Here is a 54,901-nt window from a genome sequence, read left to right as displayed (position 1 = left end):
CAACGACAAGGTCCAGGCCGAGAATATGCTGACCGGGGCCCTGGGCCGACTGTTCGCCGTGTCCGAGGCCTATCCGGACCTGAAGGCCAACGCCAACTTCCAGCAGTTGCAGGCCGAGCTGTCGGACATTGAGAACAAGCTGGCCGCCGCTCGCCGGTTCTTCAACAACGCCGTGGCCGAGTTCAACGCCGTGCGCCGTCAGTTCCCGACCGTCCTGTTCGCCAGCATGGTCGGCTATGGAGCGGACAAGCCCTTCTTCGACGTGGGAGAGGCCGATCGTGCCGCCATGACTGCCGCGCCGCCGTCGGTGAAGTTCTAGGCCTCACCCATGGCCGCCGTCGGTCTCCAGACCCACATCTGGGCAAACAACACGCGCTCGGTGATCCTGCTGGCCGGCTTTCCGGTGCTGATGGTGGGCATCCTATATGGCTTGCAGCTGGTGCTGATGGGGTTCGGCATCCTGCCAAACTCAGGCGGTACGCTCGGCGCGGACATGGCGCTGGCAGCGCGCTGGCTGACGACCACCATTCCGCTGGCGATCGTCTTCTCCGCCCTTTGGTTCGTCATCGCCTGGTTCGCCAATCAGGCGATGATCGACGCCATGACCGGGGCGCGCAAGGTTGAGAGGCGGTCTGAGCCAGAGCTCTATAATCTACTGGAAAACCTGGCGATCTCGCGCGGCATGCAAACGCCTACGTTGCGCATCATCGAGAGCGACAGCCTGAATGCCTATGCCAGCGGTCTGCACGAAGGTCGCTACAGCGTCACCGTCACGCGCGGCCTGATCCAGGCGCTGGGCCGCGACGAAATGGAGGCGGTTCTGGCGCACGAACTGACGCACGTCATCAACAAGGACGTGCGGACCATGGTCATCGCCTCGATCTTCGCCGGAATCATCAGCGTGGCGGCTGAGCTGGTCCTGCGGGGCCTGTTCTATTCGCGCGGCGGCGGGCGACGCGACAACAAGAACGCCATGCCGCTGATCCTGATAGGGCTGGTCATCGCGGCCGTCGGCTATGGTCTGGCCATCGTCATTCGCATGAGCCTGTCGCGCACACGGGAGTATGTCGCCGATGCCGGGGCGGTCGAGCTGACCAAGAATCCGGACGCCATGATCGGCGCGCTGCGCAAGATCGAGGGTCGGTCGTCGCTGCCGGGCCCCGATGAGGTTCAGCAGATGTTTCTGGACAACCAGCCGAACGGCAAGGGTCTTGAAGGGCTGTTTGCCACTCATCCGCCGATCGCCAGACGGATCGAGGCGCTGGTGAAGTTCGGGGGAGGGCGCGATCCTGGCCCATGGCAGGAGACGGCATCGATGGCACCGATGCCGCGCTACGAAACCTCGGTCCCGCCGACTGGCTGAACGATCCGCTCCCAGCCCAGGCGCGTCAGCTGCTCCATCGGGCGGAAATCGGACTTGTAGTCCATCTTGCGCGACCCCCGGACCCAATAGCCCAGATAGACATGCGGCAAGCTGACCAGAGCCGCCTGGCGGACATGATCCAGAATGGCGAACCGTCCCAAGCTGCGGGCGCTGAGCGCCGGGTCGTAGAAGCTGTAGACCATCGACAGGCCGTCGGTCAGAACGTCCGTCAGACTGACCCCGACCAGCGTGCCCGGGCCACCGTCCATCGAGGGCAGACGGTATTCGATCACATGGGTCCGGACCGCCGTGTCCTCGATCATGGCGATGTAGTCCAGCCAGCCCATGGAGGCCATGCCGCCCTCGGGATGGCGATGGCCCAGATAGCGTTTCAGCAGATCGAACTGCTCGACTGTCGCCTCGGCCTCGACCAGATCGCGGGTGAGGTCGTCGTTACGCTTCAGGATGCGACGCTGGGAGCGACTGAACGCGAACTCGCGCACCAGAAGCCGAACGGATACGCAGGCGTCGCAGCTTTCGCAGGCCGGGCGATAGGCGATGTTCTGGCTGCGGCGAAATCCGGCCTGGGTCAACTCGTCATTGACGTAGACGCCCTCGCTGAACGGCAGATTGGCAAAGACCTTCCGCTCCGTCTTGCCCGGCAGATAGGGGCAGGGCGCGACCGAGGTCATGTAGAACCGAAGCTGTCGCTGGGGGACGAACTGGGTCACCGGCTCAGGTCCGGGTCTGTCGCGACGGAAGGAAATGGCGGCCACGCATCATGGTTGATATCTGGCCCGGCGTCTCTGCTTCGCGCAAGGGCCATCACGGCTACAGGCTGGTGTCGGAGGGCAGAACCGGTGCCTCGCGCAACAGAACGATGGCGATACGGCGATTGCCGGCCAGGGACGGATCGTCGGGGTACAGCGGGTCGGACCCCGCCTTGCCGGACACCTGATAGACGCGGTCCGCATCGACACCGGCGTTCTGGAGGATCAAGCGCGAGGCATTGGCCCGCTCGGAAGACAGGCTCCAGTCTCCCGGCGCACTGGCCCGGTTGGAGCCGGCCTGGGCCGATGTGTGGCCGGTGACCGAGATCCGGTTGGGCAATTGGTTGATCACGCGCGAAACGGCCCGGAGCAGCAGCTGGGCCCGCGCATTGGGCCGCGCCGAGTTGTTGTCGAACATCGAGCGGCCCTCTTGATCGACCAGCTGGATACGAAGTCCCTCCGGGGTCTGGTCGATGATCAGCTGTTTCGACAGCTCCGCCAGCTCCGGCATGGACTGCATGGCCTGGCGCAGCGATTCGGCGGCCGAGGCGAACTGGGCGGCCTCACGACGGGCGATCTCCTCGCGCAAGGCTTCTTCGCTGGCGGCGGCCAGGTTCGAGCTCTGGCCGGCATCCTGCGGCGCGTCAGGCGGGGCCTCGGGGGCCAGCTCGGTCAAGACCGAGTTGCTGCCCGAGCTCTTGGCGCCGTCATCGCCCAAGGCCGTGCCACCCAAGATGCCTCCGGAACCGGATGTGGTCTGGGACACACTGGCCGGGGCGAAGTATTCGGCGATACCCTTCTTCTGCTCCGGATCGGTCGTGTTGATCAGCCACATCAGAAGGAAGAAAGCCATCATCGCCGTCACGAAGTCGGCATAGGCGACCTTCCACGCGCCGCCGTGATGACCGCCGCCGACGACCTTCTTGACCTTCTTGATCATGATGGGGCGGTCGTTCAGAGCCATCGGGTCCCATGCCTTAACGCTGTTTGTTAGCCACACCATCGCGGGCGTGCGTTAAGAACCGGTTTGCAAATCGGAGGACCGGGTGACCATGCGGCACCAAAGCCATTGCCGACACACGGTGTGTCGCCTAGTCGTCGAGCTGTGACCGACCTCATCTCCGCCAGCTTCGACGCCGCCGCCTATCGAAAGGCCTTGGGCGGCTTTGCGACCGGTGTGTGTGTGGTGACGGCGCACACGGGGGAGGGGGCCTTCGGCATCACGGTCAATTCCTTCACCTCCGTGTCCTTGGACCCGCCGCTGATTTTGTGGTGCCTGGACCGCAAGTCGGAACGGCACGATGCGTTTGCGGCGGCTGAACGGTTCGCGGTACACGTTTTGCCGGTCGAGGATCGCGAAATGTCCGACCGTTTTGCCTGGGGCGTCTGCCGTCTGTCGGCCGAGGAGTTCGACAGTTCCAGCGACGAGCCGCCGCGGCTACGCAATGCCCTGACTAGACTGGATTGCGATGTCCACGACCGGATCGTCATGGGTGATCATCTGACGATCGTCGGGGCGGTACGGTTGTTCGAGACGCGGCCGGGCGATGCATTGACCTATTACCGTGGCCGTTACGGCGAAGCGCGGGAACCCTAGTCATGAAGATCGGTTTCGCAGGTCTGGGCGTCATGGGCGGTCCTATGGCGCGTCACCTTGTTCATGCAGGACATGAAGTGACGGGCGTCAACCGTTCGATCCAGAGGGCGTTGGACTGGGCGGCGCTCACGGGTGGCCGATCTGCGGAGACGGTTCAGACGGCGGCTGATGGTGCTGAAGTCTTCATCCTGTGCGTCGGCAATGACGACGATGTGCGTCAGGTTGTTTCGCACTCTTTACCGCATCTGAGGCCGGGCGCTGTCATCGTCGATCACACCACGACGTCCGCAGTCGTCGCACGCGAGATGGCGAGTATGGCCTCGGCGTCTGGTCGCTTCTTCATCGACGCGCCGGTGTCCGGCGGCCAGGCCGGGGCCGAGAGCGGTCAGCTCAGCGTCATGGTGGGTGGCGACGGCGGCGCTCTGGCGCGGGTCGAGCCGGTGCTGAAAAGCTACTCCAAGGCCATCAAATACATGGGGCCGTCAGGTTCGGGCCAGCTGGCCAAGATGGTCAATCAGATCGCCATCGCGGGCGTCGTTCAGGGCTTGGCCGAGGCCGTTCATTTCGCCCAGTCCGCAGGACTGGATACCGACGCGATCTACGACGCGATTTCCAAGGGCGCGGCCCAGTCCTGGCAGATGGACAATCGTTGGAAGACGATGGCGCGCGGAGAGTTCGACTTCGGCTTCGCCGTCGACTGGATGCGCAAGGATCTGGGCCTGGTTCTGGACGAAGCTCGTGCCAACGGCGCGCGACTGGAAGTGACCGCGCTAGTGGATAGCTACTACGCCGAGGTGCAGACGATGGGCGGCGCACGCTGGGATACGTCTAGCCTCGCGGCCAGGCTTCAGAAGCACTTTCGCGACTGACACCGAGCCTAAGAACACTCGTTAGATTTCACATAATATATCTTAGGCGAGGAATGCACACCGCTACAAGGCGGTGCTTAGTGCTCTCCCTTAGCCCCTCCGCGCTTGCGCCAGTCTGCGTGAAGCCTAGATGTGGATCACGCGCCCATAGGCATCCAGCGCCGCCTCGTGCATCGCCTCCGACATCGTCGGGTGCGGATAGACGATGCCGTGGATGTCCTCCTCGGTCGCTTCCATAGCGATTGCGGTGACGTAGCCCTGGATCATCTCCGTAACCTCGGCCCCAATCATATGCGCGCCGATGAGAGCGCCGGTCTTGGCGTCGAAGATCACCTTGACGAAGCCGTCGGTGTCGCCCGAGGCGATCGCCTTGCCATTAACCTTGAACGGGAAGCGGCCGATCTTGACCTCTCGCTTCGCTTCCCGTGCGCCCTGCTCGGTCACGCCGACGGAGGCGACCTGGGGCTGGGCATAGGTGCAGCCGGCGATCGGCGAGTTGACGTTCGGCGACTTGAAGCCGGCGATATGCTCGGCGGCGTGGATGCCTTCGTGTGACGCCTTGTGCGCCAGCCAGGGCGCGCCGGCGCAGTCGCCGATGGCGTATAGCCCCTTCACATTGGTCTGGCAGTGTCCGTCGATGGTGATGTGGCCGCGGTCCATGTTGACGCCCAGCGCCTCCAGCCCGATGCCGTCGGTGTTGGCGGTGATGCCGACGGCCGAGATGCAGACCTCAGCCTCCAGAGTCTCGGCCTTGCCGGCCGCCTCGATGGCGACCTGTACGCCCTTGCCTGTCTTCGAGACCTTGGTGACCTTGCAGCCGGTGCGGAACTTCATGCCGCGCTTTTCGAACGACTTTTGCGCGGCCTTGGAGACCTCTTCGTCTTCCACCGGCATGATGCGGTCCACCGCTTCCACGACTGTAACTTCCGCGCCCAAGGCTCTGTAGAAGCTGCCGAATTCGATCCCGATGGCCCCCGAGCCGATGACCACGATCGACTTGGGCATGGCCTTCGGAGCCATGGCCTCGCGATAGGCCCAGATGCGGTCGCCGTCGGCTTCCAGGCCGATCTGCGGGATGGCCTTGGCGCGGGCCCCGACGGCCAGCATGACGGCCTTGGCCTCGACCGTACGCGAACCGCCAGCCTTCAGGTCGATCACGACCTTCGGAGCCGAGGTGCCTTTCTCCAGTTTGGCCGAGCCTTCGATGACCTCAATCTTGTTCTTCTTCATCAAAAAGCCGACGCCGGCGTTCAGTTTTTTGGCCACGCCGCGCGATCGGGCGATGATGGCGTCGAAGTCGAAGCCGACGTTGTCCGCCGACAGGCCGTAGTCCTTCAGGTGGCTGAGGCTTTCGTACTTCTCGCCCGACTTGAGCAGGGCCTTGGTTGGGATACAGCCCCAGTTCAGGCAGATGCCGCCCAGGTTCTCGCGCTCGACGATGGCGACCTTCTGGCCCAGCTGGCTGGCGCGTATGGCGGCGACATAGCCGCCGGGGCCGGAACCGATGACGATGAGGTCGAACTCTTGAGCCATGATCAGATCAGCTTTTCGATATCGGCCGCGATGGCCGAGGGTTCAGTCTGGGGGGCATAGCGGGCGACCACCCTGCCCTCGCGGTCGGTAAGGAATTTCGTGAAGTTCCACTTGATGGCCTTCGAGCCCAGGAATCCCTTCTTCTGCTCGGTCAGCCAGGCGTAAAGCGGGTGCCGATTGGGGCCATTGACCTCGACCTTGTCGAACAGCGGGAAAGACACGTCGAAGTTGGTGGAGCAGAAGGTGGCGATCTCGTCGGCCATACCCGGTTCCTGCTGGCCGAACTGATTGCAGGGGAAGCCCAGAACCTCGAAGGGCTGATCTGCGAACCGACGGTGCAGTTCTTCCAGCCCCTTGTACTGGCCGGTGAAGCCGCATTTCGAGGCCGTGTTGACGATCAGCAGGGCCTGACCGCGAAACGCCTCCAGCGATCGGTCCGTCCCGTCGATGGCTCTCGCAGAGAAGTCGTAGACCGAGGTCATGCCCCCTCCCTTAGGCCAGCATGGTGACGGGGTCTTCGATCATCGGCTTGAAGGCCTGTAGGAAGCGCGCCCCTGTCGCACCATCCACCACGCGGTGATCGCAGGTCAGGGTGACCGTCATGACGGTGGCGACGGCCAGTTGGCCATTCCTGACGACCGGTCGTTGCTCCCCTGCCCCCACGCTCATGATCGCGCCCTGGGGCTCATTGATGATCGAGCTGAAGGACTTGATGCCGAACATGCCCAGATTGGAGACGCTGAACGTGCCGCCCTGAAACTCCTCGGGCTTCAGCTTGCGGTCACGGGCGCGCTTGGCCAGGTCCTTGGACTCGGTTGCGATCTGCGACAGCGACTTGGTCTCGGCCTTGCGGATGATGGGCGTGATCAGGCCGCCGTCGATCGCCACCGCCATCGCCACATCGGCGTTGTGATGCATGGCAATGCCGTCAGGCGAATAGCTGGCGTTGGCTTCGGGCACAGCCTTTAGGGCCATGGCAGCGGCCTTGATGACGAAGTCGTTGACCGAGACCTTGACGCCCTGCGCCTCCAGCATGGCATTGACCTTGGCCCGCGCCGCCAGCAGGGCGTCGATCTCGACGTCGATAAACAGCGGGAAATGGGGTACTTGCTGGATGCTGTCGACCATTCGCCGGGCGATGGCCTTGCGCATACCGTCCAGCGGGATGAGGTCGTAGCTGCCGTCCGGAATGCCCATCTGGGCCAGCGACTGGACCTTGCGTGGTTCGGCAGAAGGGGACGAAGCCGCGCCGGTTGTCGCAGGCTTGGCCGTACCCTTGCCGGCGGCTTCTACGTCACGACGAACGATACGACCGTGCGGGCCCGAGCCCGTGATAGATGCCAGATCGACACCGTTCTGAGCCGCAATCCTGCGGGCCAGCGGCGAAGCGAACAGACGTCCGCCGTCTGCGGCCTTGGCAGGGGCCGAGGCTTTGGAGGATGCCGCAGGCGAGACGGTCTCGGCAGCCTTCACGCCTTCGGGTGTTGCCACGGCCTGGCCGCTCTCGTGCCCGGCGGGTGCAGGCTCGGACCTATTGTTGGCGGGCGCAGCCTGGGGTGCCGGAGCAGCGCCGCCGCCTTCGTCCTTCAGACGGGCGATGGGTGTGTTGACCTTCACGCCTTCCGAGCCTTCGGCCACAAGGATGTCGGTGATCTCGCCCTCGTCGACGGCCTCGACCTCCATGGTCGCCTTGTCGGTTTCGATTTCGGCGATGACGTCGCCGGCCCTGACCACATCGCCAACCTTGACGTGCCACTTGGCCAGAACGCCCTCTTCCATGGTGGGCGACAGGGCGGGCATCAGGATGTCGGTCATTGCACGGATCCCTTGGTGACGGGTTCGGCGACGGTCTGGACGTTGTCGGCCTTCACCACATCGGTGATGCCCTGAAGGATTCGGTTATAGGCTTCACGCTCGTTGTGGCCGTGACGAACGGCATAGCCATGCGCCATATGCCGCGCCGCAATCGCCAGCATCTCGCCGAACTTGAGCGGATCGCTGAAGGCGGGCTTCACCGACATGACCGGCTCGTTCTTGGACCACCACATGCGAATGATCTCAATAGCCTCGGGATCGCTCGCGACGCTGTCGGGCGTCGTCAACAAAAACTCGGATGCCTCGCTCATGCCATCACCGCCTTGACTGCTGCGATGATCTTGTCGGTACCCGGCAGAGACAGGGTCTCAAGGTTGGCGGCGTAGGGCAGCGGCACGTCCTCCTGATGCACGCGCAGGGGTGGAGCATCCAGATAGTCGAAGGCGTGTTCGATGACACGGGCGACGACCTCGGCCCCGACGCCCATGGGGCCCCAGCCTTCCTCGGCTGAGACCAGGCGGCTGGTCTTCTTGACGCTCTCGACGATGGTTTCGTGGTCCAGCGGGCGCAGGGTGCGCAGGTCGATCACTTCGCACTCGATGCCCTCCTCCGCCAGTTTCTCGGCCGCAGCGAGCGCGAAACCGACCATGCGGGCGTGGGCAGTGATGGTTACGTCCTTGCCCTCACGACGGACCTTGGCCTTGCCGATCGGCACGACATAGTCCTCGACGTCGGGGACATCGAACTCCAGTCCATACATCATCTCATGCTCGAGAAAGACGACGGGGTTGGGATCGCGGATTGCGGCCTTCAGCAGGCCCTTGGCGTCGGCGGCGTCGTAAGGAGCGACGACCTTCAGGCCTGGGACATTGGCGTACCAGCTGGAATAATCCTGGCTGTGCTGGGCCGCCACGCGACTGGCAGCACCATTCGGGCCGCGGAACACGATAGGAGCCTTGATCTGGCCGCCCGACATGTAAAGCGTCTTGGCCGCCGAGTTGATGATGTGGTCGATGGCCTGCATGGCGAAGTTGAACGTCATGAACTCGACGATCGGCTTCAGACCCGCCATGGCAGCGCCAACCCCCAGACCGGCGAAGCCGTGCTCGGTGATGGGGGTATCTACGACGCGCTGGTCACCGAACTCCTGCAGCAGCTCGCGGCTGACCTTGTACGCCCCTTGGTACTGGGCGACTTCCTCGCCGATCAGGAAGACCTTGTCGTCGCGGCGCATTTCCTCGGCCATGGCGTCGCGCAGGGCATCGCGCACGGTCGTCTTGACCAGCTTGGCTCCCTCCGGAATTTCCGGATCGCGCAACTCGACCTTGGGGGTCGCCGTCTGGGGCGGAGCCTTTTCCGGGTCGCCGGACTTCGCTTCGTCCGCGTCGGGCTTGGCGACCGGCGCTTGAACCGCTGCCGCATCCTCGGCGGGCTTGGAACCCGGGGCTGCCGCGCCGTCTTCGCCCGCAAGGCGCGCGATCGGCGTGTTGACCTTCACGTTCTCGGAGCCTTCGGCGACGAGAATTTCCAGCACCTCGCCCTCGTCGACGGCCTCGACCTCCATGGTCGCCTTGTCGGTCTCAATCTCGGCGATGACCTGGCCGGCGGAGACGACGTCGCCTGCCTTGATGTGCCACTTGGTCAGCGTGCCCTCTTCCATCGTCGGCGACAGGGCCGGCATGAGAATGTCGGTCACTTGGCAGCCTCCAAATAGACGTCGGTATACAGCTCGCTCGGATCCGGTTCCGGGCTTTCCTGGGCGAACTGGACGGCTTCGGCCACGATCGCCTTGATCTCGGCGTCGATGGCCTTGATTTCGTCATCGGTCGCCTTGGCGTCGGCCAGCAGCTTCTTCACGTGGTCGATCGGGTCGCGGGTCGTCTTGACCTCGTCGACCTCTTCCTTGGTCCGGTATTTGGCCGGATCGCTCATGGAGTGGCCGCGATAGCGATAGGTCTTCACTTCCAGGATGAAGGGACCGCCGCCTTCGCGGGCGCGCTTCACCGCACGGGCCACCGCGTCGCGGACTGCCAGCACATCCATCCCGTCGACCTGTTCGCCGGGGATGCCGAAGCTGGCCCCGCGCTCGCTGAGCTGGGTCGTCGAGGACGAGCGTTCGATGCTGGTCCCCATGGCGTACTGGTTGTTCTCGATGATGTAGATGGCCGGCAGCTTCCACAGCTGGGCCATGTTAAAGCTCTCGTAGACCTGGCCCTGGTTGGCCGCGCCGTCGCCGAAATAGATGAAGGCGACCGAGTCATCGCCCCGATACTTGCCCGCGAACGCCAGGCCGGTGCCCAGCGCGACCTGGGCACCAACGATACCGTGGCCGCCATAGAAGCCGGTCGGCACGTCGAACATGTGCATCGAGCCACCCTTGCCCTTGGACGATCCGCCGATGCGGCCGGTCAGCTCAGCCATGACCTCTTTCGGGTCCATGCCGGCGGCCAGCATATGGCCGTGGTCGCGATAGCCGGTGATGATCTTGTCGTGGCCTTGTTTGACGCTCTCCTGAACGCCAACCGCCACAGCTTCCTGTCCGATGTACAGGTGGCAGAAGCCACCGATGAGGCCCATGCCGTACAGCTGCCCGGCCCGTTCCTCGAAACGGCGAATCAGAACCATCTCGCGATAGAACCGAAGCAGGTCCTCCTTGGAGGCCGTCGGCGTGTTGGGCAGCTTTTTTGGCGCAGTCTTGGCCGCGGGGGCTTTCGCCATCCGATATCTCCCGGCTGGACCCCGCCCCACGGTGGGTGTGGAGGTCTCTTGTCGTTACGTTAAGGGGCTTTAGCAGCCTTCGTTCCCGTAACGCAAAGACGCCCGGCGACGCTGTAACAATAGTTCAAGTGGGTGTGACGGCGGCCTTGGCGGCGGTGGCCTCGGGCTGTGGCGCAGACACGCGGACCACATAATCGCGCGGGTCCGCAAAGCCCAGAACGGCTCTCGCCCGCTCTTCCAGAAGGTCACGCGACAGCGTGTCGGTGCGCAGATACTGGACCCGCACCTCCAGGTCGCGACGCTGTTCCATAACCTCGGCCAGTTGGGCCTGACGCTGGCGTAACAGAGCGTCCCGCTCCTGCCCACTCAGCAGGCCGCGCGACCCGGTCAGGGCCTGAACACCCAGATAGGCGATCAGAAACAACAGGACGGCGGACGGTAGGTACGGCTTCATACGCTCTGGCATTCGGGCCGCTCCTTCTGAGCGTGGGCACACGGTTGATCGTGTGTGACCGAAAATGCCTAACGAACCGTAGCTTGGCCGTAACTTCTGCCTACCGGTTCAGCAGCATGCCGGCACCGAAATAGTCGCCCTGATCGCCCAGCATTTCCTCGATGCGCAGCAGCTGGTTGTATTTGGCCGTGCGGTCCGAGCGGGCCAGAGACCCCGTCTTGATCTGTCCGCAGTTCGTCGCGACGGCGAGGTCGGCAATGGTCGAATCCTCGGTCTCGCCCGAGCGGTGGCTCATCACGGCCGTATAGCCCGCACGGTGCGCCATATCGACGGCGTCGAGCGTCTCGGACAGGGTGCCGATCTGGTTGACCTTGACCAGGATGGAGTTGGCCAGACCCTCGCCGATGCCGGCGGCCAGGCGCGCCGGATTGGTTACGAACAGGTCGTCGCCGACGATCTGGACCCGGTCCCCCAGACGGTCGGTCAGCAGTTTCCAGCCGTCGAAGTCGTCCTCGGCACAGCCATCCTCGATCGAAACGATGGGGAAGCGTTGGCACAGGTCCGCCAGATAGCCGACCATGGCGTCGGCCTCGAAGGTCTTGCCCTCGCCCGCCATGACGTATTTGCCGTCCTTGAAGAACTCCGTCGCGGCCACATCCAGCGCCAGATGGAAGTCTTCGCCGGCCAGATAGCCCGCCGCCTGACCGGCACGGGTGATGAAGCTCAGCGCCTCCTCGGCCGAGGCCAGGTTGGGGGCAAAGCCGCCTTCATCGCCGACATTGGTATTGTGACCCGCGTCCTTCAACTGGGTTTTCAGGGCGTGGAAGATTTCCGAGCCCATGCGCAGGGCCTCGGAAAAGCTGTCGGCTCCGGTCGGCAGGATCATGAACTCCTGGATGTCGATCGGATTGTCGGCATGAGCCCCGCCGTTGATGATGTTCATCATCGGCGTCGGCAGAACGCGGGCCGAGACCCCGCCCAGATAGCGATACAACGGCAGGCCCGACGAAATCGCGCTGGCCTTGGCGCATGCCAGAGACACGCCCAGGATGGCGTTAGCACCCAGACGGCCCTTGTTGTTGGTGCCGTCCAGCGCGATCAGGGCCTCGTCAATGCGGCGCTGATCCTCGGCGTCCATGCCGGACAGGGCGTCGAAGATCTCGCCGTTGACGGCGTCCACAGCCTTGCCGACCCCCTTGCCGCCCCACAGCGATTTTTCGGCATCACGCAGTTCGACGGCCTCATGCGCCCCGGTCGAGGCCCCCGAAGGCACGGCGGCGCGGCCGAAGCTGCCGTCGTCCAGAATGACATCCACCTCGACTGTCGGATTGCCGCGGCTGTCAAGAATCTGGCGGGCGACGATGTCGGCGATATCGGTCATGGGTCAGGCTCTGCTGTCAGGAAGGTCGCCGGGGTTTAGCGCAAGCCCCGGCGATACGCCAACCTCGAGGGTTGAAGCGTCAGGCGCAGCCTTCGACGTACTGGATGCTGGGCCCGCCGGCAGCGACGTACTGAACCGTGCCCTCAGGGCCGATGTGATAGCTGATGCCGCGCGCCGCCGGGTCTTGAACATAGCCCGCACCGCCGCCGCTGGCCCAGGCCGTGATATATTCCGCCGGGGCTGAACTGTATTTGTGGGGCGTGACCGACGCCACATCGCCATAGGCGGTCTTGATCGCTGCGGCCTGATCGCCCACGCCGAAGCCGCGATCGGTCTTCACCGTCGCGCCGCGGCTCAGCCAGACACTGGTGACCACCCCATTCTCGACCATGACCATCAGGCCGGTCGGAGCCCGCTCGGGGCGAAACAGGTCGCAGGCGGCAGGATCGGCTCCACCAACCGATTCGGTCGAGGCGTCGGGACCGACGGCAGCCTCGACTTCCGCGCGTGTCATGCCGACCCGAATATTGCCCCAGCCATTGGGCGACAGCGCGTTCGCGTCAACGACCGCGGCAGGCGCGTCCGGTGTCGCCACCGGCGGAGGCACGGCCTCGGTGGCAGCCTTCTCCGGGTCCGGCGCATTGCAGGCCGCCAGAGCCATGACTGAAGCGGTCACCAGGATGGAGCGGAACATGGACGATCTCCTTGAAGGTTCAGGAGAAGATCAAAGCACGAAAACGGCGCGCGGATGACCGCGCGCCGTGAAATCCGTCTGTCGCCCCGCTGATTCGCCAGCGAGACTTTCAGCCGAAGACCTTAGTCTTCCTTGGGCGTCAGCACCTGACGGCCGCGATAGGTGCCGGTCTTCAGGTCGATGTGGTGCGAACGGCGCAGTTCGCCCGTGTCCTTGTCTTCGGTGTAGGGATTGGCTCCCAGAGCGTCGTGGGCACGACGCATGTTGCGACGCGAGGGCGATACTTTGCGCTTCGGAACAGCCATGTCCGTCTCAATCTTCCAGGTCGGCGCCAGACTAGGCGCGAAAACAACAGCGGCGGCCCGAAAGAGCCGCCAGCGAGGGCGGGCTTATGCCCGAACACGTCCACAAGTTCAAGCCTTGCAATCAGCCCGATCAGACGAGCGGTTTCTCCATCACCACGAAGGCCAGATCGTTGCGTCGAGGAATGCCGAAGCGCGGGTCCGTCGCGGGAAACGGACGCGTCTCGCCGGTCAGGACGTAACCGCGCCGCTGATACCATTCGATCAGTTCGCCGCGCTGGACGATGACCGTCATCTCCATGCGCGTGGCGGCATAACGTGTGCGGGCCAGCGTCTCGGCTTCCGCGATCAGCCGACGCCCAAGCCCCTGATCCTGCAGATCGGCCTGAACCGTCAGCATGCCCAGATAGGCCAGACCCTCGCCCTTGTCGGTGACCTGGACGCAGCCGATCAGTTCGCCGTCGCGCTCGGCCAGCAGGATGGTCTGGCTGGGATCGGCGACAGCCTCGTACAGGGCTGGTTCGTCGATTCGCGCGGCATCCAGCAGATCGGCTTCGTGGCTCCAGCCCCGACGCGCGCGGTCGCCGCGATAGGCGTGATGAACCAGCGGCTGGATCGACGGCACGTCCGGTGCCATGGCCTCGCGAAAGACGACCTCAAGCATCCAGCATGTCCGCGACTGCCTCGCCGATGGCCAGCGAACTGGTCAGGCCGGGGCTTTCGATGCCGAACAGAGCCACCAGCCCCGCCAGCCCATAGTCGTCTTGGCCGCGCAGTTGAAAGTCCGGCTGCGGCTCGCCCGGCCCGTGAAGTTTGGGCCGGATGCCGGCATAGTCGGGCGTCAGCGCCCCCTCCGGCAGGCCAGGCCAGAAACGGCGAATGTAATGGGCAAACTCCTCGGCCTTAGCGGGATCGACGGAATAGTCCTCGGTCTCGACATAGGCCAGATCGGGCCCGAACACCGCCTGCCCACCCAGATCCTTGCGATAGTGGGTGCCCAGAGCACCGGGAATGGGCGGCGGATAGATCAGCCGCTCGAACGGGGCCTTGCCGGCCAAACGGAAATAGACGCCCTTGCCGAAATGGCCCTCAGGGATGCGGTCGGCAGGAAAGCCTTCGATCCGAGCAGCGACGCCATGCGCCTGCAATCCCGGCGCGGTGACCAACGACCGCGTGGTCAGGGTCGCCCCGCCCTTCCCTCCCGCTGTGATGGTAAAGCCTCCGTCCGCGAGGGGCTCGGCGCGCTCGAACGGCGTGTCCACGACGACAGAACCGCCCGCATCCTCGATCTCGCCCTGAAGCGCCAGCATATAGTCGTGGCTGGCGAACAGGCCGCTTTCGGGCGACAGGATGGCGGCATGGGCCTTCAGGCCCGGCTCCAGCGCCCGGGCCTGGGCGCCGGTCAGATGCTCGAGCCCCTCGACGCCATTGGCGGTGGCCTGCTGGAAGATGGCCTCGATCCGCTCGACCTCGGCCTCTTCGGTCGCCACGACCAGCTTGCCGCATTTGCGATAGTCGATCTTGTGGCTCTCCAGATAAGCATAGAGCGCCCGCCTGCCCTCGACGCAGAACCGCGCCTTCAGCGTGCCGGTCGGATAGTAGAGCCCGCCGTGTATGACCTCGCTGTTGCGCGACGAAACCCCCTGACCGATGTGGCCTTCCTTCTCCAGCACCAGAACCGTCAGGCCCCGCTTCGCCAGCGCCCGCCCGCAGGCCAGACCGACCGCCCCCGCCCCTACGACCGTCGCGTCGAAGTCAAAGCTCATCCGCCCGGTCCGTAACGTCGCTTCGCCTCGGCCTCGAAACTGGCGATCAGGGCCCCAACAGCGCGGTCGAAGTTGGCCTGGAGCGCGGCGTTCAGCAGTGGCGACCGGAAGGCAAAGTCGATGATGAATTCCAGCCGCGTTCCCTGGGGCACGGGGTGGAAGTCCCAGCGGTTCTTCAGATGCCGGAAGGGACCGCGCAGCAGGCCAACCTCGACGGACGGTGCGTTCGGATCGTGACGCACCCGAGTGGAGAACCGCTCCCTTAGAAAAGAGAATCCGACCGCCGCCTCGGCGTCGAGCAACCGGACCCCCGACGGCTCTTCGCGGCGGTTCCAGACGCGCATGTCCGTGACCCACTTCACAAAGCGGGGATAATCCTCGACATCCGCCACCAGTTCGGCGAGCTGGTTCGGCGCATAGGGCAGGATGCGTGTGACGCGATGGATGGCCAAGTGCGGGTCAGCGTCCAGTGCTGGCCAGACGCGCAGCCTTCAACCGCGCGAAGTCGTCCCCCGCATGGTGCGAGCTGCGGGTCAGCGGGCTGGACGACACCATGAGGAAACCCTTGGCGCGGGCGATGGCCTCATAAGCCTTGAACTCTTCGGGGGTCACGAACCGCTCGATGGCGGCGTGCTTGCGGGTCGGCTGCAGGTACTGGCCGATGGTGATGAAGTCGACGCCGGCGGAGCGCATGTCGTCCATCACCTGCATGACCTCCTCCTTGGTTTCGCCCAGGCCGACCATGATGCCGGACTTGGTGAATTGGTTGGGGTCGCGCTCCTTGACCATCTGCAGCAGGCGCAGGGAGTGGAAGTAGCGGGCACCGGGCCGGATCTTCAGATAAAGCCGCGGCACGGTCTCCAGGTTGTGGTTGAAGACGTCGGGGGTCGCATCGATCATCACTTCGGCTGCGCCGTCCTTGCGCAGGAAATCGGGCGTCAGAATTTCGATGGTGGTCTGCGGGGCCTGGCGGCGGATCTCGCGTACCACCTCTGCGAAGTGGGCGGCACCGCCGTCATGCACGTCGTCGCGGTCGACCGAGGTGATAACGACGTGGTTCAAACCCAGCTGCGCCACGGCCAGCCCAACCTTGCCCGGTTCTTCCGGATCGAGAGGCTGGGGCAGGCCCGTCTTGACGTTGCAAAAGGCGCACGCCCGCGTGCAGGTGTCGCCCATGATCATCAGGGTCGCGTGCTTCTGGCTCCAGCACTCGCCGATGTTGGGGCACGCCGCCTCTTCACAGACGGTGTGAAGCCCCTTTTCCTTCACGATGGCCTTGGTCGCATTGTACTGGCCCGATCCGGGGGCCTTTACCCGCAACCAGTCGGGCTTTTTCAGCACGGCCGTCTCCGGCCGGTTCTGCTTTTCCGGGTGACGCAGTTCGGACGGCGTTTTCCTGAGAGTGTCGATCAGGGTGACCAAGGGCGTCGCGGCTCCGTCGCTGGGCGAGACCGCTATGTCGTCGTTCCGGGCACGGAAGGCAAGGCAAGTGCGGCGCTCACGCAAGGTAACATATCTTTTCAAGCGCGGCCCGCCCCTCTAGTTTGCGCGGCTCGATACGAAGGCTGCGGGCCAACCGCATCCGCACGGAGGTGAGTTCTTGCGCGTACCCCTGGACCCCAAGCTCAAGCAGCAGTCGCTGTTCGATGCCCTGATCGCCGCCCGCGAGACCTATGGCGACAAGGAGATTCTGGAGGATCAGGACCGCAACCCCCTGACCTATACCGGCCTGATCCGCGCGGCCTTCGTTCTGGGCCGCAAGATCGCCGCGATGACGGCCCCGGCCGAGCGGGTGGCCATCATGCTGCCCTCCAGCGTGGGCGGCGCGGTCACGTTCTTCGGCCTGCATGCGTATGGGCGTCAGCCGGTCATGCTGAACTTCACCGCCGGTGAGCTGAATCTTAAGGCGGCGCTGAAGGCCGCGGGCGTAAAGAAGATCCTGACCGCCAAACGCTTCATCGATCAGGCCAAGCTGGACGATCTCGTCGCGGACCTGGGCACGGTGGCCGAGATCGTCTGGCTGGACGACGTACGCAAATCCATCGGGCTGCAGGACAAGCTGTTCGGCCTGATGGCGGGGCTGATGCCGCGCCGCTTTCTGGTCAAGACCGCGCCCTCGTCGCCGGGCGTTGTGCTGTTCACCTCCGGCAGTTTTGGAGCGCCCAAGGGCGTGGTGCTCAGCCAGTGGAACCTGGTCGCCAACTGCCGCCAGGTGAACCAGCATATTCCGCTTGACCCGGACTGGGTGATGTTCAACCCCCTGCCGACCTTCCACTGTTTCGGCCTGACCGGCGGCGTGCTGTTGCCGCTGTTCCAGGGATTGAAGGCCTTCCAGTACCCGTCGCCCCTGCACGCCAAGCAGATCGTAGAACTGCTGCCGCAGGTGAAGGCCTCCATCCTGTTCGCCACCGACACCTTCCTGAACCAGTATGCGCGGGTAGCTGGGCCCGACGACTTTTCCAGCCTGAAGTTCGTGGTCGCCGGGGCCGAGCGCGTGCGCGACGAGACGCATCATCTGTTCAACACCCGCTTCCATGGCCTCAAGTTGCTAGAAGGCTATGGCGCGACCGAGACCTCGCCGGTCGCCGCCGTCAACCATCCCGACCGAAACCGGCCCGGCACCGTGGGCCAGATCCTGCCCGGCATGAACTGGCGTTTAGACGATGTGCCCGGCATCACGGAGGGCGGGCGACTGTATCTCCAGGGCCCCAATGTCATGAGCGGCTATCTGTCAGCCACGGATCCGCAGGTGATCGAGCCGCTGGACGGAGGCTGGCACGACACCGGCGACATCGTCTCCCTGGATGACGAGGGCTATATCGCCATCCTCGGCCGGGTGAAGCGGTTCGCCAAGATCGGCGGGGAGATGGTGTCCCTGACGGCCGTCGAGGGTCTGGCCTCGGCCGTCTGGCCGGAAAACCGCCATGCGGTCGTATCCATTCCCGACGCCCGCAAGGGCGAGAAGCTGGTCCTGATGACCGACCGGATGGATGCCGAGGTCGCGCGCCTGACCGAATGGGCTCGCGAACATGGGGCTCCTGAACTGGCCGTGCCCAAAAAGATCATGCGTGTCGCCGAGGTCCCCGTGCTGGGCACCGGCAAGACAGACTATGTCGCCATTCAGAAGCTGGTTCAAATAGATCAGGCTGCTTGAGCCATCACCTGCGGAAAATCCCAACCAACTCCACGTGCGTGGACCACAGAAACTGATCTATCGGCGTAACCTTCTCCAGCCGAAAGCCAGCGTCGATCAGCACGCGGGCATCTCGCGCAAAGGTCGCCGGATTGCATGATACCCCGACCACGACACCGGCCTTCGTCCGCGCGATCTGACACGTCTGTTCCAGCGCGCCTGCGCGGGGTGGGTCGATGACGATGGCCTCGATACCCTTCAAATCGAACGGCGACAGCGGGCGGCGGAACAGGTCGCGCGCCTCGGCTCGAATGGTTTTCAGGCCTTGCGCCGTGCCGATCCCGGCCTTCAGCGCCGCGATGGAGCTGGCGGACGAATCGGCGGCCATCACGCTGGCGACCTCGGCCAGAGGGAAGGTGAAAGTGCCCGCACCGCAAAACAGGTCCGCAACCGTATTCGCCCCCTTCACGGCATCCACCGCCCGCCGGACCATCTCCGCCTCGGCTCTCGGCGCGGCCTGCAGGAAACTGCCTGATGGCAGGGGTACACTGGCCCGACCGAACGTCACGCGCGGCTGACGTTCCATCATCAGCACCTCGCCATCCAGGCTCAGCCGCGCCAGCCCGGCCCGTGCAGCGGCTGCGATCGCCAACGCCCGGACATCGCCGGTCAGTCCACCGGACTTCTTTTCGACGCCCGTCACGTCGACATCCAGCCCCGTATCGGTCAGCGTGACATGCAGTGTCGGGGCCGACTTCGGATGGCCCAGAAACGGCGCTGCGACGTCTCGGAACGCCGGCAGGGCCGCCGTCAGACGCGGGTCCGACACCGGACAGTCGGTCAGTTCGACCAGCCGCCACGACCGCCTCGCCTTGAAGCCCAGAACCACCCGCCCGTCCTCGGCCCGTCGCGCATGCAGGGCCAGTCGCCGGCGGCTGGCGGCCGGCACCGCCACTGTCGCCTCGACCACCGCATCGATTCCTGCGCGCGCCAGGGTCGCGACCACCAGTTCCCGTTTCCACGCCAGATAGGGCGCATCGGCCCAGTGCTGCATGGGCGCGACGCCGCATTCGGCATAGGTCTGCGAATGAATCGGCCGGCGGTCCGCGCTCGGCTGAATCAGGTTGAACTGCTCCATCCGCCCGGCGTGCACGGCCCCCTCGACCATCTCCCCCGGCAGTGCTCCCGGCACGAAGACGGGGCCGTCGGTCGTGTCGGCGATCCCGTCGCCCTGGTGCCCCACGCGGGCGATGGTCAGCGTCTGCGTCATGGCGCCCTTCTAGCGATTTATCGGCGGGGCGCGAAACATGAACGAAGATGAACGCGACGCTCAATCGCCGTTCAGCTTCGCAGGCCTAGACAGCGATGCAACAGGCAGCCGGTCCAGCCGTTGGGCCCGTTATCCGTTAACGATTTCCAGGAACACGTCATGTCCGTTCTGTCCGCCAGATCCGCCGTTGCCGCAGCCGCCGCCCTGGCCACCGTGGGGTTCAACGCCCTGCCTGCCTCGGCCCAGAGCTACTATTCGCAAAACTACGGCACCGGGGCCTACAGCCAGCCCTATGACTACAACAGCCGCTACTATGGCAACGACCGCTACAGCTACGACTATTGCCGCAACGATCGCGGCCAGCGTCAGGGCGCGGGTACCTTCATCGGCGGTGCTGCCGGTGCTATCGCCGGTTCGCAGCTGGCCGCCCGTGGTCGTCGCACCGAAGGCAGCATTCTGGGTGGCGTCGTCGGGGCCGTGATCGGCAATGCCGTGGGCCGCAACTCGGCCGCCAACTGTGAGGCCTATCGGTCAAACTACTACGACGATCGCGCCTATTCGGCCCCGGTCTACGACGACCGCTACTATGACGACCGATATGACGATCGCTACTCGGACAGCCGCTACGTTCAGGTCTATCCGTCGCCCAACTATGAGTACGGCGACAACTACTCCAGCCGCTATTCTTCCAGCTATGGCTACGGCAACACCGATCGCGACGGTTGCCGACTGGCGGAAAGCCGCATCCGCCTTCCCGACGGTCGATCGGAGACCCGCTATGTGCGGACCTGCCCCGACCAGTTCGGCCGCTATCGCGTCGTCGATTAATTTTCAGCCCCCCTGTCGATCGGCGACGTGACGGGAGCCGCCGGTGGAGCAATCCGCCGGCGGTTTCTTAATTCCTGGGTGCTAACGCAAGGCTCGCGAAGCCTCGCTGCGTGAGCGCGACAGCTCGCTAACGCTTCTTCGCCCAGAGCAGGAACTCGACATTGCCGTCGCCGCCCGTGATTGGGCTATCCGTCGTAGACTGAACACTCCAGCCGACACTCTCCAGCCAGGCTGAGACCGAGGCGACGGCCGCAGCGTGCGCGACCGCGTCCTTAACCACGCCCTTCTTTCCGCCCCCCGGTCGCTCGGCCTCGAACTGTGGCTTGATCAGGGTGATCAAATCGGCCTCTGCGGACGCCAGAGCGAGTGCCGCCGGCAACACCTTGGCCAAGCCGATGAAACTGGCGTCACAGACGATCAACTGGGGTGCGTCGGGGATGTTATCCGTCGTCAGCGACCGCGCATCGGTCCGCTCCAGATTGACCACGCGCGGATCGGCGGCCGGTCGCGCATGAAGCTGCCCCTGCCCCACATCCACCGCAAACACCTTGGCCGCGCCCCGCTCCAGACAGACCTCGGTAAAGCCGCCCGTGGACGCACCGACATCCAAGACTACCCGCCCCTCGACCGCGACCGGCCACAGGCTCAGCGCATGATCCAGTTTCATCGCCCCGCGCCCCACCCAGCGATGCGCCGGCTCGGCGAGGATCACCGCGCCTTCCTCGACACGCTGGGAGGCCGAGCGGGCGGGAACGCCATCGATCGTGACCCCGCCCGCCTCAATGGCCGCCTTCGCCTTGGCGCGACTTTCGGCCAGGCCACGCGAGACCAGCTCGACGTCCAGACGCGGCATATTCCGTCTCTCCTGTAACCCGGCGACTTGCGCGGGCGTATGCCATCTCGAAGGGCCCCGCAACGGTGGCCGGGAGGATGCCTCATCATGCTGCGTTTCGTTCTGGCCACGCTGATGGCCGTATCGCTGACCTTGATCGTCGGCAGTTCTCAGGCCTGGACCCAGTCCAGGACCTTTCCGCCGGTCCATGCCGCCGCCGACCGTCTGGCGCTGGGCGGCCATGACCCCGTGGCCTATTTCACCGAGGGTCAGCCCGTCGCAGGCGATGCCGCCATCACACTGGACTGGAACGGCGCCACCTGGCGTTTCGCCACCACCGAACACCGCGCGATGTTCGAGGCCGATCCTCAGGCCTTTGCGCCCCAGTTCGGCGGCTACTGCGCATGGGCGGCCAGTCAGGGCTATATTGCGCCTGGCGATCCGACAGTCTGGCGCATCGTCGATGGCCGACTGTATCTGAACTTCAACGATCGCGCCCGCATGCTGTGGGAACAGGACATCCCCGGTGCCATCGCCAGGGGCGAGGCGAACTGGCCCCGCATCCTGACGCACAACCAGGGCTGACCCGTCTCAGCCCACCGCGTCCAGCCGCGCCAGCGCGGCCTGCAACCTCGCCCTGCCCGCCTCGGCTTCGGCCAGCTTCTCGCGCTGCTCGTCGACGACCTCAGGTGCGGCGCGGGCTACGAAGTTGGGATTGCCCAGCTTCTTGTTGAAATGGCCGATGTCGCTTTCGAACGTTGCGATCTCCTTGTTCAGACGCGCGCGCTCGGCCTCCAGATCGATCAGCCCGGCCAGCGACAACGCCGCCGTCGCCCCGCCGCTGACGAAGGTCACGGCCCCTTCAGGTGCGGCATGCACCGTCGCCACTTCGGACACGCGCGCCAGCATCAGGATCAGGTCGCGGTGTCGTGCGATCCGCTCCGCCGTCGTGTCAACGGGCGACACGAAGCTGAGCGGCGGCTTGACCGAGGGGGCAATACTCATCTCCGCCCGCAGCTGACGCACCTCGGTGACCAGATCGACCAGCCAGCCGATTTCGCTTTGCGAAGCCGTGTCGATGAAGCTGTCCGGCAGGTCCGGCCAAGCCGCGCCGATCAGGGTGGCCTCCGACCGCGCCGCGCCCTCGTCCGCCAGCTTGTCCCACAGTTCCTCGGTGATGAAGGGCATGACCGGGTGCATCAGCTTCAGCGTCTGATCCAGCGTCCAGGCCGTCATCGCCCGCGTCTCGGCCTTGGCGGCTTTGTCGGTGCCCTGGAACACCGGCTTGGCCAGCTCCAGATACCAGTCGCAGAACACGTTCCAGACGAAGCGATACAGCGCAGACGCCGCATCGTCGAACCGCCCGCCCTCGATGGCCGACGACACCTCGCGCTCAGCCTTGGCCAGTTCGCCGCGCACCCAGCGGTTGATGGTCTGCTCGACCGTCGCCGGGTCGAAGCCCTCGACGCGCCGCGCCTCGTTCATCTGGGCAAAGCGTGCTGCATTCCACAGCTTGGTACCAAAGTTGCGATAGCCTTCAATGCGTTGGCGGCTCAACTTGATGTCGCGTGTGCCCGACAGGATGGCCATGGTGAACCGCAAGGGGTCGGCCCCGAGTTCGTCGACGATGGTCAGCGGATCGATGACATTGCCCTTGGACTTCGACATCTTCTGGCCCTTCTCGTCGCGGACCAGGCCATTGATGATGACCCGCTTGAAAGGCACCTCGCCGTCCATGAAATGCAGGCCCATCATCATCATCCGGGCCACCCAGAAGAAGATGATGTCCGCCGCCGTGACCAGGTCGCTGGTCGGATAGAACCGCTCCAGATCCTCGGTCTTCTCGGGCCAGCCCATGGTCGAGAACGGCCACAGGGCCGAGCTAAACCAGGTGTCCAGCACGTCCTCGTCCTGCGTCAGCACGACCTCGGAATCATAGTCCGACATCGCCTGCTCGCGCGCGTCCTCTTCCGTCTCGGCGACATAGATTTCGCCATTCGGCCCGTACCAGGCCGGGATGCGATGCCCCCACCACAGCTGGCGTGACACGCACCACGGCTCGATGTTGCGCAGCCATTCGAAATAGATCTTCTCATAGGACTTCGGCTCGAACACTGTAGCGCCCGTCTCCACCGCCTTGATCGCGGGTTGGGCCAGGGTGTGGGCATCGACATACCACTGGTCCGTCAGCCACGGCTCGATGACCACGCCGGACCGGTCGCCGTGCGGAACAACGTGTTTGGTTTTCTCGATCTCGCGCAGCCAGCCCTCTTCCTCGGCGCGGGCGACGATCGCTTTGCGGGCGGAGAACCGATCTAATCCCTGCAAGTCGATTGGGATAGTTTGGAGCAGGCTTAGGATTTCTGGATCCTCATCGACCTGATCGCCCCTCGTACCCCTGAAGGCGGCGTTGTGGTCGATGATGCAGGCGTCGGCGTCGAGAATATTGATTGTTTCAAGTCCTGCGCGCTTGCCAACCTGGAAGTCGTTGAAGTCGTGCGCCGGCGTGATCTTGACTGCACCAGAACCCTTGGTCGGATCAGCATACTCATCAGCGACGATGGGGATCAGCCGGTTCGTGAGCGGCAGACGCACCTTTGCGCCCACGATCGCAGCATAGCGCGCGTCCTTCGGATGCACCGCCACACCCGTGTCGCCCAGCATGGTTTCCGGCCGGGTCGTCGCCACGACGATGAAGTCCCGCGTCTCCCACTCCGTCGCCTTGCCGTCCTCGTCGAAAGCGATCGGATGCTCATAGGTGACGCCATCCGCCAGCGGATAGGCGAAATGCCAGTAGTGGCCCTCGACCTCGCGCTGTTCGACCTCCAGATCGCTGATCGCCGTCTGGAAATGCGGATCCCAGTTGACCAGCCGCTTGTCGCGATAGATCAGGCCTTCCTTGTGCAGTTGCACGAAGACCTTGCGCACCGCTGCGTTCAGCCCCTCGTCAAGCGTAAACCGCTCGCGCGACCAGTCACAGGAGGCACCCAGGCGGCGCAACTGCTGCACGATGGTGCCGCCGCTCTCGGCCTTCCATTCCCAGATTTTCTCGACAAAGGCGTCGCGGCCCATGTCGCGGCGTCCGACATTGCCCGCCGCCGCCAGCTGGCGCTCGACCACCATCTGGGTTGCGATCCCGGCGTGGTCGGTGCCCGGCAGCCACAGTACCGCCTTGCCCTTCATCCGGTGATAGCGGGCCAGGATGTCCTGCAGCGTATTGTTCAGCGCATGGCCGATGTGCAGCGACCCCGTCACGTTCGGCGGCGGGATGACGATCGAATAGGCTTGAGCGGCACCCTCGGTACGCGGCGCGAACAGGCCCGACGCCTCCCACATCGCATACAGGCGGGGTTCGGCGGCCTTGGGGTCGAAGGTCTTGTCGAGCATGGCGGATCGTTTCGTACGAAGGCGGGTCGGAAATGTGAAAAGGGCGGCCCCTGCCGGAGCCGCCCCATTCGGTTTAGTCGCGGGTGAGGCGAAGGGCTAGCCGGCGTTGCGCGCGATGCGCTCCACTTCCTTGCGTACCTCCGCCTCGACGATGCCCGGCAGATGGGCGTCGAGCCATTCCTTCAGCATCGGACGCAGCAGGCTGCGAGCCAGTTCGTCGATGGTCGGACCGGCCACGGCGGGCGCACCCTCGGTCGGGCGGCGGGCGGCGCTGGCCAGACCGGCAAAGGCCGAGGCCGCGCTGGCGGCCGCACTGTCACCGACCAGGGTGTCATAGGCCGGCGCGGGTGTCGGAGCGGGCGCAGGCGCGGGCTCGGGGAAGGATTCGCTCAGCGGCGTGCTCGGGAACGGCTCAGGCTCGTCCTCGCCCGACGACACATCCAGGTCGCCGATGCTCTGCTCGGCCGGGGCGTCATAGGTCTCGGTCAGTTCCAGCACATCGTCCTCGACCGGCGCGGGCTCAGGCGTAGGTGCTGCCGCAACGGGTTCAGGCGCAGGCTCTGGGGCCGCTTCGGCCTCTGCCTCCGACTCGGCCGCCGCGACAGGCGCATCGTCTTCAGAGATGATCCGGCGAATCGACGCCAGGATTTCCTCCATCGTCGGTTCCTGGGCGGGCTGATCAGTCATGGCTTAACCCCAAGGCGCGGCACGGCGCAGTCTCATCGAACGGTGCGCGCATAAAGCGTGACCACCGCATGACCTGTCGTCGCATCTCGCCGCGTCATAATCAACGGGCGTTTTTCGCCTGACAGGCGAAGCCTTCTGCGGCTCCGCGATCAGTTCTGCGGCGCGGTCGAGATGACTTCCGACTTCAGCTGCCGGTCGATCGGTGCATCCTCGGCATCGTTGGCGGGCACGACGGGGGGCGCGGCGATACGGTCGATCGTCTCGATGATGCCGTCCCACGGCAGGGCACCGCGATTGCGCACGCGGTTGTAGTTGATCTCGGCGTCATAGACCTCGATGTTCGGGTCCAGATCCTGGCCTTCCAGACGACCCATGGCGGCCAGGAGCTGGGCCTGAGCGACGTATTCGTTGCGGCGAGCACTGGCCAGGGTGACCTCGGCGTTGCGCAGCTCCAGCTCCTGGTTCAGCACGTCCAGCGTGGTGCGCAGACCGACCTGCGCTTCCTGACGCACGCCCTCGGCCGCGACCGTGGCGGCACGAACCGCTTCCGTGCCCGCCAGCAGGCTGGATCGCGCCGATAGCGACTGGGCAAACGAAGCACTAACGGACTGCAGCACATTACGACGCTCACCCTCGACGCGCAGTTGCGCCACATTGGCACGTTCCAACGCTGCGGCGACGCGCGACTGGTTCAGGCCGCCGGTGAACAACGGCACAGAAAGAGACGCCCCGGCCTGGAAGCTGGTGCGGTCGCCCAGGTTGAACCCCGACAGGTCGTCAGTCGTAGCACCGTAGGAACTGGTCAGTCGTACCGACGGCATATACTCCGCCCGCGCCGCCGCCACCTCAGCCTCGGAAGCCTGCAACGTATAGGTCGCAGCCCGCACCGTGGGATTGTCCTGAATGGCGACGTCAAGCGCCGCATCGAAGTCCGTCGGCACGCCCGGCAGGGCCGGCATCGGCTCCAGCGTGCCCGGGGCCTGACCGACGACGGCGGCATAGGCGGCGCGCGACACCGACAGCTGGGCCCGCGCATTGGCCAGGTCGGCGTTGGACTGGGCCAGACGCGCCTCGGCCTGGGCCACGTCGGTACGGGTGATCTCGCCGACCTCGAACCGGGCCGAGGCCTCGTCCAGCTGGCGTTGCAGCACGGTCAGGTTCGACTCGCGGATTCGCAGGATTTCGACGTCGCGGATCACATCGGCATAGGCCTGGATCACCGAGGTCAGCACCTGCTGCTCGATGTCTCTCAGGTTTTCGCGCCCGGCCAGGATATTGGCCTCGGCGGCGGTGATGGCGTGGCCGATGCGACCGCCGGAATAGATCGTCTGGCCCAGGCCGATGCTGACGCCGGCCGAGGTGCTGTCGTCGTTGGACGTCGGCACATTGATCGTGGTGTCGGGGATGCCGTCGCCGTTGCTGTCGACCTCGCGCTCCCCGCCGCGCGTGCGGCTGAAGCTGTAGCCCACGTCGCCATTGACATCGATCGTCGGTCTCAGACCGGCTCGCGCCTGCACGACCGATTCGTCCAGCGCCCGCTGGCTGGCGCGCTGGGCCAGCAAGGACGGGTTGGTCCGATAGGCCAGGGCGATGGCCTCTTGCAGCGTGTCGGCCCAGGCGGGGGCGCTGATCCCGGTGACGATGGCCACGACGGCGACGGAGGCGAGCGCGCGAGCACGTTTCAACATGACTATTCCTGCCTGACGTCAACGAAACAGCGACGCCTGTGTATCCCACGGTCTGATGCGAGAAGGAGAGCACTCGCGCCAGTTAAGTTTTTTTCACGCAGGCCATCATGACCTCCGTCGTTCCGACCTACAGCGCAAAGGCCGGCTTGGGCATCAGGGATGCCAGAAACGGCGGGGCCGCGTCGAACAGTTCGCGCCGCGACACGCCGCCCTCGCCCTTCACATACAGCACCGCCTTGCCCGCCGGCCCTGTCCGCTCGACGACGGCCAGACGGCCACCGGTGTTTAAGGCCTTCAGCCAGGCTTCGGGCCGTCCCGGCACCGCGGCCTCACAGACGATCACGTCATAGCCTTCGCCCGAGGCGTCGCTGAACGGGGCCACGACGGCGTCAATCCCTGCGTCGGACAGGGCGGGTGCAACCACGTCCAGCACGGCCTGATCTTCTTCCTGGGCCGTGACGCTCAGCCCGGCCTCGGCCAGCACAGCCGCCGCATAGGGGGCGGCGATCGCCAGGGCCTTTTCTCCGACCTGCGGCGACAGCGCCATCAGCAGCTTGGACAGATCCCGCGCCAGCATCAGTCGCCGCCCGCTGGCGATCTCGACCTCGACCTCGGCATAGGCGGAAAAGGCCCGGTCGGCCGGCACGAAGCGCTCGCGCGGCACGGCCAGCATCGCGGCCTGCAGGGCGCGGTCCGTCACGTCGTTCACGCGCACCTGGCTGTCGACCATGATCTTGCGGGCAGCGGAAAAGTCCATCGGGCGTCCGTTCGTGGGCAGAGGTCGGAAATCTGCGGCGCTTATAGGTCTGTCCGTTGCGGCGGACAATCCGATCTGATAGCGAACGCCCCTCGCGATGGTGCGGTCGTTTCCGAACGGCCCGATGGCCTGATGGCGGAGTGGTGACGCAGAGGACTGCAAATCCTTGCACCCGGGTTCGATTCCCGGTCAGGCCTCCATCGCGACCTTCCCCAAACCCACTCTCCCGCCCTCGCGCTCACGGCGTCAGGTGATGCAGCGCTATGCCGGCTGCCGTCGCGACGTTCAGCGAATCGAACCCTGCGGCCATGCGAATGCCGACGGGTCTGCATCGCGCGATCACCTCGTCAGGCAGGCCCGGCCCCTCCGCCCCCACGACCAGGGCCGTCCGGCCAATCCGCCTGACCTCCAACAAGGCCTCGCTGGCCCCGCCGGTCATGGCCAGAACCTCGAAGCCCGCAGCCTTCAGCGTGGCGACCGCCTCGACCGCGTCCAGCCTCGTGACCATCGGCGTCCGCAGCACCGCTCCGACCGACACCCGGATGGCCTTCCGATAGAACGGGTCGCAGCAGGTCTGGTCCAGCAAGACCGCCGCCGCACCGAACGCCGCCGCATTCCGGAACAGCCCGCCCATATTGTCGTGATTGCCGATCCCGCAGGCCATCAGCACCACGGCGTGGGAACCCATCGCCTCCAGCGCATTCGGCAGATCAACCGGCTCCGGCTTCCGGCCCAGCGCCAGAATTCCGCGATGCAGGTGCAGGCCCGCGATCCGGTCCAGAACACTCTGCTCCGCCACATGGACCGGCACATCGTCGCCGAGCCGTGCCAGAAGCGGGCCCAACGCCTCAACCCGCTTCGAATCGATCAGCAGGCTGATCGGCCGGCACAGCGACTGCGGCGAGGTCAGCACGTTCAGCACCACCTCTCCCTCGGCCACGAACAGGCCCTGCCGACCCGTCAGGTCGCGCTCACGAATGTCCAGAAACCCGGAAACACGCGGATCGGCGGGTTCTTCGATGCGGATCATGGCCAAGGTGCGATATTTCCGTTGCGCGGTGCCGATGGGCGCTGCTATAGCGCCCGCCTTCCCGAAAGGAAGTTGTTCCGCGGTAGCTCAGTGGTAGAGCAGCCGACTGTTAATCGGCTGGTCGTAGGTTCGAATCCTACCCGCGGAGCCATCCTTTCGCTTCTCCCGACATCGATAGACCATTCGGCGATGGGCCAAGAAAAAAGCCCGACGCGTGCGCCGGGCTCAAAAAGTTCGGTGATGGTGGGTGTCTCACGAAAACCGGAAGACCGTCTCGGGTTGAAGGGAATCGGTTAGCGAAAGGTGAACAGGCTCACCGCGCATCCGGCAGCCACGCCGTCTGCAACGCCCCGCCTTCGGCCCAAACTACCCGCCAACCTTCTCCGGCCCGCTCGCGTCGGGGCGTCTGACCGCCTGCCTCCCCCTGCCCCGGCCAGACAAAGACCCGGTCGCCGATGAGGATCTGATCCCCGCTCGCCTCTGGGCCCAGGACAATGTTCCATTGTCCGGCGGCGTCCGGAAAAGCCTGTAGCGACACTTCGCCAACCGTTACCGGCAGGGTCTGCGTCCCCTGCGCCATCCGTCCGGCCAGACGCCGGGCCTGTTCGTCGCTGTCGATGGCCCCCAGGACGGGCGCTCGATCAAGGCGGCGCGTCGGTCCGCCGGCACGCAGGACGGCGATCGGCCCCTGTCCGCCGGCCGGAATCAACAGGGTATCCGGTGAAGGGGCCGCGTCCTGTCCGACCTGGGTCTCCGGCTTCAGCCACAGGTCCTGAGCGGGTACCTCCATACGAAGATCGAATTCGCCATCGTCACCGGCCACAGCCGCATAGGCCGCTCCCTCGGCGCTGCGCAACACGATCCGGGCCCTGGCCTGGGCCGACCCTGACAACCGCACCTCGCGCCCGTCCACCTGTGCCGCCTCGATCACCGGGGTCTGATTCCACGCTGAGGGAGACGAATCACCCTCGGCCTTGCCCGAACCCCCGTCTTGCGACGGCGTGCAGGCACTCAGGCCCAGGCCTGCGGCAAGCATCAGGCCCGTCGCTGCCGCTATCGTCGCATTCCGGTACATCGCCCGTTTCATCGCGCCGCCCGCAAGGATAGGAGTAACGCCTCTGATAGCGCGGCGTGGCCCGCGCTGTCTTCATTCATTACTCGAGGCTCCATGTCGTCACCCGTCACCATCCAGCCGTTCGACGGCCTTTCCGTCTGCCTGTTCTGCGGCTCTTCGGAGACCGTTCGGCCCGAATATCTGGAGGCGGCGCGCGAGGTCGGTCGCCAGACGGCCAAGGCAGGCTGGCGGCTGGTCTATGGCGGCGGCGGCGTCGGGTTGATGGGGGCCTCGGCCCGCGCCGCACACGAGGCGGGTGGGCGCGTGCTGGGCATCATGCCGGGCTTTCTGCGCAGCCGGGAACGCCTGTTCGACGACGTCGAGACCCTGGTCGTCACCTCTATGCACGAGCGCAAGACCCTAATGTACGATCAGTCGGACGCCTTCATCGTCGCCCCCGGTGGCGTCGGCACCCTGGAAGAAGCGATCGAAATCCTGTCGTGGAAGCGGCTGGACCTCCACCACAAGCCCGTCATCTTCCTGAATCTGAATGGCTTCTGGGACGCCCTGATGGCTGTCATGCGTCACAGCGTCGAAGAGGGCATGACCCCCGCCTCCTTCCTTCAGGCCTGGGTCGTCTGCGACACGGTCGAGGAGGCAATGGGCGCGATCCAGCAGGCGGTTCGCGACGGCGGCGACACGCCACACTTGCAACATGATCAGCGATAAGTAATCGTCGATCATCTGGTGAGCGTCCTGTTTCGAAACGCGACTTGACAGTTGCTAATAGAAACTGACACTGACCGCCGGACGGCGTTTGTCGCCTCCCCATCGTCGGAGATTTCCCATGCGTGCCTTGTTCATTGCCGCCGCACTTCTGGTCGCGGCTCCTGCTGTCGCCCAGGTGCCTGCGTCCAGCGCCGTTCTGGCCGACGCCGCCAAGGCTCCGGCTGGTCGCACCATTATCGACGGTGCCGCCTGGCGCTGCGAAGGCGCGACCTGCACGGCCACGGGCGGAGCCAATCAGCCGGCACCCCGCGCCTGCCGCCGCGTCGCCGCCCGCTTCGGAGCCGTGACCGCCTTCACCTACAAGGGCACTGCCCTGACCGCCGAACAGATCGCGGCCTGCAACGCCTGATCAGACCAGCACAAACCAAGATCAAAAAAGGCCGCCCTCCTTCGAGAGCGGCCTTTTTCCTGTTCGACTGACCGCGGCGATCAGGCCGTTTCGCCCCGCAGCCGTTGCGCGATCCGCTCGCGCCCGATCAGCGGAGCCAGCGTCGCCATGTCCGGCCCATGCGGCTGACCCGTCAGCGCCAGCCTCAACGGCATGAACAATGCCTTGCCCTTGGCCCCAGTCGCATCCTTGACGGCCGCCGTCCAGGTGGACCACAGCGTCTCGTCCACCGCCTCCGGCAGAACCGCCAGTGCCGCCGCAGCAAAGCCTGCATCCTCGATCACCGGCGTCACCGGACCGCGAACGATCTTCGCCATTTCAACGACATCGGCGAAGGTCTGAAGATTGCCTCTCACCGCATTCCAGAACGCCTCACCCAGATCAGCATCATGCTCGGCCAGCCGCGGACGCGCCGTCGCATAATCCATCACGTGCAGGGCCTGGGCATTCAGACGATCCAGATCGGCGGTGTCGTAGCGTGCCGGAGAGCGCCCCATCTTGGAAAAGGCGAAACTCTCGCCCAAGGCCTCGACCGAAGCCGCGACCTCTAGCGGATCGGACGTGCCGATCCGGCCCAGATGGCTGGTGATAGCGATCGGCTCATAACCCTGGTCGCGCATGTCGGCGATCGACAGCGAACCCAGCCGCTTCGACAGCGCCTGCCCGTCCGCCCCCACCAGCAGCGGCATGTGCGCGAAACCGGGCACCGGGCCACCCAGGGCCTCGAAAATCTCGATCTGCGCGCCGGTATTGGTCACGTGATCCTCGCCCCGGATCACATGGGTGATGGCCATGTCGATGTCGTCCACGACCGACGGCAGGGTATAGAGAAACAGTCCGTCCTCGCGGATCAGCACCGGATCCGACATCGAACCCGTATCGACCTCGGCGTGGCCGCGCGAGAGGTCTTCCCAGGCCACGCGCCGCCCCTCCAGCTTGAACCGCCAGTGCGGCTTGCGCCCCTCGGCCTCGAACGCGGCCTTCTCGGCCTCGGTCAGTTCCAGCGCGGCCCGGTCATAGATCGGCGGCAGGCCGCGCGACAGCTGAACCTTGCGCCGACGATCCAGCTCTTCCGACGTCTCGTAACAGGCATATAGCCGCCCCGCCGCCTTCAGCCGCTCGGCCGCCTCTTCGTAGCGATCGAACCGCTTGGACTGATTGTACCGCTCGTCCCAGACCAGACCCAGCCAGGTCAGATCGTCCTCGATCCCCTGTTCGAACTCGGGCGTCGACCGCGCCAGATCGGTATCGTCGATGCGCAGCACGAACTTGCCGCCCTGTCCCTTCGCAAACAGCCAGTTGACCAGCGCCGTGCGGACATTGCCCACGTGCAGTTTTCCCGTCGGCGACGGCGCGAAACGAACCTTGATAGTCATGGAGATGCGACCCTGAAGCGAGGCGCGTAGGTCGCGCTCTCACCGCCTCAAGTCAAGGCATGGCAACCTTGTCAGTCGTCGCGGTGAACCCGCTCGCGGCGTTCGTGGCGTTCCTGAGCCTCGACGGACAGGGTCGCGGTCGGCCGGGCCTCCAGACGACCCAGGCTGATCGGCTCGCCGGTTTCCTCGCAATAGCCGTAGGATCCGTCCTCGATCCGGCGCAGGGCCTCGTCGATCTTTGAAATAAGCTTGCGCTGACGATCGCGTGTGCGCAATTCAAGAGCTCGGTCGGAAGCCGACGAGGCGCGGTCCAGCAGGTCCGGATGGTTCTCGGTCTCGGCCTTCAGATTGATGACCGTGCCTTTGGATTCCCGCAGGATGTCATCTTTCCACGCCAGCAACTTGCCCCGAAAATAGGCCAGCTGACGATCATTCATGAACGGCTCGGCGTCGGATGGGCGATACTCGACCCCGTCCTCGGCCTTGATAGACGCTATTGCGTTCATCGACCCACGCTCTCAACAGACGCCCCCCTTGGCGCAATCCTGCCTATAGGGATGCGTGCGAGTCTGGGCAACACGGCTCTTCAAGCCATGAACCGGCTACGCTTCATCATTCCGCGAGGCGTGACATTTCTTCATCACCCGGCGCTCTATGAAGCCGAATAGCCAAAGAAATCCGGCAGCTTATGCTGCGCTGCGGCGCAAATCGGCCTTGGCAAGTTCGACCGCGGCCCTGAGGTCGATCTGATCCAGCAGCCCTGTCAGAGACGCATCCTCCTCGTGTGGCCGTTCCTCGCGCATGACCCGCGCGAGCCTTTCCAACGATCCATCACCCGCTTCACCGGACAGCAGGGCCAGCTTCAACTCTTCCAGCCGATCCAGAATCCCGCTGCCTCTCCGGACGGCGCGGCGCCGCCGCTCCATCACATCCTCGACCCCCTGTAGGGCCATCAGAGCCGAGACATCACCGACACTGGCCGGACCCGCCGTAGCTGAAGCCGCCTGCGTCGACCCCGCTGCACCTGTTTGAGGCAGGCTGAACCCGCCACCGGCGCGTGCGGGCCGCGCGGTCTGCGGCGCAGACGGTCCTGACGGGCCTGTGACCTTCATGGGAATGGACTCCGTGACACCGCGCCACCTTCGCGGCGCACCGTCACTGTTTGGTTAATGCCTCGGCAGATTCTGCCGCGCCAGCCCGGCGGACTTACGCTCCGGCCTCTGTAATCACTCATGTTTCTTCGTGGCACGACCTTCGCAACACGGTTTAAGACAACTGTTCGCGGATGCCTCACGATGCAGAAACTGCTCGCCTCCCTCCTGATCGCCTCTGCCGCCGCAGCGGGATTCGCGCTGCCGGCCCAGGCGCAGTCGCGGATCAAGGACATCGCCGCCGTCGAGGGGGTGCGCTCCAACCAGCTGGTCGGCTACGGCCTCGTCGTTGGTCTGGCCGGCACGGGCGACAGCTTGCGCAACTGCCCCTTCACCCGTCAGTCGCTGGAGGGGATGACCGAGCGCCTCGGCGTCAACATTCGCGGGGCCAACTCCAACTCCAAAAACCTGGCGGCCATCATGGTCACCGCTGAACTGCCGCCTTTCGCCACCCCCGGCGCTCGGATCGACGTCAGCGTCTCGTCCATGTGCGATGCCAAGAGCCTGCTGGGCGGCACGCTTCTGGTGACCAGTCTGCAAGGCGCGGACGGCGAGGTCTATGCCGTCGCCCAGGGCTCCATCCAGACCGGAGCCGTGTCCGGCTCGGGCGCGTCCGGCTCGTCCGTCTCGCGCGGTGTGCCCACCGCAGGCCGCATCGCCTCTGGCGCGACCGTCGAACGCGAGACCGGCTTCCAGATGGCCAATATGAACGAGGTGCGGCTGACGCTGCGCAACCCCGACTTCACCACGGCCCAGCGCGTCGCCGCGGCCATCAACGCCAGCTATCCCGGCACCGCCCTGGCCGAGAACGGTACGGTCGTGGCCCTGCGTGCGCCCGGCCAGATGGGCATGGCCGGCTTCATCAGTCAGGTCGAGAACCTGCCCATCACGGTCGACAGCCCGGCCAAGGTGATCATCGATGAGGTCAATGGCGTCATCGTCATGGGCGACGCCGTGCGTGTCTCCACCGTCGCCATCGCCCAGGGCAATCTGACCATCTCGGTCCAGGAGAACCCGCAGGTCAGCCAGCCCGAGGCCTTCAGCCGCGGTCAGACCGTCGTGACGCCGCAGTCGGACGTCAGTGTCGAGGAGGACCTGGGCCGCGAAATGCGCATCGTGGGTGGCGGCACCTCACTCGCCACCCTGGTCAACGGCCTGAACGCCCTGGGCGTCAGCCCGCGCGACATGATCAGCATCCTTCAGGCCATCAAGGCCGCCGGCGCGCTGCAAGCCGACATTGAGGTGATGTGAACATGACCGACCTGACCGCTTCCCCTTCCCTTCTGAACGCAAGCGCGCCCCGTGTCGTACCTGAGCGCATGCGCCAGACCGCCGAGGATTTCGAGGCCTCCTTCCTGACCCAGATGCTGAAACCCATGTTCGACAGCCTGTCGACCGAAGCCCCTTTCGGCGGGGGGGAGGCCGAGGGCACCTGGCGCGGTTTTCTGGTCGAGGCCATGGCCAAACAGACGGTCAAGGCCGGCGGCATCGGCCTGACCGACACCATCGTCGCGGAAATGATCAAGATGCAGGAGCAGGCCCAGTGACCGCCGCCGAGACCGCGACCCTGAACGCCACCGCCCGTGTGCGCCAGATGATCGACCTGACCGAACGGCTGACCGCGCGCCTGGCCGAGGAAGCCGCCGCCTTCGAGACCCGCCGCCCGCAGGATGTCGCGGCCACCGTGGGTCAGACCCAGGACCTGGCCAACGCCTATCGTCGTGAATCGGCGCGCATCAAGGCGGCGCCTTCTGAACTGGCTCCCGCGCCCGCCGAAGAGCGCAAGCGATTGATCGCAGCGACACAGGCCTTCGAAGCTGTCCTGTCGCGTCATGCCCTGGCGGTCGAGGCCGCTCGCATCGTGTCGGAGGGGCTGGTCAAGACCATCGCCGCCGAGGTCGCCAGCCAGCGCGGATCGCCCTCCGCCTATGGGGCCTCCGGGCGTGCCAGTGCCGCCGACGGACGGGCCGTCGCCTACAATGCACAAGCTTAGCCACAAGCCTTTGGAAGCAATCGGTTAAGCCTGTTCATGGAGCATTGTTTTCAGCCTTGTCCGGTATCTGACCGGGCATGAGTTTCCAATCCCGCCTTCTGGGCCTCGCCTTTGCCGCCGCCGATGTGCTGGTCGAGGTCGATGGCGACACCAAGGTCACGCTCGCCCTCGGGGCCGGCGTGACTGCCGGTGCAGACCCCGGACGGCTCTGGAGCAGCAAGCGCTTCACCGACATTCTGAGCGCTACCAGCCGACAACCGGTCGCCAAGGCCCTGCACACCCTGCAATCCGGGGGTCGCACATCCGAGCTCCAGATCGTCGTTAGCGGAAACGACGGCATGGTCCGCCGTGCCCGCTTCCGGGCCTTCAGCCTTCCGGAACTGGCGCCCGCCGTCTCCTGCTCGCTGACCTGGGACGGTGAAGCATTCAGTGAGGCAGTGGCCCCGCCGAAGGAGATGCTGACGTCCGAGGGTCTGGTGGACCATACGCGACAGATCATGGCCGAGGATCCGGCCGCCGACATGTCCTTCTCCTTCGTCGAGGTGTCGGGTCTTGATCGCAACAATGCCGAGCACAGCCGCGCGACGGCCCACATCCAGTCCGTGCTGCAGGCGTCGTCGGTCGATGGCGGCAGCGCCGCCCAACTTTCTGAAAAACGCTTCGCCGTCATCCGCCTGACCGGCGACAAGACCGATCTGGCCGCTGAAATCCGCCAGGCGGCCCTCGACGAGGGCGTCGAGCTGATGGTGCGCAGCACCGAGGCGACACTGGCCGGCGGCACCTCCCCCGGCATGGCCCTACGCGCCTTGCGTATGGCGCTAGAGGATTGCCTCAAGGACGATGGGATCGACGCCGCCGGCTCCGGGTTCAGCGAACGCCTCAAGAGCACCATGCGCGAGGCCGATGCCTTCAACACTGTGGTCGAAACCCGCGACTTCTCGCTGCACTATCAGCCGATCATCGATCTGAAGTCCGGGGCCGTCCATCACTTCGAGGCCCTGTCGCGGTTCCGCTCGGGCGGTCCGGCCGCCACCATCAAGATGGCCGAGGAGATGGCCCTCATTCAGGCGTTCGACCTCGCCGTCGCCGAAAAAGCCCTGGCCCAGATGCAGCGCTCGGGTTTCGGCCTGATCAAGGTGGCCGTCAATGTGTCGGGCGCGTCGCTGGCCAGCGATTCCTACATCCAGGGCCTGCTGGGTCTGACGGCCAGCAAGCCCGATCTGCGCAAGCGGCTGATGGTCGAAGTCACCGAGACCGCCGCCCTGGCCGACCTGGAGGCCGCCGACCGCAGGCTCAAGGCTCTGAAGAAGGCCGGCATCCACATCTGCCTGGACGATTTCGGTGTCGGGTCGGCCACCTATGACTATCTCAGCCGCCTTCCGCTCGACACGGTGAAGATCGACGGCAGCTTCGTCGAGAATGTCTGCGTGACAGAGCGCGCCGAGAAACTGATCGGCCACCTCGTCAGCCTGTGCACCGACCTGAAGATCGCGACCGTGGCCGAGATGATCGAGACCGAGGCCCAGGCCACCAAGCTGCGGACCATGGGCGTCACCTACGGTCAGGGCTGGCTGTTCGGCAAGGCGACCGCCGAGCCGGTCCTGCGCCTGTCCTCGGGCAACGGCCCCGTCGCCGCCCGCCGTCAGGGCGAGGTCGTCGGCTGGGGCTGACCCAGGTCCAGCGTTCGGGTAATGCCGATCGCCTCCAGAAAATCCGGATCGTGGCTGACGACCACCAGCGCTCCGTCATAGCCGCCGAGCGCCGCCTCGACGGCCCTGATCGAGTCGAGGTCCAGATGATTGGTCGGCTCGTCAAGAATCAGAAGCTGCGGCGGCTGAAGGCCGATGACGCAGGCCAGCGCCGCCCTTAATCGCTCGCCGCCCGACAGCACATCGACCCGCTTCTGCGCCGCGACATTCCGGAACAGAAACCGGGCCAGAGCAGCCTGGGCCTCATTCTGCGACGCGCCGGGGTTCAGCCGCATCCAGCCCTCCAGCACCGTCTCGCCGGGCCTCAGTAGGGCCATGTCCTGATCCAGCCAGGCCGTGCGCACCGATCGCGTTACCGTGCCGCGTGTCGGCAAAATCTGACCCGCCAGCATCTTCAGCAAGGTGGTCTTGCCCGCGCCGTTCGGCCCGGTAATCGCCAGGCGCTCCGGTCCGGTGATCCGCAGGCTCAGCCCCAGCACTGGCGCGCCGTCGGGCGTGTGCCACGCCACGTCCTCCAGCATCGCCACCGTCCGGTCGCCGGCCAGACCGGACGATGGCAGCGAGATCGCCAGTTCGCGGACTCGCTCGACCGCCTGCTCCGCTTCGGCGCGAGCGGCATTCGCTTCCGACACCTGACGTTCGACCAGCAGGTTCAGACGCCCCCCGCTCCGCTCGGCCCGCTCGGCACGCGCATCCAGCAGGATCTTGGGATCAGAGCTTGCAGCGCGCCCCGCCTTGCCCGTCCGGTCGCGGCGCGCCTTGCGCTCCAGCGCCTGGCGACCCTCGCGCGCGGCGCGATCCGCGTCCCGTGTAGCCGTCTCCAGCGCCTGCACCGCTGCCGCTCGCTCCGCAGTCTTGCGCTCGGCATAGAGGTCGTAGTTCCCGCCATACACACGCTGCCCCAGCGACGAGAGTTCAACGATCCGGTCCATCCGGCGCAGTAGATCGCGGTCGTGACTGACCACCAGGACGCCCCCGGGCCACCTCTCCAGCACCTCCCCGATCAGACGCCGGCCCTCCGCATCGAGGTGATTGGTCGGCTCGTCCAGCACCAGCAGGTCCGGCGCATCCAGCAACAGGGCCGCCAAACGCAACCGCGTCTGTTCGCCGCCACTCAGGGTTTCGCAGCGGCGTTCCATGTCCAGTCCTGTCAATCCGACCTGCGCGAGCGCTTCATCAATCCAAGCCTCAAGACCCCAATCGGCTTTGTCGAGGTCGTCGGCCATGCCACAGCCCTCCAGAACCCGGACCAGCACGGCCAGAGGCTCGACGACTCCCAGGGTTTCGGCCACCGTTTCGCTTGCGGGTCCCGCCGCCTGCGGCAACCACCCTACCCGACCGGCGCGCGCGACCTGTCCCTCGACCGGGTCATCCAGACCCACGACAAGGCGCAGCAGCGTGGTCTTTCCCACGCCGTTGCGGCCGATCAGTCCAGTGCGCTCCCGGCCGAGGACCAGGCTCAGATTGTCGGAAAGCGTATGCCCGTCAGGCGTTCGGGCGGCGACGCGATCCAGCGTCACGAACGCGGATGCGGACGGGCTTGGGTTTGGGCTGGAGCGAGACATAGGCGACCACGAGCGAGGCGACAGCGGAAAGGGCGAGACCGATTTCCAAAGCGCTGATCATGATCGTCGAAGCTCCTGTACAAACACTCAGGCCATGAGGATGGCGGTTCGCACCGCGTCGCGCAACCCCTGCGTCAACCGCCCGCAGGTGCCATCTGCTCCGCCACCGTCTTGATGATGAAGGCCGACACCGTCTCAGCCCGCGGCCTGGGTTGCGCCAGGATGGCGCTGTAGAAGGCCGTCGTCACATCGCACTGCTGACGCTCGGGCGCACTGCCCATTCCCGTGCCGAAGAACTGCTGGGCATCGGCCTCGTTCAGCCCGCCGTCCAGCATTGTCTGATAGACCGCCACGAAATCCGCCTGGCTGGGTTCGCTCCGCTGTTGAGGCGACGCCTTCCCCGCCTGCGCGGCCACCAAACGCGCCGAGGCCGCGCGGTCGATCAGCGCCTTCATCTGGCCATTCGGCTGGTACCCCACGGGCAGTCCGGCCATGGCGAACTGGGCACAGGTGCTGACATCCGTTCGCTGCAGATGCTCGATCACGGCCTTCTCGGCCTGCATGACCTCGATCACGGAGGCACCCGGCGCGGCCGCGACATGGGGAGCCTGTCGCAGGCCATAGGCGCGCATCTCGTTCTGCACGGCAGCCAGGACATCCGGCTCGGTCTCGCCCGCCGCTAGCCGTCCTGCCGCACGATCCCTGATCTGGCCATAGAAGGTGGGGTCGGTCTCCTTCAGCGTCTTCAGGACGACATCCTGCTCCGCGCTACGATCGACGTCAGCGGCATAGTCCTCGGCCGTTTTGCTGCAGGCAGCGACAGCCAACACCATCGCCAGCACAGCCGCTGAAGCAAACAGTTTCTGCTGACGCATTTGGAACTCCTGAACTGCTAGGTCAGCCTAGGCGCAAACGCGGACGCACATCAACGCTCTTGGCCGTCACCCCATGTTCTTATATTGTTCTTGCTGAAATCGGCAAATCGATCCCCATATAGCGCTGTCGCACGGGACCCAGGCCCGGCCTCCCGCGTTCTCTCGGACCTCATGACTGAAAAGCACAACTTCATCCGCGTGCGCGGCGCCCGCGAGCACAATCTCAAGGGCGTGGACGTCGATATCCCGCGCGAGAAGCTGGTCGTCATGACCGGCCTGTCCGGGTCGGGCAAATCCTCGCTGGCTTTCGACACCATCTATGCCGAGGGCCAGCGCCGCTATGTCGAAAGCCTGTCGGCCTATGCACGCCAGTTCCTGGAGCTGATGGGCAAGCCGGACGTCGATCTGATCGAGGGCCTGTCGCCGGCGATTTCGATTGAACAGAAAACCACGTCCAAGAACCCGCGCTCGACCGTCGGCACGGTGACCGAGATTCATGACTATATGCGCCTACTGTGGGCGCGCGTGGGTGTGCCCTATTCCCCCGCCACCGGTCTGCCGATCGAAAGCCAGACCGTTTCGATGATGGTCGACAAGCTGACCGCCCTGCCCGAGGGCGAGCGCATCCTGCTGCTGGCCCCCGTCGTTCGCGGCCGCAAGGGCGAGTACCGCAAGGAGATCGCCGAATGGCAGCGCTCCGGCTATCAGCGGCTCAAGATCGACGGCGAATTCTACGCCATCGAGGACGCGCCGACGCTGGACAAGAAGTTCAAGCACGACATCGACATCGTCGTGGACCGGATCGTCACCAAGGCCGGTCTCGAACCCCGCTATGCCGACAGCATCCAGACCGCCCTGAACCTGGCCGACGGTATCGCCGTCGCCGAATGGGCCAGCGCGCCTGAGGGCGAAGAGCCGCGCCGCCTGCTGTTCTCCGAGAAGTTCGCCTGCCCGGTCTCGGGCTTCACGATCAGCGAGATCGAGCCCCGGCTGTTCTCGTTCAACAATCCGTTCGGGGCCTGTCCCGCCTGTGATGGACTGGGGGTCAAGCTGGCGTTCGACGCCGATCTTGTCATCCCCGACCGCGACAGGAGCCTGCACAAGGGCGCGGTTTCGCCCTGGTCGCGCGGCCCCTCGCCCCTCTACACCCAGACCCTGCAATCCCTGGCCCAGCACTACGGCTTCTCGATGGACAAGCCCTGGCGCGATCTGCCGGAGAAGGCGCAGGCCGTCATCCTGCACGGCTCGGGCGGCGAGAAGATCAAATTCGTCTATGACGACAACGCGCGCAAGTATGAGACGGTAAAGGCCTTCGAGGGCGTCCTGCCCAATCTGGAGCGTCGCTGGCGCGAGACTGACAGCGCCTGGGTGCGCGAGGAGCTGGGCCGCTACCAATCCGAAACGCCCTGCGACGCCTGCGGCGGCAAGCGGCTGAAGCCCGAGGCCCTGGCGGTCAAGGTCGGCGGCTCCGACATCGCCGAGATCAGCTGGCTGTCAATCTCCAAGGCCTATCTGTGGTTCTCCACCCTGGAAGAGACCTTGACGGACAAGCAGCGCGAGATCGGTCGCCGCATCCTGAAGGAAATCACCGACCGATTGCGGTTCCTGAACAATGTCGGCCTGGACTACCTCAGCCTGTCGCGCTCGTCCGGCACCCTGTCCGGCGGCGAGAGCCAGCGCATACGCCTGGCGTCGCAGATCGGCTCGGGTCTGACCGGCGTCCTCTATGTGCTGGACGAACCCTCCATCGGCCTGCACCAGCGCGACAACACCCGCCTCCTGGACAGCCTGCGTGGCCTGCGCGACCTCGGCAACTCCGTCCTCGTCGTCGAACATGACGAGGAGGCGATCACGACCGCCGACTATGTCATCGACATGGGCCCGGCCGCCGGCGTCCATGGCGGTACCATCTGTGCGGAGGGCACGCCTCAGGAGGTCCTGGCCAACCCGAACTCCCTCACCGGCAAATACCTGTCTGGCGAGCGCGAGATCGAGATACCGGCCGACGGTCGCCGTCCGGTCAACCGCAAGAAGATGCTCAAGATCAGCGGCGCGACCGGCAACAATCTCAAGACAGTAACCGGCGAGATTCCCGTCGGCCTGTTCACCTGCGTTACAGGCGTGTCGGGCGGCGGCAAGTCGACCTTCACCATCGAGACCCTTTACAAGGCCGCCGCGCGCCGCCTGAACAATGCATCGGACGCACCCGCCCCTTTCGACCGCATCGAGGGGCTGGAGCATTTCGACAAGGTCATCGACATCGACCAGTCGCCGATCGGCCGCACGCCCCGGTCGAACCCCGCCACCTATACCGGGGCCTTCGGCCCCATCCGTGACTGGTACGCAGGCCTGCCGGAATCGAAGGCGCGCGGCTATGGCCCCGGCCGTTTCAGCTTCAACGTCAAGGGCGGCCGCTGCGAAGCCTGTCAGGGCGACGGCGTCATCAAGATCGAGATGCACTTCCTGCCCGACGTCTACGTCACCTGCGACGTCTGCAAGGGCAAACGCTATAACCGCGAGACGCTGGAAATCGTCTTCAAGGGCAAGAGCATCTCCGACGTCCTGGACATGACGGTCGAGGAGGCGGCGCGCTTCTTCAACGCCGTGCCCTCGATCCGCGACAAGATGCTGACGCTGGAGCGGGTCGGTCTGGGCTATGTCCAGGTTGGCCAGTCGGCGACAACCCTGTCCGGCGGCGAGGCCCAGCGGGTCAAGCTGTCCAAGGAGCTGTCCAAACGCGCCACGGGCAAGACCCTCTACATCCTCGACGAACCCACGACCGGCCTGCATTTCGAGGATACGCGCAAGCTGCTGGAGGTCCTTCAGGAGCTGGTCGAGAACGGCAACACCATCGTCGTCATCGAGCACAATCTGGATGTCATCAAGGTCGCCGACTACCTGCTCGACTTCGGCCCCGAAGGCGGCGACGGCGGGGGCGAGATCGTGGCCGTTGGCACCCCTGAACAGGTCGCGGCCAATGCCAGGAGCTGGACCGGCAAATACCTCAAGGAGGTGCTGGACCGCCACCAAACCCGCCGCAAGGCACGGGTGGCGGCCCTCGGCGCTCCAGCTCCCAAGGCCGCAGCCAAAAAGCCGCGCACCAGGGCGAAGGCGGACGCCTAGTCGAAGGTCTCGGCTGTGGCGGGTTGACCCGCCACGCCACAATCCCGCGTCTTGCCGCGCACGATCAGAACCACCGACCCAACCAGCAGCAGGGCGGTGACCACTACGCTGCCCTCAGGGCCGAAGGCCGCCCCCGTGATCCACCACGGCACCTCGGTGCGCGTGGCCAGATCGACGATCAGCGGCTTGGCATCCACCACCTGACCGGACACCTCCAGCCCGAAGCCCAGCCCCAGCAGCCAGTTCCACGCCGCATGCCAGCCGCAGACGCCCCACAGCGAGCCTTCGCGTGCGGCGTACAGGCTGATGAAGACGCCGAACAGGGCGATGTTCAGCAGGCCCATGAACAGTTCCTTGGACGGCGGAATATTGGCCGCGTGCATCAGGCCGAACAGCACGGAGTTGATCCCGACCGCCAGCCACAGCCCGTGGCGGGACGCGATCAGCTGCATCAGCCAGCCGCGAAAGAAGATCTCCTCCGTCGAGCCCTGCACGATGAAGCCCAACAGCAACACGAAGATCGGCACCAGTGCCGCCCCGACGGCCGCGCTCTGAAACGCGCCGCCCGCTTCGACCGAATAGCCGCCCAAGGCCCAGATGATGCCGACCGCTGCCAGCAGAAAGCCCAGTCCAATCGCATAGCCGCGCCCGAACCGCTTCAGCCCGTCGGCATTGAACCCGATCGTCGCCAGCGGCCGCCGCTCGAAGAACCGGACCCACAAAAATACCAGCACGGCCCCGCAGCCAAAGGTCGCGAACAGCACATAGGCCAGCTGGTCCCACCGGTTCGTCTCCCCATCCAGACCGATGAAGCCCGTCATCAGTGCCGGCATGATCCCCAGCAGCTGCCCGCCGATGATGAACGCCAGCGCCAGCACGATCGCCGCCCAGGTCCACGTCCGCCGGTGACGCGGTTCGCGCGGTGCGTAAAGTTCAATGCCCTTCATGACGTCAGCCCCCTGCTCATCCCTGAAAAATCAGCCGAAGGTTTCGGCCAGTCCCGCTCCCGTCCGCCCAGCTATGTCGCGATACGCCGCCGAGAAGGGCGCATAGATCACGGCTACCTGCAGCGCAGAGATGATCGCATTGACGACCACATAGCTGAGGATCGCTGGCCAGGCCTGCTGCAGCATGCCGACTAGGTTCAGCCCTTCAACCGTCGCCAGCGTCTCCATTCCGCCCGACATAAGCTGGATCGGCATGAGAACCAGCGACCCCAGCATGCTGACGACAAAGCTCATCACACCCGCGATGATCGCCATCCCGACCAGCGGCCAGAAATGACGCTTGGTCAGACTGAACGAGTCGAACAGCACGATCCGCTTCTCGGCAAGCGTCATCGGCACCGCCAGGCTGAGCCGCACGAGCAGCCAGATAAAGGCCGCCCAGGCCACAAGGAAGAAGACCACGACGATCAGCCACAACACCGGCGTGTTCACGGCGGCGGCTCCCAGGGCAAACGTCATGCCCCAGATCAGGCCCATCAGCACGATGAAGATGATGCCCAGAGCCACCGAGACGGCCAGCACCCGCAGCTCGTCCGCCCCTAACCTCAGATAGCCCAGCGCCTTCTGCGTCGGATAAAGCACCGACCGCGCGATGGCGGCAGACATCACAGCGCTGGACAGCAGACTGACCGGCAACAGGATGCTGAACACCAGGCCGAAGGAGTTCATGATCGGCATGAAGTCGTCGAGCGTCGGCGTGCCCACCGATTCAAGTCGCTCGGCTGACGCCATCGCACTGGCCAGCGACGGCCCCATCATGGCGAAGGCCACCGCCATCACCACGACATAGAAAAGCGCCCAGAAGACCAGGCTCATCGGCGCGCGCCTGACGACCCGAAAGCCCTCGAATGCTGCGTCGGTCGCTGAAAACGTCATGGAACCTGCCCCCTCTTTGCCCCCAGCCTAGCGAACCGGACCCCGCACCGCTAGAAGCCGCAACATGACGGTTTCTCCACAATCCATCCATGTCATCGGCGGCGGTTTGGCCGGGTCCGAGGCCGCCTGGCAGATCGCGCAAGCTGGCGTGCCCGTGATCCTGCACGAGATGCGCGGCGTGCCGGGCGTCAAGACCGATGCCCACCACACCGATGGCCTCGCCGAGCTGGTCTGTTCCAACTCCTTCCGCTCCGACGACTGGGAGCATAACGCCGTCGGCCTGCTGCACGCCGAGATGCGGGCGCTGGATTCCCTCATCATGGCTTGTGGCGACATCAATCAGGTGCCCGCGGGCGGGGCCCTGGCCGTCGATCGCGACGCCTTCTCACAAGCCGTCACCACCAAACTTCAGGCCCATCCGCTGGTCACCATCGTGCGTGAGGAGATCGCCGGCCTGCCGCCCAAGGAGTGGGACAATGTCATCGTCGCCACCGGCCCCCTCACCTCGCCCGCCCTGGCCGACGCCATCCTCAAGGCGACGGGCGAGGAATCCCTCAGCTTCTTCGACGCCATCGCCCCCATCGTCCACGCCGACAGCATCGACTTCGACATCGCCTGGCGTCAGTCCCGCTATGACAAGGAAGGTCCGGGCGGAGACGCGGCGGCCTACGTCAACTGCCCGATGAACAAGGCCGAGTACGAGGCCTTCATCGACGCCCTGCTGAGCGGCCCCAAGGCCGACTTCAAGGACTGGGAACACGTCCCCTATTTCGACGGCTGCCTGCCCATCGAGGTCATGGCCGAACGCGGCCGCGAGACCCTGCGCCACGGTCCGATGAAGCCCGTCGGCCTGACCAACCCGCGCGACCGCCTGGTGAAATCCCACGCCATCGTCCAGCTGCGTCAGGACAATGCGCTGGGCACCCTGTTCAACATGGTCGGCTTCCAGACCAAGCTGAAGCACGGCGCACAGGCCGAAATCTTCCGCATGATTCCGGGCCTCCAGAACGCCCAGTTCGCGCGCCTGGGCGGCCTGCACCGCAACACCTATCTGAACAGCCCTCGCCTGCTGGACCGCCAGTTGCGTCTGAAAGCCATGCCCCGCCTGCGTTTTGCCGGCCAGGTCACGGGGGTGGAGGGCTATGTCGAAAGCGCCGCCATGGGCCTGCTGACCGGCCGCCTCGCTGCGGCTCAAGCCTTGGGTCGCGATCTCGCCCCTCCTCCCGCCGACACCGCCATGGGAGCCCTGGTCGAACACATCACCGGCGGCCATCTGGAAGGCTCGAAGTTCCAGCCGATGAACATCAACTACGGCCTGCTGCCCCCTCTGGAAGCCCCCAAGGTCGACGAGGCCGGCGTGAAAATCCCGCTCAAGGAACGCGGCCGCGCCAAGAAGCGGCTGATGAGCATCCGGGCCATGAACAGCCTCAAGGCCTGGCGGGACGCCGCCGCATGACCGCGCCGGACACCGAACTGGATCGCCTGACCGCCCGCCGCGTCATCATCCTTTACCGTCTCGAGATGATCGCACAGGGCGCTCAGCTGACCTACGAAGACGGCACACCCATCGACATGGCGTCCGAGAAGGCGCGACTGGAAGACGTCGTTGCCGATCTGGACCGCCGGATCGAGACCTTGACCCGGACCGTGAACTGATGGCCCGCGTGGGCTCTTCCGGACCCCGCCTGTTCGAACCCGCCAAGGCCCTGATCCGGCGCCAGGTCACCGATCTGTTCAACGATGCGTCGAAGGGCGAGCGCCCGGTCCTGCGGCGCGGCGATGCTCTGTTCGCGCCCGACTCGGTCGCCTGGCGGGTCAATGGCGACGTCGTCACCATGATGATCGGCGGCGTCTCGGGCCTGCTGCTGCAGATGCTGCATCCCGCGGTGCTGGCCGGCGTCTGGGACCATTCCAACTTCCGCGCCGACATGCACGGGCGGCTGAGGCGGACGGCCAAGTTTATTGCCGTGACCACCTATGATTCCGCCGACAACGGCGTCGCCGCGATCGACCGCGTGCGGCGCATTCACGCCCAGGTGCGCGGCGTCCTGCCGTCCGGTGCCCCCTATGACGCCACCGACCCCGCCCTGCTGGCCTGGGTGCATGTCACCGAGGCGACCAGCTTCCTGAACGCCTGGATACGCTATGCCGAGCCGGGCATGAGCCGAGCCGATCAGGACCAGTATTTCGCGGAGATGGCGACGGTTGCCGAACGGCTGGGGGCCGATCCCGTACCGCGCGACCGCACCTCGGCCGAGACCCTGATCCAGTCCAAGCGCCCGGCCCTGCTGACCGATGACCGCACGCGCGAGGTTGCCCGGCTGGTACTGAAGCAAACCGTGGGATCGCGTCGCACAGACGCCGCCTCGCGCATCATCATGCAGGCGGGTGTGGATCTGTTGCCGGCCTGGGCGCGGCATATGCACGGCCTGCCCGTGCCGCTGGACCTGCCGGTCATCCGCGGCGGAGCCGCCACCCTGGCCCGCACCTTGCGCTGGGCGTTCGACCAGTCGCCGAACCGCCGCATCTGGCCTGCCGACATCGCCAGCTACCCGGACGCCGCGCCGGACGACCGCACGCAATAGACGGCAACCGCCCTCGGCCGGGATCGTTACCTCCTCATCTGAAAACCATGAGGATTCTCGCACCATGAAACTTCCCAAGGGCGCACTGGTCGCCGTCGTCGATGGCGAGAAACTGGTTCTGTTCAAGAACACGGGTGACGCCGATCAGCCGAGCCTGACGGCGCATCTGACCCCGGAGGTCCCCGAGCGTCTGTCCGGTGCCCCAGGTCGTCAGTCCAGCGCCGCCAATCCCGACAATGACACCCAGGCCGAAGACGGCTTTGCCTTCGGTGTCGCGGAACTGCTGAATAAGAAGGCCCTGAACGGCCAGTTCGACCATTTGGTCGTCATCGCCGCGCCCAAGACGCTGGGGGCCCTGCGCAAGAACTGGCACAAGGAACTGGAGTCCCGCCTGACCGGCGAGATCGCCAAGGACCTGACCAACCAGACCACGGATCAGATCGCCGACGCCATCGCCAAGGCCTGATCGACCTGCAAGCGCCCGGACCGACCGTCCGGGCGTCTTGCCGTCTACAGACGCCCGCGCAGCATCGCCCAGGTAAGCCGCAGCTTCTTCAACGGTTCGGCCTCTGCCGGTCTGATCAAGGCGGCATGCGCCACGGCTGGAAACGCTGATGACGGCAGACCCTTCAAGGCCAAGTTCGCGTCGCCCAGAGCCGACCGGGCGTCGTCCAGCCTGCCCACTTGCGCCAGTCCCCACACCCGACCGGCCCCCACGACCTTGTCGTCATGCCCCTGTCCGGCCAGCACCCGCACCGCCACCTGCATCGGGCCGACGTAAAAGGCCTCCAGATCATGCGGCTTGCCATGCACCCGCCCGATATGCGCTTCGATCAGCGCGTCGAACGGCGCGCGCTCTAGCCTGTGCCGCCGCACGACATCGGTCAGCGCCTCCAGCACCGGATGGCCCTTGCGCGGCTCGCCCGCAAACACCCCGTCCATCTGATCGGCCCACCAGCGATACCGCATCTCGGCCAGCAGCGGCTGGGTCACCCGCGTCGGGATCGCCATCAGCTCGGCTTCAAAGGCATAGAGGACGATCAGGTCCGCACGAGCTTGCGCATCGGCCACGAACCGGCTGCACAGCCAGCGATCGGGATCGGCGGCGCGGACCTGGGCATCCAGGTCCGCCATCGGTCTGGCTTCCGCCTCGTCCACCTAAGGCCGGCTGGCCATGCCCAGCTTTACGGGCTTCGGCTCGTCCAGCGATCCGCGCTTGACGCCCCACAGTAGGATGATCGGCGCGCCCACATAGACGGACGAATAGGTGCCGATAATGATGCCGGCCATCAGGGCGATGGAGAAGCCGAACAGAGCCTCGCCACCAAGGAATGCCAAGGCCGCCAGCACCATAACCGCCGTCAGGCCGGTGATGACGGTCCGCGACAGGGTCTCGTTGATCGACAGGTCGATGACCTCGCGCAAGGGCATGGTCTTGTACTTGCGCAGGTTCTCGCGCAGGCGGTCGAACACCACGACGGTGTCGTTCATCGAATAGCCGATGACGGTCAGGATAGCGGCCACCATGTTCAGGCTGAACTCCAGCTTGAACAGCACGATCAGGCCGAACACCAGGATCACGTCGTGGACCAGACTGGCCACGGCCCCGAAACCGAACTGCGGCTCGAAGCGGAACCAGATATAGGCGAACATCAGGATGATGGCCGCGCCCAGGGCGAACAGCCCAGACTGGAACAGCTCGCCCGACACCTTGGAGCCGACGACGCTGATCCCGGAATAGGTCACCTCACCGACGGAGGCCGTGATGGCGTTCTCCACGCGCTGCACGACGGCGCTCTGGGGCTCGTCGTCCGGCACCTGGAAGCGCAGGATGGCGCTGGAGGGATCGTCGATCCCCTGCACCTGGACGTCGCCCAGGCCCAGTTCACCCACGGCACCGCGAACCCGCTCCAGATCCAGGACCTGACCGTTGGCGCGGGTCAGCTCCATGGACGCCCCACCCCGGAAGTCGATGCCCATGTTCAGGCCGGGATAGAAGCAGGCGACGATCGACGCCACGCACAGGATCACCGAAATGACACCGGCGGCCTTGGCGTATTTGACGAAGCGGAAGTTCGTCTTCGTCGGCAATAGTTTGATCAGGGGCCATCCACGCATCGCCATCACTCCGCGATCGGCAGTTTTTTGGGTTTGGCGGTCTTCAGCCACCAGGCCAGCGCCACCTGCGACACCAGCACGGCCGACAGCATGGAGGTGAACACCCCGATGGTCAGCGTCCATGCAAAGCCGCGAACGGGTCCGGCCCCGAAGATGAACATGATCAGCGCCGCGACCAGTGTGGTCAGGTTGGCGTCGATGATGGTGCCCATCGCCTTGTTGAAGCCGGCGTCCATGGAGGCGACCACGGACCGCCCGGCCCGCGCCTCGTCGCGCATCCGCTCATAGATCAGCACATTGGCGTCCACGGCCACGGCGAAGGTCAGAACCAGACCCGCGATCCCCGGTAGGGTCAGGGTCGCCCCGACCAGCGACATGGCCGCGATGATGAGCAGACCGTTCAGCAGCAGGCCGACGACCGAGATGCCCCCGAACAGCAGGCCATAGGCCGCCAGCATGAAGACCACGATGATGATGAAGCCGACCAGCGTAGAAATCCCGCCCTTGGCCACGGCATCGGCCCCCAGTTCGGCGGTCACCGTGCGGCGCTCCTCGACCTTCAGCGGCGCAGGCAGGGCCCCACCGTTCAGCAGGTTCACGAACTCCGACGCGGACTCGATCGTATAGCTGCCGGTGATCTGACCGGTGCCGCCGGTGATCGCGCTCTGGATCGTCGGGGCCGAAATGACCCGCCCGTCAAGAATGATGGCAAACGGCTTGCCGATGTTGGCGGCCGTCGCTTCTCCGAACCGCCGCGAGCCTTGGGCGTCAAAGCGGAAGTCGATGGCGATCTGGCGGTTCTCGTTCTGACCGACCGACGCCCGCGTCAGGTTTTCGCCCGACACCAGCACGCGGCGTTTCACCAGATAAGCGGCAGGACCACCGGGTTCGGCTCCCGGCAGCAGCTCTGAATCTGGTGGAATGGCACCTGCTGCGGCCTCGGCGATGGAGTTCTCGGTGTCCACCATCTGGAAGGTCAGCTGCGCGGTCTGGCCGACCAGACGCTCCAGCTCCGCCGGATCGCTCTCACCCGGTGCCTGAACCACGATCCGGTCCGCGCCCTGGCGGGTGATGGAGATTTCCTTGGTGCCGCTGCTGTCCAGACGGCGTCGCACGACCTCGATCGACTGCGAGACGGCGTCGGACGCCATCGAGCTCATGGCCGCGTCGGTATAGGCATAGACGATGCGGTCGTTGCCCTGACGCTGGACCGTCCGGTCCGCCACACCACTCGCATTGCCGCTGATCAGGGTCCGCATGGCCGCCAGCGCCGCGTCCATCTGGGCAGGATTAGAGATGGTCGCGACCAGGCCTTGATCGTTGCGGACGACGCCGGTGACGGCCACGTTCGCCTCTTCCAGCACCATCCGCGTGTCCTCGACCATGTTGGACAGGCGCTTTTCGCGCATGGCCGGCACATCGACTTCCAGCAGCAGATACGACCCGCCCTGCAGGTCCAGACCCAAGTTCAGCCCGCTGGACGGCACCCAGCCGGGCAGCGCCTCGCGCTGGGCGGGGGTCAGCATGTTGGGATAGGCGAAGGCCAGGCCGAACAGCAGCGAGAGGGCGAGAAGTATGACCTTCCAGCGCGACAGATGGATCATGCGGGCGTTTCCGGCCTGGTCAGGACGATATCAGGACTTGGCGATGGTCTTGGTGTCGTTGGCGGCGACGGCGGTGCGGTTCTCGACCTGGCTGATCATCGAGCGTACCACGGCCACGTTCACGCCCTGGGCGATCTCGACCATGACCTCTTCGTTCTCGACCCGGGTGATCTTGCCCTTCATGCCGTTCGACATGATCACCCTGTCGCCGCGCTTCAGACCGGCGATCAGCTCCCGGTGCGCCTTCATCTGCTTCTGCTGCGGACGGATCAGCATGAAGTAGAACAGGATGATGACGGGAACGAAGAAGATCAGGGTCCCGAAAGGCCCTTCCAGAATGGCTTGCACGGCGGTCTCCACGAACGGAGACACCGCGCGCGGCACCTCCTGAAAATGAGGCGCGGAACCTAGGGCGCGTCGTCACACTTTGCAACGCGCCGTGCAGGACTGCGGCGTCCCATGCGCTATCGCGGCAACACGGTCAGCGGATCGATGGCCACCGGCTCGTCGCCCCGCATGCGCCAGGTCTCGAAATGGATGGAGGGGCGCCCGTCGCCGGCGGTCGTGCCGACCGTCCCGATCTGCTGGCCCGCCCGCACCTGATCGCCCTGACGCACCGTGGCCGAGCCCAGATGCCCATAGGCCGTACGCCAGCCGCCGGGGTGCGCCACTAGGATGGTCAGCCCCTGCCCGGCCAGGTCGTCCCCGACATAAGCCACCTGCCCCGCCGCCGACGACACGACCTCGCGCCCGGCCGACGCCCCGATGTTGATCCCGTTGTTGCGCTCGCCCATGCCCACAGGCCCGAACCGCCGCAGGATGTCGCCCCTCACGGGCCAGTCCAGAGAGACGTCAGCGCTGGCCGAGGCCGACGGCAGGGCCACATTGCCCGACGGCGGCGGTGGCGGTGGCGGCACGGCCACGGCCCGGGCCGCCGTATAGACCCCGCCCGGCGACGGGCCGGTCGCATAGGGATCGCCGCCGATGTCCACCGCCGACTGCGGCAGGATCAGCGTCTGGCCGGGCCGGATCTCGGCCCGCGGCCCCAGACGGTTCAGGTCGATCAGGCTCTGCACCGGCGTCTGGAAGCGACGACCGATGCCCGAGATCGTGTCGCCCGGCTGGATCACATAGCCCGCACCCGCCACGGTCGTGCCGCTGCGGGGCGGTGGCGGCTCGGTGAAGCCCCCTTCAGCGGGCCCCGCCGCCGGCTGGCCCGGACGCGGCACATAGACAGGTGCGTCCAGCGCCCCGCCCTCGATCGTTCCGATGGGGGCCGTCGCATTGGGCGCGGGCTCGTTATAGGGATTGCTCGGCCCCCGCACGCCCTCGCCGCTCGGCGCTGGAGCCGTCGGATAGGTCGGATAGGTCGGGCTGGTGGCATAGGGCGTCCGCGACGGCGGCGGCGCGGCGTCGGCATAGATGGAATAGCGCGGCCCGGTGCTCGAACACGCCGCCAGCGCCAGCATTCCGCCCGCCACGATCAGGGTCCGCAGACCCGTCTTGAAACCATTCATTCGCCGTTTCCCGCTCGTTCTGTGCCGATCGCCGACCGGCTGCCCGCCAGATCACGGACCATAGCCAAAATCCGCACCAAAGTTGGGCGTCGAGGTTAACGGGACCTTACCGCGCTCAGGTAGCGAGCGGCCGCGTCGCGAGCGTTAGCGCCAAAAAAGACCTTAGCCTTCCTTGGCCGTCCCCTCGACCAGAGGCACGAACCGCACCTCGCTCAGCGTCTCGCGACGGAAAGACCCGTCCTCCTGCCCGACATAGCGATGCAGCATCTGGACCGATGTCCGCCCGACGGGGCACACCAGCACCCCGCCCGGCTTCAACTGCTTCAGTAGTTCCGTCGGTTCGCCCGGCGAGGCCGCCGTCACCATGATCCGGTCGAACGGTGCCTGCTGGGGCCAGCCCAGACCGCCGTCGCCATGCAGGGTGATCACATTGTCGATGCCCAGGTCCTTCAGCCGCCCCTCGGCCTCGACCAGCAGGCTCTTGTAGCGCTCGACCGAATACACATAGCGCGCCAGCCGGCTCAGCACCGCGGCCTGATACCCACTGCCCGTACCGATCTCCAGCACCCGGTGACGCGGCTGCACGTCCAGCGCCTGGGTCATCAGGCCGACAATGAAGGGCTGGCTGATGGTCTGGGCACAGTCGATCGGCAGGGCCTGATCCTCCCATGCCTGATCCAGAAACCGCTCGTGCACGAACACGGCCCGGTCCACCGACTCCATCGCCGTCAGCACGCGCGGGTCCGTGACCCCCTGTTGCCTCAGCCCCAGGATCAGCCGCCCCGCGCGATCGTCGTTCAACTTCATCGCGCCACAGCCTTCGGCGGTGCCCCGCCCAGCACGCCCTTCAACTCATGCACGCTGGCCGGATGGGTCAGGTCGATATGCAGGGGCGTGACCGAAATCTTCCCCTCGTCCATGGCCCGCAGGTCCGTGCCTACGGGATGATCATGCTTCGTCCCGCGAAAGCTCATCCAGTAATAGTCGCGCCCGCGCAGGTCGGTGCGTTTCACCGCATGCATCTCGCCGATGTCGCGAAAGCCCTGGCGCGTCACCTCGACCTCGGTCACCGCCTCGGGCGGGCGCGCCGGGAAGTTCAGGTTCATCACCACGCCATTCGCCCACGGCCGCTCCAGCAGGCGCGAGATGATGGCGGGTGCAAACGCCTCCGCCGTCTCCCAATGCGCCGTCACCGCGTCGTGAAACCGCTCCAGGCTCTGGCTCAGCGCGATCGACCGGATGCCGAACGCCATCCCCTGCAAGGCCCCCGCCACCGTGCCGGAATAGGAGCAGTCCTCACCGACATTGTGCCCGCGATTGACCCCCGACAGCACCAGATCCGGCTTGTCCGGCATCAGGTCGTTGACCGCCAGCACGACACAGTCCGTCGGCGTCCCCGTCACCGCGAACCGCCTGTCCCCCAGCCGGTTGACCCGCAGCGGCTCGGTCAGGGTGATCCCCCGCCCCTTGCCGGACTGCTCTGTCTGCGGTGCGCACACCCACACGTCGTCGGACAGTTGTGCCGCGATCCGCTCCAGACACTCCAGACCCTCGGCCTCGATCCCGTCGTCGTTGGTCAGCAATATCCTCAAGCGCGCACCGCCGAACCCATCACCGCAGCACCTCGACCCGGTCAGCCTGGATCACCACGTCGCGGCGGCACAGATTGGCCACATCCGACCCCTGCAGGTCGATCAGGGCGCTGTCGCCCCGCTCGGACCAGGCCCGCGTACGACCAAAGAATTTGACCTTCTGGCCCGAGATGTCGCCCGACGCCCGCTGCAGATTGCGTGGCAGGGCCCCGCTGATGCAGGGCGTCGCCCCGCCGGCCAGCAAGCGCGGCTCGGTCTCGTACAGCTGGAACTCCTCGCCCCTGACCCGCACCCAGCCGGTGAATTCGGTCGCCGAGGCATCGACCCAGCTCGGCGCCGCCGCGACATTGTCAGGGCCGGTGGCACAGGCCCCGAGCGTCAAGACTGAAACGGACAGGACGGCGGCGGCGATCATCGTTTTCATGGCTTACGCTCCCACATGGGTGACGCCACCCATATAGGGCAGCAGGGCCGACGGCACGGCGATCCGCCCGTCCTCCTGCTGATAGTTCTCCATGATGGCGACAAGAGTACGACCGACCGCCAGGCCCGAACCGTTCAATGTGTGGACGAACTCGGTCTTCTTCTCGCCCGCCCGCTTGAACCGCGCGTCCATGCGCCGCGCCTGGAAGTCCCCGCAGTTGGAGCAGCTGCTGATCTCGCGATAGGTCCCCTGCGACGGCAGCCAGACCTCCAGATCGAAGG

Annotated in this window: 58 protein-coding genes and 2 tRNA genes (2 of these 60 only partly in view); 20 read left to right on the top strand and 40 right to left on the bottom strand. The window is 65.6% G+C overall.

Translation table 11 applies throughout. From position 1 onward, the window contains the following. Together ACE3TH_RS08345 and ACE3TH_RS08340 are read left to right on the top strand one after the other, a co-directional pair. Positions 1-319: the 3' portion of a LemA family protein gene (locus ACE3TH_RS08345; RefSeq protein ID WP_374599136.1), read on the top strand. Its footprint begins 254 nt before the window's first position; only the last 319 of its 573 coding nucleotides appear in the window; its start codon lies off the left edge, out of view; the stop codon is at positions 317-319. Between the two features lie 9 nt (positions 320-328). Next, positions 329-1,363 (top strand): M48 family metallopeptidase, encoded by a 1,035-nt coding sequence (locus tag ACE3TH_RS08340; protein ID WP_374599134.1) that lies wholly within the window; start codon positions 329-331, stop codon positions 1,361-1,363. Here ACE3TH_RS08340 and ACE3TH_RS08335 read toward each other — a convergent pair. Together ACE3TH_RS08335 and ACE3TH_RS08330 are read right to left on the bottom strand one after the other, a co-directional pair. Beyond that, complete coding sequence (locus ACE3TH_RS08335; protein ID WP_374599132.1) at positions 1,333-2,094, bottom strand: arginyltransferase; 762 nt, start codon at positions 2,092-2,094, stop codon at positions 1,333-1,335. The two genes, ACE3TH_RS08340 and ACE3TH_RS08335, sit on opposite strands and share 31 nt — an antisense overlap. Positions 2,095-2,194: 100 nt before the next feature. Beyond that, positions 2,195-3,097, bottom strand: a complete 903-nt coding sequence (locus tag ACE3TH_RS08330) for a flagellar motor protein MotB (protein ID WP_292169347.1) — start codon at positions 3,095-3,097, stop codon at positions 2,195-2,197. Positions 3,098-3,238: 141 nt separating this feature from the next. On the opposite strand from ACE3TH_RS08330, the gene ACE3TH_RS08325 reads away from it, so the two are divergent. Together ACE3TH_RS08325 and ACE3TH_RS08320 are read left to right on the top strand one after the other, a co-directional pair. Next, positions 3,239-3,730 (top strand): flavin reductase family protein, encoded by a 492-nt coding sequence (locus tag ACE3TH_RS08325; protein WP_374599130.1) that lies wholly within the window; start codon positions 3,239-3,241, stop codon positions 3,728-3,730. A 2-nt stretch (positions 3,731-3,732) separates the two neighbouring features. Next, entirely contained in the window at positions 3,733-4,599 is an 867-nt protein-coding gene (locus ACE3TH_RS08320; RefSeq protein WP_374599128.1) for an NAD(P)-dependent oxidoreductase, read from the top strand. A 126-nt stretch (positions 4,600-4,725) separates the two neighbouring features. On the opposite strand, the gene lpdA is transcribed toward ACE3TH_RS08320, so the two are convergent. From lpdA to lipA, 14 genes are all read right to left on the bottom strand, one after another. Next, on the bottom strand, positions 4,726-6,132 hold the full coding sequence (gene lpdA / locus ACE3TH_RS08315) for a dihydrolipoyl dehydrogenase (protein WP_374599126.1): 1,407 nt from the start codon (positions 6,130-6,132) through the stop codon (positions 4,726-4,728). Positions 6,133-6,134: 2 nt separating this feature from the next. Further along, positions 6,135-6,614, bottom strand: a complete 480-nt coding sequence (locus ACE3TH_RS08310) for a glutathione peroxidase (protein ID WP_374599124.1) — start codon at positions 6,612-6,614, stop codon at positions 6,135-6,137. 10 nt (positions 6,615-6,624) lie between these two features. Beyond that, positions 6,625-7,947: a pyruvate dehydrogenase complex dihydrolipoamide acetyltransferase gene (locus tag ACE3TH_RS08305; RefSeq protein WP_374599122.1), complete on the bottom strand. Its 1,323-nt coding sequence runs from the start codon at positions 7,945-7,947 to the stop codon at positions 6,625-6,627. Next, entirely contained in the window at positions 7,944-8,258 is a 315-nt protein-coding gene (locus ACE3TH_RS08300; RefSeq protein ID WP_374599120.1) for a DUF5076 domain-containing protein, read from the bottom strand. Before ACE3TH_RS08300 ends, ACE3TH_RS08305 begins: the two co-directional genes overlap by 4 nt. After that, a complete protein-coding gene (locus ACE3TH_RS08295) occupies positions 8,255-9,643 on the bottom strand; it encodes a pyruvate dehydrogenase complex E1 component subunit beta (RefSeq protein ID WP_374599118.1) in 1,389 nt (462 codons plus the stop codon). Before ACE3TH_RS08295 ends, ACE3TH_RS08300 begins: the two co-directional genes overlap by 4 nt. Next, positions 9,640-10,665: a pyruvate dehydrogenase (acetyl-transferring) E1 component subunit alpha gene (gene pdhA, locus ACE3TH_RS08290; RefSeq protein WP_374599116.1), complete on the bottom strand. Its 1,026-nt coding sequence runs from the start codon at positions 10,663-10,665 to the stop codon at positions 9,640-9,642. The genes ACE3TH_RS08295 and pdhA overlap by 4 nt, the downstream gene beginning before the upstream one ends. A gap of 124 nt (positions 10,666-10,789) precedes the next feature. After that, complete coding sequence (locus tag ACE3TH_RS08285; RefSeq protein WP_374599114.1) at positions 10,790-11,131, bottom strand: septum formation initiator family protein; 342 nt, start codon at positions 11,129-11,131, stop codon at positions 10,790-10,792. Positions 11,132-11,219: 88 nt separating this feature from the next. After that, positions 11,220-12,500, bottom strand: coding sequence for a phosphopyruvate hydratase (gene eno / locus ACE3TH_RS08280; RefSeq protein ID WP_374599112.1), 1,281 nt, complete (start codon positions 12,498-12,500; stop codon positions 11,220-11,222). A gap of 79 nt (positions 12,501-12,579) precedes the next feature. Continuing rightward, the gene (locus tag ACE3TH_RS08275; protein ID WP_374599110.1) at positions 12,580-13,194 is read right to left on the bottom strand and encodes a hypothetical protein; all 615 of its coding nucleotides are present in this window, start codon (positions 13,192-13,194) and stop codon (positions 12,580-12,582) included. A gap of 122 nt (positions 13,195-13,316) precedes the next feature. Beyond that, complete coding sequence (gene rpmF, locus ACE3TH_RS08270) at positions 13,317-13,499, bottom strand: 50S ribosomal protein L32 (RefSeq protein WP_271086171.1); 183 nt, start codon at positions 13,497-13,499, stop codon at positions 13,317-13,319. Positions 13,500-13,629: 130 nt separating this feature from the next. After that, the gene (locus ACE3TH_RS08265) at positions 13,630-14,160 is read right to left on the bottom strand and encodes a GNAT family N-acetyltransferase (RefSeq protein ID WP_374599108.1); all 531 of its coding nucleotides are present in this window, start codon (positions 14,158-14,160) and stop codon (positions 13,630-13,632) included. After that, positions 14,153-15,262, bottom strand: coding sequence for an NAD(P)/FAD-dependent oxidoreductase (locus tag ACE3TH_RS08260; RefSeq protein ID WP_374599106.1), 1,110 nt, complete (start codon positions 15,260-15,262; stop codon positions 14,153-14,155). The genes ACE3TH_RS08265 and ACE3TH_RS08260 overlap by 8 nt, the downstream gene beginning before the upstream one ends. Next, positions 15,259-15,714 carry a type II toxin-antitoxin system RatA family toxin gene (locus ACE3TH_RS08255; RefSeq protein WP_374599105.1) on the bottom strand — a complete coding sequence of 152 codons (456 nt, stop codon included), beginning with the start codon at positions 15,712-15,714 and terminating at the stop codon, positions 15,259-15,261. Before ACE3TH_RS08255 ends, ACE3TH_RS08260 begins: the two co-directional genes overlap by 4 nt. 7 nt (positions 15,715-15,721) lie before the next feature. After that, complete coding sequence (gene lipA / locus ACE3TH_RS08250; RefSeq protein WP_374599340.1) at positions 15,722-16,684, bottom strand: lipoyl synthase; 963 nt, start codon at positions 16,682-16,684, stop codon at positions 15,722-15,724. 178 nt (positions 16,685-16,862) lie between these two features. Between lipA and ACE3TH_RS08245 the strand changes: the two genes are divergently transcribed. Then, complete coding sequence (locus tag ACE3TH_RS08245; protein WP_374599103.1) at positions 16,863-18,416, top strand: AMP-binding protein; 1,554 nt, start codon at positions 16,863-16,865, stop codon at positions 18,414-18,416. 4 nt (positions 18,417-18,420) lie between these two features. Here the strand turns inward: ACE3TH_RS08245 and ACE3TH_RS08240 are convergent, their stop codons facing one another. Then, entirely contained in the window at positions 18,421-19,665 is a 1,245-nt protein-coding gene (locus ACE3TH_RS08240) for a class I SAM-dependent RNA methyltransferase (RefSeq protein WP_374599101.1), read from the bottom strand. A gap of 159 nt (positions 19,666-19,824) precedes the next feature. Here ACE3TH_RS08240 and ACE3TH_RS08235 point away from each other — a divergent pair, with 159 nt between their 5' ends. Continuing rightward, positions 19,825-20,493: a glycine zipper 2TM domain-containing protein gene (locus ACE3TH_RS08235; protein ID WP_374599099.1), complete on the top strand. Its 669-nt coding sequence runs from the start codon at positions 19,825-19,827 to the stop codon at positions 20,491-20,493. A 127-nt stretch (positions 20,494-20,620) separates the two neighbouring features. Here ACE3TH_RS08235 and ACE3TH_RS08230 read toward each other — a convergent pair whose 3' ends face one another. After that, a complete protein-coding gene (locus tag ACE3TH_RS08230; protein ID WP_374599097.1) occupies positions 20,621-21,346 on the bottom strand; it encodes a TlyA family RNA methyltransferase in 726 nt (241 codons plus the stop codon). A gap of 87 nt (positions 21,347-21,433) precedes the next feature. On the opposite strand from ACE3TH_RS08230, the gene ACE3TH_RS08225 reads away from it, so the two are divergent. After that, positions 21,434-21,910, top strand: coding sequence for a YHS domain-containing (seleno)protein (locus tag ACE3TH_RS08225; protein WP_374599095.1), 477 nt, complete (start codon positions 21,434-21,436; stop codon positions 21,908-21,910). A gap of 6 nt (positions 21,911-21,916) precedes the next feature. Here ACE3TH_RS08225 and ACE3TH_RS08220 read toward each other — a convergent pair whose 3' ends face one another. The 4 genes from ACE3TH_RS08220 to ACE3TH_RS08205 all read right to left on the bottom strand — a co-directional run bounded on the left by ACE3TH_RS08220 (position 21,917) and on the right by ACE3TH_RS08205 (position 27,844). Next, a complete protein-coding gene (locus tag ACE3TH_RS08220; RefSeq protein ID WP_374599093.1) occupies positions 21,917-24,712 on the bottom strand; it encodes a valine--tRNA ligase in 2,796 nt (931 codons plus the stop codon). 96 nt (positions 24,713-24,808) lie between these two features. Then, positions 24,809-25,399, bottom strand: a complete 591-nt coding sequence (locus tag ACE3TH_RS08215) for a DUF2497 domain-containing protein (protein WP_374599091.1) — start codon at positions 25,397-25,399, stop codon at positions 24,809-24,811. A 149-nt stretch (positions 25,400-25,548) separates the two neighbouring features. Next, a complete protein-coding gene (locus ACE3TH_RS08210) occupies positions 25,549-27,087 on the bottom strand; it encodes a TolC family outer membrane protein (RefSeq protein ID WP_374599089.1) in 1,539 nt (512 codons plus the stop codon). Between the two features lie 127 nt (positions 27,088-27,214). Further along, positions 27,215-27,844 (bottom strand): protein-L-isoaspartate O-methyltransferase, encoded by a 630-nt coding sequence (locus ACE3TH_RS08205; protein ID WP_374599087.1) that lies wholly within the window; start codon positions 27,842-27,844, stop codon positions 27,215-27,217. A gap of 126 nt (positions 27,845-27,970) precedes the next feature. Here ACE3TH_RS08205 and ACE3TH_RS08200 point away from each other — a divergent pair. Then, a tRNA-Cys gene (locus ACE3TH_RS08200) sits at positions 27,971-28,044 on the top strand. 38 nt (positions 28,045-28,082) lie between these two features. Here the strand turns inward: ACE3TH_RS08200 and ACE3TH_RS08195 are convergent. Beyond that, on the bottom strand, positions 28,083-28,874 hold the full coding sequence (locus ACE3TH_RS08195) for a TrmH family RNA methyltransferase (protein WP_374599085.1): 792 nt from the start codon (positions 28,872-28,874) through the stop codon (positions 28,083-28,085). A gap of 76 nt (positions 28,875-28,950) precedes the next feature. Between ACE3TH_RS08195 and ACE3TH_RS08190 the strand changes: the two genes are divergently transcribed. Beyond that, a tRNA-Asn gene (locus ACE3TH_RS08190) sits at positions 28,951-29,025 on the top strand. A 162-nt stretch (positions 29,026-29,187) separates the two neighbouring features. On the opposite strand, the gene ACE3TH_RS08185 is transcribed toward ACE3TH_RS08190, so the two are convergent. Beyond that, positions 29,188-29,961, bottom strand: coding sequence for a hypothetical protein (locus tag ACE3TH_RS08185; protein WP_374599083.1), 774 nt, complete (start codon positions 29,959-29,961; stop codon positions 29,188-29,190). Positions 29,962-30,042: 81 nt separating this feature from the next. On the opposite strand from ACE3TH_RS08185, the gene ACE3TH_RS08180 reads away from it, so the two are divergent. Beyond that, positions 30,043-30,657: a TIGR00730 family Rossman fold protein gene (locus ACE3TH_RS08180; RefSeq protein ID WP_374599081.1), complete on the top strand. Its 615-nt coding sequence runs from the start codon at positions 30,043-30,045 to the stop codon at positions 30,655-30,657. A 118-nt stretch (positions 30,658-30,775) separates the two neighbouring features. Next, a complete protein-coding gene (locus ACE3TH_RS08175; protein WP_374599079.1) occupies positions 30,776-31,066 on the top strand; it encodes a hypothetical protein in 291 nt (96 codons plus the stop codon). A gap of 80 nt (positions 31,067-31,146) precedes the next feature. Here ACE3TH_RS08175 and gltX read toward each other — a convergent pair whose 3' ends face one another. From gltX to ACE3TH_RS08160, 3 genes are all read right to left on the bottom strand, one after another. Beyond that, on the bottom strand, positions 31,147-32,481 hold the full coding sequence (gltX, locus tag ACE3TH_RS08170; RefSeq protein WP_374599077.1) for a glutamate--tRNA ligase: 1,335 nt from the start codon (positions 32,479-32,481) through the stop codon (positions 31,147-31,149). A gap of 71 nt (positions 32,482-32,552) precedes the next feature. Next, a complete protein-coding gene (gene dksA, locus ACE3TH_RS08165) occupies positions 32,553-32,987 on the bottom strand; it encodes an RNA polymerase-binding protein DksA (protein ID WP_292174046.1) in 435 nt (144 codons plus the stop codon). Between the two features lie 180 nt (positions 32,988-33,167). Continuing rightward, complete coding sequence (locus ACE3TH_RS08160; RefSeq protein WP_374599075.1) at positions 33,168-33,593, bottom strand: flagellar assembly protein FliX; 426 nt, start codon at positions 33,591-33,593, stop codon at positions 33,168-33,170. Between the two features lie 183 nt (positions 33,594-33,776). Here ACE3TH_RS08160 and ACE3TH_RS08155 point away from each other — a divergent pair, with 183 nt between their 5' ends. The 4 genes from ACE3TH_RS08155 to ACE3TH_RS08140 all read left to right on the top strand — a co-directional run bounded on the left by ACE3TH_RS08155 (position 33,777) and on the right by ACE3TH_RS08140 (position 37,295). Beyond that, entirely contained in the window at positions 33,777-34,883 is a 1,107-nt protein-coding gene (locus ACE3TH_RS08155) for a flagellar basal body P-ring protein FlgI (protein ID WP_374599073.1), read from the top strand. Between the two features lie 2 nt (positions 34,884-34,885). Next, entirely contained in the window at positions 34,886-35,179 is a 294-nt protein-coding gene (locus ACE3TH_RS08150; protein WP_374599071.1) for a rod-binding protein, read from the top strand. After that, positions 35,176-35,625: a flagellar basal-body protein FlbY gene (locus ACE3TH_RS08145; RefSeq protein ID WP_374599069.1), complete on the top strand. Its 450-nt coding sequence runs from the start codon at positions 35,176-35,178 to the stop codon at positions 35,623-35,625. Before ACE3TH_RS08150 ends, ACE3TH_RS08145 begins: the two co-directional genes overlap by 4 nt. A gap of 77 nt (positions 35,626-35,702) precedes the next feature. Beyond that, positions 35,703-37,295 carry an EAL domain-containing protein gene (locus ACE3TH_RS08140; protein ID WP_374599067.1) on the top strand — a complete coding sequence of 531 codons (1,593 nt, stop codon included), beginning with the start codon at positions 35,703-35,705 and terminating at the stop codon, positions 37,293-37,295. Here the strand turns inward: ACE3TH_RS08140 and ACE3TH_RS08135 are convergent. Both ACE3TH_RS08135 and ACE3TH_RS08130 read right to left on the bottom strand, forming a co-directional pair. After that, the gene (locus ACE3TH_RS08135) at positions 37,268-38,899 is read right to left on the bottom strand and encodes an ABC-F family ATP-binding cassette domain-containing protein (protein WP_374599065.1); all 1,632 of its coding nucleotides are present in this window, start codon (positions 38,897-38,899) and stop codon (positions 37,268-37,270) included. The two genes, ACE3TH_RS08140 and ACE3TH_RS08135, sit on opposite strands and share 28 nt — an antisense overlap. A 134-nt stretch (positions 38,900-39,033) precedes the next feature. Then, positions 39,034-39,774: a hypothetical protein gene (locus ACE3TH_RS08130; RefSeq protein ID WP_374599063.1), complete on the bottom strand. Its 741-nt coding sequence runs from the start codon at positions 39,772-39,774 to the stop codon at positions 39,034-39,036. 171 nt (positions 39,775-39,945) lie between these two features. On the opposite strand from ACE3TH_RS08130, the gene uvrA reads away from it, so the two are divergent. Further along, positions 39,946-42,897: an excinuclease ABC subunit UvrA gene (gene uvrA, locus ACE3TH_RS08125; RefSeq protein ID WP_374599061.1), complete on the top strand. Its 2,952-nt coding sequence runs from the start codon at positions 39,946-39,948 to the stop codon at positions 42,895-42,897. Here uvrA and ACE3TH_RS08120 read toward each other — a convergent pair. Next, complete coding sequence (locus ACE3TH_RS08120; protein ID WP_374599059.1) at positions 42,894-43,844, bottom strand: lysostaphin resistance A-like protein; 951 nt, start codon at positions 43,842-43,844, stop codon at positions 42,894-42,896. The genes uvrA and ACE3TH_RS08120 overlap by 4 nt on opposite strands. Positions 43,845-43,874: 30 nt before the next feature. Further along, positions 43,875-44,780, bottom strand: a complete 906-nt coding sequence (locus ACE3TH_RS08115) for a hypothetical protein (RefSeq protein WP_374599057.1) — start codon at positions 44,778-44,780, stop codon at positions 43,875-43,877. 64 nt (positions 44,781-44,844) lie between these two features. Here ACE3TH_RS08115 and trmFO point away from each other — a divergent pair, with 64 nt between their 5' ends. From trmFO to ACE3TH_RS08095, 4 genes are all read left to right on the top strand, one after another. Beyond that, positions 44,845-46,236 carry a methylenetetrahydrofolate--tRNA-(uracil(54)-C(5))-methyltransferase (FADH(2)-oxidizing) TrmFO gene (trmFO, locus tag ACE3TH_RS08110; RefSeq protein ID WP_374599056.1) on the top strand — a complete coding sequence of 464 codons (1,392 nt, stop codon included), beginning with the start codon at positions 44,845-44,847 and terminating at the stop codon, positions 46,234-46,236. Further along, the gene (locus ACE3TH_RS08105) at positions 46,233-46,436 is read left to right on the top strand and encodes a hypothetical protein (protein WP_374599054.1); all 204 of its coding nucleotides are present in this window, start codon (positions 46,233-46,235) and stop codon (positions 46,434-46,436) included. Before trmFO ends, ACE3TH_RS08105 begins: the two co-directional genes overlap by 4 nt. Next, on the top strand, positions 46,436-47,365 hold the full coding sequence (locus tag ACE3TH_RS08100) for an oxygenase MpaB family protein (RefSeq protein WP_374599052.1): 930 nt from the start codon (positions 46,436-46,438) through the stop codon (positions 47,363-47,365). Before ACE3TH_RS08105 ends, ACE3TH_RS08100 begins: the two co-directional genes overlap by 1 nt. A 64-nt stretch (positions 47,366-47,429) precedes the next feature. Next, positions 47,430-47,831, top strand: coding sequence for a host attachment family protein (locus ACE3TH_RS08095; RefSeq protein ID WP_374599050.1), 402 nt, complete (start codon positions 47,430-47,432; stop codon positions 47,829-47,831). 44 nt (positions 47,832-47,875) lie between these two features. Here the strand turns inward: ACE3TH_RS08095 and ACE3TH_RS08090 are convergent, their stop codons facing one another. The 9 genes from ACE3TH_RS08090 to serS form a co-directional block, all read right to left on the bottom strand. Continuing rightward, entirely contained in the window at positions 47,876-48,499 is a 624-nt protein-coding gene (locus ACE3TH_RS08090; RefSeq protein ID WP_374599048.1) for a squalene/phytoene synthase family protein, read from the bottom strand. 24 nt (positions 48,500-48,523) lie between these two features. Further along, positions 48,524-49,489 carry a protein translocase subunit SecF gene (secF, locus tag ACE3TH_RS08085; protein WP_374599046.1) on the bottom strand — a complete coding sequence of 322 codons (966 nt, stop codon included), beginning with the start codon at positions 49,487-49,489 and terminating at the stop codon, positions 48,524-48,526. Then, positions 49,489-51,087: a protein translocase subunit SecD gene (gene secD, locus ACE3TH_RS08080; protein WP_374599044.1), complete on the bottom strand. Its 1,599-nt coding sequence runs from the start codon at positions 51,085-51,087 to the stop codon at positions 49,489-49,491. Before secD ends, secF begins: the two co-directional genes overlap by 1 nt. Before the next feature lie 30 nt (positions 51,088-51,117). Then, positions 51,118-51,435 carry a preprotein translocase subunit YajC gene (yajC, locus tag ACE3TH_RS08075; protein ID WP_374599042.1) on the bottom strand — a complete coding sequence of 106 codons (318 nt, stop codon included), beginning with the start codon at positions 51,433-51,435 and terminating at the stop codon, positions 51,118-51,120. 116 nt (positions 51,436-51,551) lie between these two features. After that, on the bottom strand, positions 51,552-52,604 hold the full coding sequence (locus ACE3TH_RS08070) for a peptidoglycan DD-metalloendopeptidase family protein (RefSeq protein ID WP_374599040.1): 1,053 nt from the start codon (positions 52,602-52,604) through the stop codon (positions 51,552-51,554). Positions 52,605-52,766: 162 nt separating this feature from the next. Then, positions 52,767-53,411: a protein-L-isoaspartate(D-aspartate) O-methyltransferase gene (locus ACE3TH_RS08065; protein WP_292175192.1), complete on the bottom strand. Its 645-nt coding sequence runs from the start codon at positions 53,409-53,411 to the stop codon at positions 52,767-52,769. After that, complete coding sequence (gene surE / locus ACE3TH_RS08060) at positions 53,408-54,196, bottom strand: 5'/3'-nucleotidase SurE (protein WP_374599038.1); 789 nt, start codon at positions 54,194-54,196, stop codon at positions 53,408-53,410. The genes ACE3TH_RS08065 and surE overlap by 4 nt, the downstream gene beginning before the upstream one ends. A gap of 19 nt (positions 54,197-54,215) precedes the next feature. Continuing rightward, entirely contained in the window at positions 54,216-54,620 is a 405-nt protein-coding gene (locus ACE3TH_RS08055; protein ID WP_374599036.1) for a hypothetical protein, read from the bottom strand. Positions 54,621-54,623: 3 nt separating this feature from the next. Continuing rightward, positions 54,624-54,901 carry the end of a serine--tRNA ligase gene (serS, locus tag ACE3TH_RS08050; protein WP_374599034.1) on the bottom strand. Its footprint extends 1,069 nt past the window's final position, so the window shows 278 of its 1,347 coding nt (coding positions 1,070-1,347); its start codon lies beyond the right edge, outside the window — the gene reads right to left on this strand; its stop codon occupies positions 54,624-54,626.

Origin of the sequence: Brevundimonas sp. (assembly GCF_041919755.1) — a bacterium.
In the GTDB taxonomy this organism is placed as follows: domain Bacteria; phylum Pseudomonadota; class Alphaproteobacteria; order Caulobacterales; family Caulobacteraceae; genus Brevundimonas.
Note: the sequence above shows the minus strand (reverse complement) of the source record. Positions and strands in the feature narration are given on the sequence as shown.

Bases quoted from the DNA above. Each gene is read 5' to 3' on its own strand.
- ACE3TH_RS08130 (WP_374599063.1), bottom strand. From the start codon at position 39,774: ATGCGTCAGCAGAAACTGTTTGCTTCAGCGGCTGTGCTGGCGATGGTG.
- ACE3TH_RS08320 (WP_374599128.1), top strand. From the start codon at position 3,733: ATGAAGATCGGTTTCGCAGGTCTGGGCGTCATGGGCGGTCCTATGGCG.
- ACE3TH_RS08230 (WP_374599097.1), bottom strand. From the start codon at position 21,346: ATGCCGCGTCTGGACGTCGAGCTGGTCTCGCGTGGCCTGGCCGAAAGT.
- rpmF (WP_271086171.1), bottom strand. From the start codon at position 13,499: ATGGCTGTTCCGAAGCGCAAAGTATCGCCCTCGCGTCGCAACATGCGT.
- secD (WP_374599044.1), bottom strand. From the start codon at position 51,087: ATGATCCATCTGTCGCGCTGGAAGGTCATACTTCTCGCCCTCTCGCTG.
- ACE3TH_RS08260 (WP_374599106.1), bottom strand. From the start codon at position 15,262: ATGAGCTTTGACTTCGACGCGACGGTCGTAGGGGCGGGGGCGGTCGGT.
- gltX (WP_374599077.1), bottom strand. From the start codon at position 32,481: ATGACTATCAAGGTTCGTTTCGCGCCGTCGCCGACGGGAAAACTGCAC.
- ACE3TH_RS08195 (WP_374599085.1), bottom strand. From the start codon at position 28,874: ATGATCCGCATCGAAGAACCCGCCGATCCGCGTGTTTCCGGGTTTCTG.
- secF (WP_374599046.1), bottom strand. From the start codon at position 49,489: ATGGCGATGCGTGGATGGCCCCTGATCAAACTATTGCCGACGAAGACG.
- uvrA (WP_374599061.1), top strand. From the start codon at position 39,946: ATGACTGAAAAGCACAACTTCATCCGCGTGCGCGGCGCCCGCGAGCAC.
- ACE3TH_RS08160 (WP_374599075.1), bottom strand. From the start codon at position 33,593: ATGAAGGTCACAGGCCCGTCAGGACCGTCTGCGCCGCAGACCGCGCGG.
- eno (WP_374599112.1), bottom strand. From the start codon at position 12,500: ATGACCGATATCGCCGACATCGTCGCCCGCCAGATTCTTGACAGCCGC.
- ACE3TH_RS08055 (WP_374599036.1), bottom strand. From the start codon at position 54,620: ATGAAAACGATGATCGCCGCCGCCGTCCTGTCCGTTTCAGTCTTGACG.
- ACE3TH_RS08140 (WP_374599067.1), top strand. From the start codon at position 35,703: ATGAGTTTCCAATCCCGCCTTCTGGGCCTCGCCTTTGCCGCCGCCGAT.
- ACE3TH_RS08300 (WP_374599120.1), bottom strand. From the start codon at position 8,258: ATGAGCGAGGCATCCGAGTTTTTGTTGACGACGCCCGACAGCGTCGCG.
- ACE3TH_RS08155 (WP_374599073.1), top strand. From the start codon at position 33,777: ATGCAGAAACTGCTCGCCTCCCTCCTGATCGCCTCTGCCGCCGCAGCG.
- dksA (WP_292174046.1), bottom strand. From the start codon at position 32,987: ATGAACGCAATAGCGTCTATCAAGGCCGAGGACGGGGTCGAGTATCGC.
- ACE3TH_RS08215 (WP_374599091.1), bottom strand. From the start codon at position 25,399: ATGACTGATCAGCCCGCCCAGGAACCGACGATGGAGGAAATCCTGGCG.
- ACE3TH_RS08185 (WP_374599083.1), bottom strand. From the start codon at position 29,961: ATGAAACGGGCGATGTACCGGAATGCGACGATAGCGGCAGCGACGGGC.
- ACE3TH_RS08135 (WP_374599065.1), bottom strand. From the start codon at position 38,899: ATGTCTCGCTCCAGCCCAAACCCAAGCCCGTCCGCATCCGCGTTCGTG.
- ACE3TH_RS08210 (WP_374599089.1), bottom strand. From the start codon at position 27,087: ATGTTGAAACGTGCTCGCGCGCTCGCCTCCGTCGCCGTCGTGGCCATC.
- trmFO (WP_374599056.1), top strand. From the start codon at position 44,845: ATGACGGTTTCTCCACAATCCATCCATGTCATCGGCGGCGGTTTGGCC.
- ACE3TH_RS08065 (WP_292175192.1), bottom strand. From the start codon at position 53,411: ATGAAGTTGAACGACGATCGCGCGGGGCGGCTGATCCTGGGGCTGAGG.
- ACE3TH_RS08305 (WP_374599122.1), bottom strand. From the start codon at position 7,947: ATGACCGACATCCTGATGCCCGCCCTGTCGCCCACCATGGAAGAGGGC.
- ACE3TH_RS08095 (WP_374599050.1), top strand. From the start codon at position 47,430: ATGAAACTTCCCAAGGGCGCACTGGTCGCCGTCGTCGATGGCGAGAAA.
- ACE3TH_RS08120 (WP_374599059.1), bottom strand. From the start codon at position 43,844: ATGAAGGGCATTGAACTTTACGCACCGCGCGAACCGCGTCACCGGCGG.
- ACE3TH_RS08105 (WP_374599054.1), top strand. From the start codon at position 46,233: ATGACCGCGCCGGACACCGAACTGGATCGCCTGACCGCCCGCCGCGTC.
- ACE3TH_RS08180 (WP_374599081.1), top strand. From the start codon at position 30,043: ATGTCGTCACCCGTCACCATCCAGCCGTTCGACGGCCTTTCCGTCTGC.
- ACE3TH_RS08220 (WP_374599093.1), bottom strand. From the start codon at position 24,712: ATGCTCGACAAGACCTTCGACCCCAAGGCCGCCGAACCCCGCCTGTAT.
- pdhA (WP_374599116.1), bottom strand. From the start codon at position 10,665: ATGGCGAAAGCCCCCGCGGCCAAGACTGCGCCAAAAAAGCTGCCCAAC.
- ACE3TH_RS08235 (WP_374599099.1), top strand. From the start codon at position 19,825: ATGTCCGTTCTGTCCGCCAGATCCGCCGTTGCCGCAGCCGCCGCCCTG.
- ACE3TH_RS08240 (WP_374599101.1), bottom strand. From the start codon at position 19,665: ATGACGCAGACGCTGACCATCGCCCGCGTGGGGCACCAGGGCGACGGG.
- ACE3TH_RS08330 (WP_292169347.1), bottom strand. From the start codon at position 3,097: ATGGCTCTGAACGACCGCCCCATCATGATCAAGAAGGTCAAGAAGGTC.
- ACE3TH_RS08175 (WP_374599079.1), top strand. From the start codon at position 30,776: ATGCGTGCCTTGTTCATTGCCGCCGCACTTCTGGTCGCGGCTCCTGCT.
- ACE3TH_RS08340 (WP_374599134.1), top strand. From the start codon at position 329: ATGGCCGCCGTCGGTCTCCAGACCCACATCTGGGCAAACAACACGCGC.
- ACE3TH_RS08205 (WP_374599087.1), bottom strand. From the start codon at position 27,844: ATGGACTTTTCCGCTGCCCGCAAGATCATGGTCGACAGCCAGGTGCGC.
- ACE3TH_RS08115 (WP_374599057.1), bottom strand. From the start codon at position 44,780: ATGACGTTTTCAGCGACCGACGCAGCATTCGAGGGCTTTCGGGTCGTC.
- ACE3TH_RS08150 (WP_374599071.1), top strand. From the start codon at position 34,886: ATGACCGACCTGACCGCTTCCCCTTCCCTTCTGAACGCAAGCGCGCCC.
- ACE3TH_RS08265 (WP_374599108.1), bottom strand. From the start codon at position 14,160: ATGCTTGAGGTCGTCTTTCGCGAGGCCATGGCACCGGACGTGCCGTCG.
- ACE3TH_RS08100 (WP_374599052.1), top strand. From the start codon at position 46,436: ATGGCCCGCGTGGGCTCTTCCGGACCCCGCCTGTTCGAACCCGCCAAG.
- ACE3TH_RS08070 (WP_374599040.1), bottom strand. From the start codon at position 52,604: ATGAATGGTTTCAAGACGGGTCTGCGGACCCTGATCGTGGCGGGCGGA.
- ACE3TH_RS08285 (WP_374599114.1), bottom strand. From the start codon at position 11,131: ATGCCAGAGCGTATGAAGCCGTACCTACCGTCCGCCGTCCTGTTGTTT.
- ACE3TH_RS08310 (WP_374599124.1), bottom strand. From the start codon at position 6,614: ATGACCTCGGTCTACGACTTCTCTGCGAGAGCCATCGACGGGACGGAC.
- ACE3TH_RS08090 (WP_374599048.1), bottom strand. From the start codon at position 48,499: ATGGCGGACCTGGATGCCCAGGTCCGCGCCGCCGATCCCGATCGCTGG.
- lpdA (WP_374599126.1), bottom strand. From the start codon at position 6,132: ATGGCTCAAGAGTTCGACCTCATCGTCATCGGTTCCGGCCCCGGCGGC.
- ACE3TH_RS08275 (WP_374599110.1), bottom strand. From the start codon at position 13,194: ATGTTCCGCTCCATCCTGGTGACCGCTTCAGTCATGGCTCTGGCGGCC.
- ACE3TH_RS08225 (WP_374599095.1), top strand. From the start codon at position 21,434: ATGCTGCGTTTCGTTCTGGCCACGCTGATGGCCGTATCGCTGACCTTG.